Annotated in this window: 40 protein-coding genes, 1 pseudogene and 1 CRISPR repeat array (2 of these 42 only partly in view); of the genes and pseudogenes, 23 read left to right on the top strand and 18 right to left on the bottom strand. The window is 71.0% G+C overall.

Annotation, left to right across the window (positions count from 1 at the left end):
* On the top strand, positions 1-244 hold the 3' portion of the coding sequence (locus tag MXD95_RS02205; RefSeq protein ID WP_250638784.1) for an OB-fold nucleic acid binding domain-containing protein. It extends 143 nt beyond the left edge of the window; the window shows 244 of its 387 coding nt (coding positions 144-387); its start codon lies off the left edge, out of view; the stop codon is at positions 242-244.
* Positions 245-337: 93 nt separating this feature from the next.
* Complete coding sequence (locus tag MXD95_RS02200) at positions 338-1,102, top strand: DUF3159 domain-containing protein (RefSeq protein ID WP_250638783.1); 765 nt, start codon at positions 338-340, stop codon at positions 1,100-1,102.
* 10 nt (positions 1,103-1,112) lie between these two features.
* On the opposite strand, the gene MXD95_RS02195 is transcribed toward MXD95_RS02200, so the two are convergent.
* Both MXD95_RS02195 and MXD95_RS02190 read right to left on the bottom strand, forming a co-directional pair.
* On the bottom strand, positions 1,113-1,844 hold the full coding sequence (locus tag MXD95_RS02195) for a potassium channel family protein (RefSeq protein ID WP_250638821.1): 732 nt from the start codon (positions 1,842-1,844) through the stop codon (positions 1,113-1,115).
* 53 nt (positions 1,845-1,897) lie between these two features.
* Positions 1,898-2,560 (bottom strand): potassium channel family protein, encoded by a 663-nt coding sequence (locus tag MXD95_RS02190; RefSeq protein ID WP_250638782.1) that lies wholly within the window; start codon positions 2,558-2,560, stop codon positions 1,898-1,900.
* Positions 2,561-2,826: 266 nt separating this feature from the next.
* Here MXD95_RS02190 and MXD95_RS02185 point away from each other — a divergent pair, with 266 nt between their 5' ends.
* The 4 genes from MXD95_RS02185 to MXD95_RS02170 all read left to right on the top strand — a co-directional run bounded on the left by MXD95_RS02185 (position 2,827) and on the right by MXD95_RS02170 (position 10,359).
* On the top strand, positions 2,827-4,926 hold the full coding sequence (locus MXD95_RS02185; RefSeq protein WP_250638781.1) for an APC family permease: 2,100 nt from the start codon (positions 2,827-2,829) through the stop codon (positions 4,924-4,926).
* A 158-nt stretch (positions 4,927-5,084) separates the two neighbouring features.
* Positions 5,085-6,452 (top strand): class I SAM-dependent RNA methyltransferase, encoded by a 1,368-nt coding sequence (locus MXD95_RS02180; protein ID WP_250638780.1) that lies wholly within the window; start codon positions 5,085-5,087, stop codon positions 6,450-6,452.
* Between the two features lie 309 nt (positions 6,453-6,761).
* Positions 6,762-8,786, top strand: coding sequence for a 1-deoxy-D-xylulose-5-phosphate synthase (gene dxs, locus MXD95_RS02175; RefSeq protein WP_250638779.1), 2,025 nt, complete (start codon positions 6,762-6,764; stop codon positions 8,784-8,786).
* Positions 8,787-9,297: 511 nt separating this feature from the next.
* The gene (locus MXD95_RS02170; protein ID WP_374121939.1) at positions 9,298-10,359 is read left to right on the top strand and encodes a lysylphosphatidylglycerol synthase transmembrane domain-containing protein; all 1,062 of its coding nucleotides are present in this window, start codon (positions 9,298-9,300) and stop codon (positions 10,357-10,359) included.
* A 1,807-nt stretch (positions 10,360-12,166) separates the two neighbouring features.
* Here the strand turns inward: MXD95_RS02170 and MXD95_RS02165 are convergent.
* Both MXD95_RS02165 and MXD95_RS02160 read right to left on the bottom strand, forming a co-directional pair.
* A pseudogene (locus tag MXD95_RS02165) lies at positions 12,167-13,621 on the bottom strand (DHA2 family efflux MFS transporter permease subunit); the annotation flags it as partial.
* Between the two features lie 97 nt (positions 13,622-13,718).
* Entirely contained in the window at positions 13,719-14,324 is a 606-nt protein-coding gene (locus tag MXD95_RS02160; RefSeq protein WP_250638778.1) for a TetR/AcrR family transcriptional regulator, read from the bottom strand.
* A gap of 119 nt (positions 14,325-14,443) precedes the next feature.
* Here MXD95_RS02160 and MXD95_RS02155 point away from each other — a divergent pair, with 119 nt between their 5' ends.
* The 3 genes from MXD95_RS02155 to MXD95_RS02145 are packed head-to-tail and all read left to right on the top strand — an operon-like array spanning position 14,444 to position 17,406.
* Entirely contained in the window at positions 14,444-16,147 is a 1,704-nt protein-coding gene (locus MXD95_RS02155) for a DUF262 domain-containing protein (protein ID WP_250638777.1), read from the top strand.
* Positions 16,144-16,431 (top strand): HipA N-terminal domain-containing protein, encoded by a 288-nt coding sequence (locus MXD95_RS02150; RefSeq protein ID WP_285223485.1) that lies wholly within the window; start codon positions 16,144-16,146, stop codon positions 16,429-16,431. Before MXD95_RS02155 ends, MXD95_RS02150 begins: the two co-directional genes overlap by 4 nt.
* Positions 16,432-16,461: 30 nt before the next feature.
* A complete protein-coding gene (locus tag MXD95_RS02145; RefSeq protein ID WP_308301428.1) occupies positions 16,462-17,406 on the top strand; it encodes a type II toxin-antitoxin system HipA family toxin in 945 nt (314 codons plus the stop codon).
* 31 nt (positions 17,407-17,437) lie between these two features.
* Here the strand turns inward: MXD95_RS02145 and MXD95_RS02140 are convergent, their stop codons facing one another.
* The 7 genes from MXD95_RS02140 to MXD95_RS02110 form a co-directional block, all read right to left on the bottom strand.
* Complete coding sequence (locus MXD95_RS02140; protein WP_250638775.1) at positions 17,438-18,841, bottom strand: ferredoxin reductase family protein; 1,404 nt, start codon at positions 18,839-18,841, stop codon at positions 17,438-17,440.
* 109 nt (positions 18,842-18,950) lie between these two features.
* The gene (locus MXD95_RS02135) at positions 18,951-21,170 is read right to left on the bottom strand and encodes a 3-hydroxyacyl-CoA dehydrogenase NAD-binding domain-containing protein (RefSeq protein WP_250638774.1); all 2,220 of its coding nucleotides are present in this window, start codon (positions 21,168-21,170) and stop codon (positions 18,951-18,953) included.
* An 87-nt stretch (positions 21,171-21,257) separates the two neighbouring features.
* A complete protein-coding gene (locus MXD95_RS02130; protein ID WP_250638773.1) occupies positions 21,258-22,490 on the bottom strand; it encodes a thiolase family protein in 1,233 nt (410 codons plus the stop codon).
* Positions 22,491-22,631: 141 nt separating this feature from the next.
* Positions 22,632-24,341: an HRDC domain-containing protein gene (locus MXD95_RS02125; protein ID WP_518455079.1), complete on the bottom strand. Its 1,710-nt coding sequence runs from the start codon at positions 24,339-24,341 to the stop codon at positions 22,632-22,634.
* 198 nt (positions 24,342-24,539) lie between these two features.
* Positions 24,540-25,163, bottom strand: coding sequence for a DUF3000 domain-containing protein (locus MXD95_RS02120; RefSeq protein ID WP_250638772.1), 624 nt, complete (start codon positions 25,161-25,163; stop codon positions 24,540-24,542).
* A gap of 146 nt (positions 25,164-25,309) precedes the next feature.
* Entirely contained in the window at positions 25,310-25,645 is a 336-nt protein-coding gene (locus MXD95_RS02115; RefSeq protein ID WP_250638771.1) for a hypothetical protein, read from the bottom strand.
* A gap of 371 nt (positions 25,646-26,016) precedes the next feature.
* Entirely contained in the window at positions 26,017-26,406 is a 390-nt protein-coding gene (locus MXD95_RS02110) for a DUF3817 domain-containing protein (RefSeq protein ID WP_250638770.1), read from the bottom strand.
* Positions 26,407-26,726: 320 nt separating this feature from the next.
* Here MXD95_RS02110 and hemE point away from each other — a divergent pair, with 320 nt between their 5' ends.
* The 4 genes from hemE (at position 26,727) to MXD95_RS02090 (ending at position 33,154) form a co-directional block, all read left to right on the top strand.
* Complete coding sequence (hemE, locus tag MXD95_RS02105) at positions 26,727-27,872, top strand: uroporphyrinogen decarboxylase (protein WP_250638769.1); 1,146 nt, start codon at positions 26,727-26,729, stop codon at positions 27,870-27,872.
* Positions 27,873-28,102: 230 nt separating this feature from the next.
* Positions 28,103-29,518 carry a protoporphyrinogen oxidase gene (gene hemG, locus MXD95_RS02100; RefSeq protein WP_250638818.1) on the top strand — a complete coding sequence of 472 codons (1,416 nt, stop codon included), beginning with the start codon at positions 28,103-28,105 and terminating at the stop codon, positions 29,516-29,518.
* Positions 29,519-29,630: 112 nt separating this feature from the next.
* Complete coding sequence (gene hemQ / locus MXD95_RS02095; RefSeq protein ID WP_250638768.1) at positions 29,631-30,326, top strand: hydrogen peroxide-dependent heme synthase; 696 nt, start codon at positions 29,631-29,633, stop codon at positions 30,324-30,326.
* Positions 30,327-31,645: 1,319 nt separating this feature from the next.
* Complete coding sequence (locus tag MXD95_RS02090) at positions 31,646-33,154, top strand: sugar transferase (RefSeq protein WP_250638817.1); 1,509 nt, start codon at positions 31,646-31,648, stop codon at positions 33,152-33,154.
* A gap of 35 nt (positions 33,155-33,189) precedes the next feature.
* Here MXD95_RS02090 and cysC read toward each other — a convergent pair whose 3' ends face one another.
* Entirely contained in the window at positions 33,190-34,974 is a 1,785-nt protein-coding gene (gene cysC, locus MXD95_RS02085) for an adenylyl-sulfate kinase (RefSeq protein WP_250638767.1), read from the bottom strand.
* A gap of 35 nt (positions 34,975-35,009) precedes the next feature.
* Between cysC and MXD95_RS02080 the strand changes: the two genes are divergently transcribed.
* From MXD95_RS02080 to MXD95_RS02070, 3 genes are all read left to right on the top strand, one after another.
* Positions 35,010-35,813, top strand: a complete 804-nt coding sequence (locus MXD95_RS02080; protein ID WP_250638766.1) for a 3'(2'),5'-bisphosphate nucleotidase CysQ — start codon at positions 35,010-35,012, stop codon at positions 35,811-35,813.
* A 151-nt stretch (positions 35,814-35,964) separates the two neighbouring features.
* Positions 35,965-36,879 carry a sulfate adenylyltransferase subunit CysD gene (cysD, locus tag MXD95_RS02075; RefSeq protein WP_250638765.1) on the top strand — a complete coding sequence of 305 codons (915 nt, stop codon included), beginning with the start codon at positions 35,965-35,967 and terminating at the stop codon, positions 36,877-36,879.
* Positions 36,879-38,123, top strand: coding sequence for a sulfate adenylyltransferase subunit 1 (locus tag MXD95_RS02070; RefSeq protein ID WP_250638764.1), 1,245 nt, complete (start codon positions 36,879-36,881; stop codon positions 38,121-38,123). Before cysD ends, MXD95_RS02070 begins: the two co-directional genes overlap by 1 nt.
* Before the next feature lie 479 nt (positions 38,124-38,602).
* Here MXD95_RS02070 and MXD95_RS02065 read toward each other — a convergent pair whose 3' ends face one another.
* From MXD95_RS02065 to MXD95_RS02045, 5 genes are all read right to left on the bottom strand, one after another.
* Positions 38,603-41,101, bottom strand: coding sequence for a hypothetical protein (locus MXD95_RS02065; protein ID WP_250638763.1), 2,499 nt, complete (start codon positions 41,099-41,101; stop codon positions 38,603-38,605).
* Entirely contained in the window at positions 41,098-41,388 is a 291-nt protein-coding gene (locus MXD95_RS02060) for a hypothetical protein (protein WP_250638762.1), read from the bottom strand. Before MXD95_RS02060 ends, MXD95_RS02065 begins: the two co-directional genes overlap by 4 nt.
* A gap of 139 nt (positions 41,389-41,527) precedes the next feature.
* The gene (locus MXD95_RS02055; RefSeq protein WP_250638761.1) at positions 41,528-42,340 is read right to left on the bottom strand and encodes a pyrimidine reductase family protein; all 813 of its coding nucleotides are present in this window, start codon (positions 42,338-42,340) and stop codon (positions 41,528-41,530) included.
* A 271-nt stretch (positions 42,341-42,611) separates the two neighbouring features.
* Positions 42,612-44,432: a malto-oligosyltrehalose trehalohydrolase gene (treZ, locus tag MXD95_RS02050; RefSeq protein ID WP_250638760.1), complete on the bottom strand. Its 1,821-nt coding sequence runs from the start codon at positions 44,430-44,432 to the stop codon at positions 42,612-42,614.
* 247 nt (positions 44,433-44,679) lie between these two features.
* Positions 44,680-44,976, bottom strand: a complete 297-nt coding sequence (locus tag MXD95_RS02045; RefSeq protein ID WP_250638759.1) for a hypothetical protein — start codon at positions 44,974-44,976, stop codon at positions 44,680-44,682.
* Positions 44,977-45,802: 826 nt separating this feature from the next.
* Between MXD95_RS02045 and MXD95_RS02040 the strand changes: the two genes are divergently transcribed.
* The 7 genes from MXD95_RS02040 (at position 45,803) to cas2 (ending at position 54,285) form a co-directional block, all read left to right on the top strand.
* The gene (locus MXD95_RS02040) at positions 45,803-46,531 is read left to right on the top strand and encodes a CRISPR-associated endoribonuclease Cas6 (protein ID WP_250638758.1); all 729 of its coding nucleotides are present in this window, start codon (positions 45,803-45,805) and stop codon (positions 46,529-46,531) included.
* The gene (locus MXD95_RS02035) at positions 46,528-48,003 is read left to right on the top strand and encodes a hypothetical protein (protein ID WP_250638757.1); all 1,476 of its coding nucleotides are present in this window, start codon (positions 46,528-46,530) and stop codon (positions 48,001-48,003) included. Before MXD95_RS02040 ends, MXD95_RS02035 begins: the two co-directional genes overlap by 4 nt.
* Positions 48,000-49,043, top strand: coding sequence for a type I-B CRISPR-associated protein Cas7/Cst2/DevR (gene cas7i, locus MXD95_RS02030; RefSeq protein ID WP_250638756.1), 1,044 nt, complete (start codon positions 48,000-48,002; stop codon positions 49,041-49,043). Before MXD95_RS02035 ends, cas7i begins: the two co-directional genes overlap by 4 nt.
* Before the next feature lie 83 nt (positions 49,044-49,126).
* Entirely contained in the window at positions 49,127-52,537 is a 3,411-nt protein-coding gene (cas3, locus tag MXD95_RS02025) for a CRISPR-associated helicase Cas3' (RefSeq protein ID WP_250638755.1), read from the top strand.
* Complete coding sequence (locus MXD95_RS02020; protein WP_250638754.1) at positions 52,537-53,031, top strand: CRISPR-associated protein Cas4; 495 nt, start codon at positions 52,537-52,539, stop codon at positions 53,029-53,031. The genes cas3 and MXD95_RS02020 overlap by 1 nt, the downstream gene beginning before the upstream one ends.
* Positions 53,032-53,036: 5 nt before the next feature.
* On the top strand, positions 53,037-54,017 hold the full coding sequence (cas1, locus tag MXD95_RS02015) for a CRISPR-associated endonuclease Cas1 (RefSeq protein WP_250638753.1): 981 nt from the start codon (positions 53,037-53,039) through the stop codon (positions 54,015-54,017).
* Between the two features lie 10 nt (positions 54,018-54,027).
* Positions 54,028-54,285: a CRISPR-associated endonuclease Cas2 gene (gene cas2, locus MXD95_RS02010; protein ID WP_518455072.1), complete on the top strand. Its 258-nt coding sequence runs from the start codon at positions 54,028-54,030 to the stop codon at positions 54,283-54,285.
* A 135-nt stretch (positions 54,286-54,420) separates the two neighbouring features.
* Positions 54,421-55,384: direct repeats of the CRISPR family, unit length 30 nt; unit sequence GTCCTCATCGCCCCTACGAGGGATTGCAAC.
* A 193-nt stretch (positions 55,385-55,577) separates the two neighbouring features.
* On the opposite strand, the gene MXD95_RS02005 is transcribed toward cas2, so the two are convergent.
* On the bottom strand, positions 55,578-57,671 hold the 3' portion of the coding sequence (locus MXD95_RS02005) for an FtsK/SpoIIIE domain-containing protein (protein ID WP_250638752.1). Its footprint extends 1,371 nt past the window's final position; 2,094 of the gene's 3,465 nt are visible here — the last part of the coding sequence; its start codon lies beyond the right edge, outside the window — the gene reads right to left on this strand; the stop codon is at positions 55,578-55,580.

Raw genomic sequence — 57,671 nt, 5'->3', positions numbered from 1 at the left:
CTGCGTCGCGGGTACCATACAGGCGGTGACGGTCCGCGCGGGCTCGGGGGCGCCCAACCTCGAGGTCGATCTGTACGACGGCAGCGGCACCGTGACCCTGGTCTTCCTCGGTCGGCGCGACATCCCCGGCCTGCGGGCCGGCGCGTCGGTCAAGGCGTCCGGCCGTCTGACGTTGTCGGACGGCCGCCCGGCCATCTTCAATCCGCGTTACGAACTGCTGCCGGTCTCCTCCGCCAGCGCCTGACCCGCGCGCGGGGCGTCCCACCGCGGGCGCCCCGCCCGGCGGAGCCCGGCGCGGCGGGGAGACCCAACCGACCGACAGGAACCTCCACCGACGATGCCGCGCATGCCTGCTCCCGACGCCCCGCCGATGACGTTGTCCGAGGCCATCGGCGGGCCTCGGGGGATCATCGACAGCTCTCTGCCCACCGTGGCGTTCGTGGCGGTCAACGCCCAGGCCGGGCTGACGGCCGGCATTGTGGTCGCCGTCCTGACCGCCGTTGGCCTGCTCGTGCTGCGGTTCGCGCGCCACGAGCCGGTGCAGCAGACCTTCTCCGGCCTGTTCGCCGTCGCCTTCGCCGCCTTCGTCGCCTCCCGCACGGGGGACGCGAAGGGCTTCTTCCTGCCCGGCATCGCCAAGAACGCCCTGGGTGTGATCGTGGCGCTGACCTCGGTGGCGCTGCGCCGGCCGGTCGCCGGTTACCTGATGGCCGGCCTCGACGTCCGCTACCTCGGCTGGCGGGACGACTCCCGCCAGCGTCGGGCCGCGATCTGGGCGACGCTCGTCTGGGCCGCGGTGTTCGGGGTGCGCTTCGCGGTGCAGGGTGTGCTCTATCTCGCCGACCAGGACGGTTGGCTCGCGGCGGCGAACATAGCACTCGGCCTGCCGTTGTTCGGCGTCGCGGTGTTGGCGAGTTTCGCCCTCGTGCGCCGCCTGGCCCCCCTGCCGCCCGCGCCGCCGGCCGCCGCGGACGCGACCGTCGTCGACGGCGAGGTCATCGTGAGCGACCGGCGGGGTGGTGAGCGGCACGGTGGTGAGCGGCACGGTGGTGAGTCGTCGACCGGGCCGGGCGGACCGCAGGGTCCGGGCTGGCCGTCCTGAGCCCGCCTGATCAGGTGCCGGAGTCCGGCGGCGGCGGGCCGAGCAGGACGGCGAGCTGCTCCTCGGCCTCGAGGGTGGTGGCGACGGCCAGTACCTCGTCGCCGGCCTCCAGGGTCGCGTCCGGGGAGGGGATGACGGCGCGGCCGTCGCGCAGGATCACCACCAGGGCACTGTCGGCCGGCAGCTCGAACTCGCCGAGGCGCCGCCCGGTGAGGGGGGCGTCCTCGGCGAGGGTGAGCTCGACCAGGGACGCGTCGCTCTGCCGGAAGCGCATCAGCCGGACCAGGTCGCCAACGCTCACGGCCTCCTCCACGAGCGCCGTGAGCAGCCGCGGCGCGGACACCGCGACGTCCACACCCCACGAGTCGGTGAACAGCCACTCGTTCTTGGGATGGTTCACCCGGGCGACGACCCGTGGTATCCCGAACTCGGTCTTCGCCAGCAGCGAGACGACCAGGTTCACCTTGTCGTCCCCGGTCGCGGCGACGAGCACGGCGTAGTCGTTGAGGCCGGCGGCGTCGAGCTGGGCCAGCTCACAGGCGTCGGCGAGCAGCCAGCTGGCGCCGGGCAGGGCGTCGAGGCGGACCTTCGCCGGGTCCCGTTCGATCATGAGCACCTCGGCGCCGTTCTCCAGGAGCTCGCCGGCGATCGAGCGGCCCACCTTGCCGGCACCGGCGATCACCACGCGCCGGTCGGACGGCCGGACGGGTGCCCTCCTGACCGTGGTCTCGGCGGTGGCCATCTCGGGGATGGCCGCGGCGGCGGTGGGGGTAGCTGCCTCGGGAGCGGTCACGATCAGCCTTCCTCGGGGCCGCGGCGCAGCACCGCGTCGGCCTCGGCGGCGTGCGCTTTGGGGACGGCCACGTGCAGCACGTCGCCGTCCTGGACGAGGGTGCGAGCGTCGGGCAGGGCACCCTCGCCGAACCGGGTTACGCACACCACCCGCACTCGCGCGGATTCCTCGAGCTCGCGCACCTTGCGCCCGACCCAGCCGGGGCCGGGGGGCACCGCGGTGAGCAGCACCGAGCCGGACGGGTCGGACCACTGGGGGGTGACCGCCTCCGGCAGCAGGCGCCCGAGGATCTGGTCGCGGGTCCAGCGCACGGTCGCGACGGTGGGGATTCCCAGGCGTTCGTACACCTCGGCGCGGCGTGGGTCGTAGATCCGGGCGACGACCCGCTCGACGCCGAACATCTCCCGGGCGACCCGGGCTGCGATGATGTTCGAGTTGTCGCCGCTGGACACCGCGGCGAACGCCGTCGACCGCTCGATGCCGGCCTCTACCAGGGTGTCCCGGTCGAAGCCCATGCCGGTCACCCGTTGGCCGGTGAAGTCGGCGGGCAGGCGGCCGAAGGCGGCCGCGTTCTGGTCGATGATCGCCACGGAATGACCGAGCCGCTCGACACCACGGGCGAGAGCGGAGCCAACCCGGCCACAGCCGAGGATCACGACATGCACGAGGGATGAGCGTAGCCGCATCCGATCCCCGCGGCGCGAATCATCCCGGAGACGTTCTGTATAGGAGCTGATGCTCGGCGGACGGCCATGAGGCGACGAGGGGGCAGCGGCCGGACTGTGACCAACCGGTGGCCCAACGGCAGCGGGTGGTACGGGCAGACCGGTTTCGCCCTGGCTGACCTCGGCGCTCGCGGCGTCGGCCGGCAATTCTGTGTCGCACATCACAACTGTGATGTGTGGTCCGTCGCGTCGGTAGCATCCCCCGCGTGGCGCTCACGGACCGGCTGAAGCGCGGCTTTGTCGGTCGTCCCATCGGTAGCGACCGGCTCGGCGAGACCCTGCTGTCCAAGCGGGTCGCGCTACCCGTGTTCGCCAGCGATGCCCTCTCCTCCGTCTCGTACGCGACCGAGGAGATCCTGCTCGTGCTCTCGCTGGGCGGGCTGGCCTTCTATCACGTCTCGCCGTGGCTGGCGGTCGCCGTCATCGTGCTGATGCTGACGGTGGTCGCGTCCTACCGGCAGAACGTCCATGCCTATCCGAGTGGCGGCGGCGACTACGAGGTCGCCTCGGTCAACCTCGGTCCGCGTGCCGGCCTGCTCGTCGCCAGTGCCCTGCTGGTCGACTACGTGCTGACCGTCGCCGTGTCGGTGTCCGCCGGGGTCGCGAACCTCACCTCCGCGGTGACCGGCCTCGCCTCGTACCGAGTGATCATCGCGGTCATCATCGTCGTGGTGCTGACGATGATGAACCTGCGCGGGGTGCGGGAGTCGGGTACGGCCTTCGCCATCCCGACCTACGGGTTCGTCGCCGGCGTGTTCGTCATGATCATCACTGGTCTGATCCAGACCGCGACCGGGCACACCCCGCGGGCGCAGAGCGCCGGCTACCACGTGGTCGCCGAGCACAACTACGCCGGGTTCGCCCTCGCCTTCCTCGTGCTGCGGGCGTTCGCCTCAGGCTGCACGGCGCTCACCGGCGTCGAGGCGATCAGCAACGGCGTGCCCGCGTTCCGTAAGCCGAAGAGCCGCAACGCCGCGACGACGCTGCTTCTGATGGGCGTCATCGCGGTCACCATGTTCGCCGGCGTGACGGCGCTGGCGATGATCTCGCATGTGCACGTCGCCGAGCACACCAGCGACCTCATCGGGGCGCACGGCGACCAGCCGACCGTCATCACCCAGGTGGCCGCGGCCGTGTTCGGCCATGACTCGCCTGGGTTCGTCTACATCGCCGCAGTGACGACCCTCATCCTGATGCTGGCGGCGAACACGGCGTTCAACGGCTTCCCGGTGCTGGGCTCCATCCTTGCCCGGGACGGCTACCTGCCCCGTCAGCTACACACCCGCGGCGACCGGCTGGCCTACTCCAACGGCATCGTGCTGCTGTCGAGCTTCGCCGCGCTGCTGATCATCCTTTACCACGCGCAGGTCACCCAGCTCATCCAGCTCTACATCCTCGGGGTGTTCATCTCGTTCACCCTGAGCCAGACCGGGATGGTGCGGCACTGGGCGCGCATCCTGCGGTCGGACGACCCGCAGGCCAGCGATCCCGTCGCCCGGCGACGCATCCGCCGGTCACAGACGATCAACTTCTTCGGTGCCTGCCTCACCGGCACGGTGCTGGTGCTGGTGCTGGTCACGAAGTTCACCCACGGCGCGTGGATCGTCTGCCTCGCGATCCCGATCATCTTCATGGGGATGCGTGGCATCCGTGGACACTACGACCGGGTGGCGATCGAACTCACCCCCGAGCCCGGCCCGCCGACCCTGCCCTCGCGGGTGCGCGGCGTCGTCCTGGTCAGCAAGATCCATGCGCCGACGCTGCGGGCGCTCGCCTACGCCAAGGCGACCCGGCCGAACAGCCTGGTCGCCCTCACCGTCGCCGTTGACCAGGCCGATGCCGACCGGCTGCGGGCCGCCTGGCAGGAGCGCGGGATCACGATCGACCTCGTGGTGCTGGCCTCGCCCTACCGTGAGGTCACCCGGCCGGTGCTGGAGTACGTCGCCCGCATCCGCCGGGAGAGCCCGCGCGACGTCGTCTCCGTGTTCGTCCCCGAGTACGTCGTCGGCCACTGGTGGGAGCACCTTCTGCACAACCAGAGCGCTCTGCGGCTCAAGGCCCGGCTGCTGTTCCAGCCCGGGGTGATGGTCACCAGCGTGCCCTGGCAGCTCGCCTCGTCGAGCCGCGTCGAGGGACGGCTTGAGCGGACCAGCGCCGGTGCCGTCCGACGCGGCCAGCCCGCCTCCCCCGCGCTGCCTGCGTCCGCCGCGCCGTCGGCGCCGTCCGGCGCGCCCGGCTCGTCCGGCTCGTCCGGTGGGACGGGAACGCCGGCCGGAATCGGTTCGTCGACGACGGAGGACGAGTGAGCCCCGGCCGACGGGCCCTGAAGCCAACTCGGGCGGCAACGCCAGCCCCGGCGTCGACGTCAGCGCAGGGGGCGACGTCAGCGCAGGGGGCGACACCGGCCCGCCGGCCGGCGCCGGCCACGACGCCGGCATCGGCTCCTCCCGGCGCGGTCGGGACGGTGCGGGAACTGGTGGTGGGCCGGATCGCGCACGGCGGGTTCTGCGTCGCGCGGGACTCCGGTCGGGTGATCTTCGTCCGGCATGCGCTGCCCGGCGAGCGGGTGCGGGCTCAGATCACCGACGACGCCCATGACCGTTACTGGCGGGCGGACGCCGTGGAGATCCTCGAGCCGTCCCCGGACCGGGTCGTGCCACCCTGCCCACACGCCGGTCCCGGCGCCTGCGGCGGCTGCGACTGGCAGCATGCCTCCCTGGAGGCACAGCGACGGGGCAAGGCCGAGGTCGTCGTCGAGGCGCTGCGCCGCTTCGGTGGCCTGGCCGACCCGGGCCCGGTCGTCGTCGAAGCAGTGTCGGTCGCGGCTGCTGGCCGGCCTGATGGTGCTGAGCTTCAGGGTGCTGAGCTTCAGGGTGCTGGGCTTCAAGGTGTTGGGCCTGAAGGTGCTGAGCTTGAAGGTACGCAGCCCGACGGACATGGCTGGCGGACCCGGATGCGCTTCGCCGTCACCGCCAACGGTCAGGCCGGTCTGCGGCGCAGCCGCTCCCGAGCGGTGTTGGCCACCCCGGACTGCCGCATCGCGCATCCGTTGGTGACCGGGGCGCTTGCCGGACGGAGTTTCCCCGGTGGTGTCGTGGTCGAGGTCGCCGCGAGCCCCGCCTCGGGTGAGGTGGCGGTCGCGGTCCACGCCGACGGGGATCCCGCCGCGAGGGCGTCCGGGGCGCCCGGCCGTGCCCGCCAGATGGCCGAGGCCGGCGAGGCGGCCGAGGTGGTCGAGGCCGGTCAGGTGGTCGAGGTGGTGCGGCGGCGGCGCTTCACCGTCGGACCGGGGGTGTTCTGGCAGGTGCATCCGGGCGCACCGGAAGTGCTGGTCGAGGCGGTTCTGGCCGGGCTGCGGCCGCAGGCGGGGGAGACCGCGCTCGACCTGTACGCAGGGGCCGGACTGTTCGCCGCTTTCCTCGCCGACCAGGTGGGAGCGTCCGGGCGGGTCGTCGCGATGGAGTCGGACGCGGCGGCGGTGGCGGCGGCGGCGGGCAACCTCGCCGACCTGCCGCAGGTTTCCCTGCGCCCGGTGCGGGTGACGCCCGCGTCCGTGCGGGGCGTTCTCGGCACGGGGCCCTCGGCCGGGCGGGTCGACTGTGCCGTGCTGGACCCCCCGCGTGCCGGTGCCGGTGCGGAGGTGGTGGGTGCCCTGTTGGGGCACCACCCGCGTGCCGTCGCGTACGTCGCATGCGACCCGGTGGCCCTGGGACGGGATCTCGCCACCGCCCAGGCCTGTGGTTATGAGATGACTTCGCTGCGTGCGTTCGACCTGTTCCCGATGACGCATCACGTCGAGTGCGTCGCGATTCTTGCACCCAGGGTCAGATAACCCTGCGTGCCGAATGGCGCACGGAAGGTGTTGGTCGGCGGGTTGTCGACGCGCTGTCGACCTTCTGTGTGGCCGGACCGTGTCTCGACGTGTCGCCGCGCGCCACACCGGGGCGCAACACTCGCCTGCGTGGCCGAATCCGGACCAGCAGTGGGCACTCGGGGTTGCTGATACTACCCCGCCACCGCCTATTACCCTGCGTTCCGCGAGGAACTCACATGTCGTCTGGGTGTCTGCGAGGCCCCAGCTGACCTGCGTAGACTTTGCCGGACCCGGACCGATCCCCTTTCGGGAGAGGGAGTTCCCGCCGTGTCGCTTCTGTCCACGATCAGCTGTCCCCAGGACGTCAAGCGCCTCGACCATGAGGAGCTCGGCACCCTGGCGGCCGAGATCCGTGATTTCCTCATCCACGCCGTTGCGCGTACCGGGGGCCACCTCGGCCCCAACCTCGGGGCCGTCGAGCTGACGCTGGCGATCCACCGAGTGTTCGACTCGCCGTTCGACCGGATCCTGTGGGACACCGGACATCAGTCCTACGTCCACAAGATGCTCACCGGTCGGGTCGACGAGTTCGACAACCTGCGTCAGAAGGGCGGCCTGTCCGGTTACCCGAGCCAGGCCGAGTCCGAGCACGACATCATCGAGAACTCGCACGCCTCGACGGCCCTGTCGTACGCCGACGGGCTGTCCCGCGCCTACGCCCTGCGCGGCGAGGACCGCGCGGTCGTCGCCGTCGTCGGCGACGGCGCGCTGACCGGCGGTATGTGCTGGGAGGCGCTGAACAACATCGCCGCCGGTGACCGTCCGGTCGTCGTGGTGGTCAACGACAACGGCCGTTCGTACGCGCCGACGATCGGTGGCCTCGCCGACCATCTCGCCGCGCTGCGCCTCGCGCCCGAGTACGAGCAGGTCCTCGACGTCGTCAAGCAGGTCCTCGGCCGCACGCCGCTGGTCGGCGCGCCGCTGTTCGACGCGCTGCACGGCATCAAGAAGGGCATCAAGGACGTCGTCCAGCCGCAGGGAATGTTCGAGGACCTCGGCCTGAAGTACGTCGGACCGGTCGACGGGCACGACACCGCCGCCGTCGAGTCCGCCCTGCGCCGGGCCCGGGACTTCGGCGGCCCGGTCATCGTCCACTGCGTGACCCGCAAGGGCTTCGGCTACCCGCCGGCCGAGCAGGACCAGGCCGACAACTTCCACGGCGTCGGCGTCATCGACCCGGCCACCGGCAAGCCGGTCTCCACCGCGAAGACCACCAGCTGGACGAAGGTCTTCTCCGACGAGATCGTCCAGATCGGTGCCGAGCGGCCCGACGTGGTCACCCTGACCGCGGCGATGCTGGCGCCGGTCGGCCTCAGCCCGTTCGCCAAGGCCTACCCGGACCGGGTCTTCGACGTCGGCATCGCCGAGCAGCACGCGGTCACCTCCGCCGCGGGCCTCGCGCTCGGCGGCCTCAAGCCCGTCGTCTGCCTGTACGCGACGTTCCTCAACCGGGCCTTCGACCAGGTCCTGATGGACGTCGCGCTGCACCGCCAGCCGGTGACGTTCGTGCTCGACCGCGCTGGGGTCACCGGCGAGGACGGCGCGTCCCACAACGGTATGTGGGACATGTCGTTCCTCCAGGTCGTCCCCGGCCTCGCCATCGCCGCCCCGCGGGACGCGCCGACGCTGCGCGCCGAGCTGCGCGAGGCCGTCGAGACCATGGACAAGCCCACCGTGGTGCGCTTCCCCAAGGGCACGGTCGCCGCCGACGTCCCCGCCATCGACACCGTCGGTGGCGTCGACGTGCTGTTCCGCTCGCCCGCTGTGGCGCGGCACCGCGAGGTGCTGCTCGTCGCGGTCGGCGCGATGGCGGCCACCTCGCTGGAGGTGGCCCACCTGGTCGCGAGCCAGGGCATCGGCATCACCGTGGTCGACCCGCGCTGGGTCAAGCCGCTGCCGACCGCCCTCGTCGGCCTCGCCCGTGACCACGACCTCGTCGTCACCATCGAGGACAACGGCCGGGTCGGCGGGGTCGGTTCGTCGCTGGCGCAGTTGCTGCGCGACAGCGACGTGGACGTGCCGCTGCGCGACTTCGGCATCGCCCAGCGCTTCCTCGACCACGGCAAGCGCAACGAGATCCTGGCCGAAGTCGGCCTTGCCCCACAGGACCTCGCCCGCAAGGTCGTCGAGGCCATCGCCAGGCGGCAGGCCATCCTGGACGACGACCCGTCGGCCATCGCCACCGCGGAGTCATCCGCGGTGGCGTCGGTGTCGCAGGCCAAGGCGAAGGCCCCGGGCTCCCAGCGCACCGGCAGTCAGTCGGCCGGTCAGCAGGTCGCCGACCAGCGCTGACCCAGCCCGCTGACCAGCCCGCCGAGCCGATCGGCGCTGAGCCGACCAGAGATCATCGGCCGGTGCGGACCCTCCGTCCCGATCAGTGGATGGCCCGTGCACCAGGTGCCAGCCAGCCGCCTCTCTCCGGCGGCTGGCTGGCATCCGCTTCTGGCCATTGCTGTCTGTAGCGACCGCTCGGGCAAGATCCGGCTACACGGGTCGTCGTGGGGGGCATATCGGGCATGAACCCGCCCACGGCGACCTTTTTGGATCTTGCCCCGCCGCGGGGCCCGGTTTCGCCGTCACGCACGGTGTTCTCCCGCCGATGTGCCGTGCCGGTGGCGGCCTCGCTGCGGCCAGGTGATGCGTGCCGGCCTAGGCTGTTCTGGTGGGTCAGCATTCCGCACCCGGCACACGCGGACGGGCGTCGGTCTCGTCGGGTCCGCCGCCTTCGGGCCAGGCGCCTTCGGGTCAGGCGTTGCCGGCTCCTGCCGCGTCCTCGGTATCAGGCACCGCCGTGGGCCGGGCCTTGACGCCGGATACCGTTCCGGATCCGTCGGCGGCATCGGCGTCGCGGTCGGGTCGACGTGATCTGCGGTGGTGGCTGACGCGGGGGGCGCTGGTCGTGGCCCTCGGGTTGCTCGCGCTCGCGCTGGCCGACCAGTGGAAGGACGTGCGCGACTCGTTCTCCCAGCTCACGGTCGGTGGTGTCGGGTCGTCCGGGGTGCTCACGGTGCTGGCCGTCGGCACCACGGTGCTGTCCTGGCGGGCGCTGCTGGCCGGGCTCGGCGCGAAGCTACCGTTGCGGGCGGCGGTGCGAATCTTCTTCGTCGGGCAGATCGGCAAGTACATCCCGGGCAGCGTGTGGCCGGTACTGGCGCAGATGGAGCTGTCCCGCGACTACGGGATCTCCCGACCGAAGGCCGCGTCGGCGAGCCTGGTCGTGCTTGCCCTGGCCGTGCCCAGCGGCGGACTCGCCGCGGCGGTCACGCTGCCGTTCGTCTCCGCGCACGCACTGGCGAGCTACTGGTGGGCGCTGGTGTGCGTGCCGGTGTTCGCCGTGCTGCTGTTCCCACCCGTGCTGTCCCGGCTGCTCTCGCTCGCGTTCCGGGTGCTGCGCCGACCGGGGCTCGACACGCCGTTGACACTTCGTCCGATCGCGGCCGGCGCCGGCTGGCTGCTGCTCAGTTTCTGCTGGTACGGCCTGGCGACCTGGCTGCTGGTACGTGATCTCGATCCACAGGTCGGCGGCGCGCGGCTGATCACACTCTCGGTCGGTGCCTATGCGCTGGCCTGGACCGCCGGCTTCCTGGTTCTGGTGCTGCCGGCCGGGGCGGGAGTGCGGGAGGCCGTCCTCGTGCTCGCCCTCGCGCCCGCGATCGCCAGCGGCCCGGCGACGCTGGTCGCGCTGGTCGCGCGGCTGCTGGCGACCGTCGCCGACCTGGTCTGGGCGGCGGCCGGCGTGGCGTTGCGTCAGCGGGGAAGTGGCCGTGTCGAGGTTGCCGCCGTCCAGGCTGGTCCGGTGGATGCCGGGGCGGACACAGCCGCCCGGAACATCGACACGGACGCGGGTACCGTCAGGCGTCGATGAGCTTCGGGTCACTGCCCTGCCGTGCCGATCCGCGGGGCGGGAGTTGCGCCGAGGGCATCGGCGTCGGGGAGGAAAAACCGGCGATCCGGTCTGCGGCGCCCCCCGAGAAGTCTGCCGCCAGTCGGATGTCTGATCCGGGCTGCCCGATCCGCGCGGATCGGGGCAGGATAATGCCACCATCGGCGGTTGACGTCCGGTTCGGCATCCGCCGGGTGGGTCGTGGCGCGAGGGAGTCAGATGAACGGGCAGGGCAACGAGAACCCGTCCGGCGAGCGTGCGCGGGGCGTGGACGTCCCGCCCGCGCCCGCGTGGGGCCTGCCCCCTTCCCCGCTTTCTCCCGCCGACGAGACGCTGCGTGCCGAGCCCGCGGACCGGGTTGCGTCGCCGCTGGCCCAGCGTCCCGTTCCCCCGGCCTCGGCGTTTCGGCCGGACGGCCCGGGCAGGCCGGCGGGGGATGCCCCGGGGCCGCCCGCTGCGCCGGCCGTTCCCCGACCCTCGGCTGCGGCGGGCCTCGCCTCACCGGCGGGTGCGCCTGCGGCGTTCCGTGGATCCCCGCCGGTCGGCTTCCCCGCTCCCGGTCATCCCGCGACGCCGGGCGGTCCCGGCCCGCGGGACCGCCCGGCGTCGGTGGGGGTTCCCGCGGGGCCGGGAGTGCCGCGTGGGCCTGGGTTCCCAGGGCCCGCCTCCTCGCACCTGTCGGCCTGGTCCTCGGGCTACGGTGGGCCCTCCGGCCACGGTGGTCCGCCTGGCTACGGGGGCTCGTCCGGCCAGGGCGGCTCGCCTGGTTATGGGGTGCCGGCCGCGTTCGGTGGAGCCCCGGGCTATGGGCGACCCGTCCATGCCGCAGGTCCGGCTGGTCCGGGCGGGCCGCCGCCCGCAGGCGCGTGGGGCGCTCCGATCGGGCCGGGTGGGGCGCCGCCGCGGCGCCGTCCCACGCGGTGGATCGTCCCGCTGGCGATCGTCCTCGCGCTTGCTCTGGGCGCGGGCGCCGTTGGCGTTCTCGTCGCCAGCGGGTCTGACAACGGCCCGTCGAACGCGGTCCGCTCCTACCTCGCCGATGTGCGGGCCGCCCGCTACGACGCCGCCTACGGCCGCCTGTGCGGCTCGGTCCGCGGGACCCGCTCCCAAAGCGAGTACGGCATCATCATGCGGGCGTTCGACGGCATCCGCGGTTCGGTCGTGTCCTACGCCGTGCGCGGTGTGCGGACCGTTCATCCCACGTCGGGTGCGACGGTGCGCGAGGTCCAGGTCGACGTCCAGCGCAGTGGTGGGAGCGCCAGCCGCGAGTCGTACGACGTGCACAAGGAGTCCGGAGGCTATTGCCTGCTGACGCTCGGGGCGCCGTTCTCCGGCGGGGCGGGCGGGTCGCCGCCCGGTTCCGGCGGCGGACTGGGCGGCGGGGGCTCGGGCGCTGGTTCCGGCGGCCTGGGCGACAGCGACACGCCGGTGCACGCGGCCTGACCCCACGGCCTGACCCCACGGCCTGAGCCGCGCGGGCCTGACGGGCGCCGTCAGGAGAAGCCCGATGGCCGTGGCCGTGGGACCGGACGAACGCACGCACGCCATCGTGCCGAAGGCCGGTGCAGGACCCGGGACTGGATCCGCAACTGGCCTTCGACACGAAAGGAACCGCATCAGGGCGCTTCGGGCGGTGCGGGGTCAGCCGGCAGCAGGCGCGCCCACGCCGGTCGACCGAGCGACGTCGACCGGTGGCCGAGCCGTCGTCGCGGGCGGCGTCGCGCAACGCGCCGATGGCAGCCGCAGAGGTGCCATCGGCGGCCGGACTCGGGACCTGGGTCGCGGGCGGGGCGCTGTCGGTGGCCGGGGCCGCCTGGGCGCTCCGGCGGGGGAGGGCCACCGCGGCGAGCAGGGCCATCGCGACGGCGACCGCGCCGAGCAGGACCGCGGGCCGGGTGCCGTCGATGAAACGGGCCGGCGTCTCGTACCCGCCGCGGGCGGCGAACACCGAGGACAGGATGGCGATACCGAGCACGCCGCCGAGCTCACGCAGGGCGTTGTTCGTACCGGACGCGAGCCCCTGGTACCGCTCGGGCACCACGCCGAGCGCGACCGTCGCGATCGGCACGAAGAACAGCGCCATGCCCGCGCCGGAGACCACGAACGGTCCGACGAGCGCGACGTAGGACAGCTGGACGGTCAGGATCAAGCCCATCCAGGCCAGGCCGATCGCGTTCAGCGCGAGACCGGCGAGCAGCAGCGGACGGCCGCCGATGCGGTCGGAGACGGGCCCGGCCAGCGGGGCGATGAGCAGCGGCATCGCCGTCCACGGCAGAGTGCGGATGCCGGCCTCCAGGGGGGAGTAGCCGTAGACGTTCTGCAGGGACTGCGCGAGCAGGAAGATCGAGCCGAACATCCCCATCGAGAACAGCAACGCGGTGGCGTTGACCGAGGCGAACCCGCGAATACGGAACAGGCCTATCGGCAGCATCGGGGCACCGCCGCGACGTTCGATCCGCAGCTCCCAGGCGACGAACACCGCCACACCGAGCGCACCGGCGATCAGCGCGGCCAGCACCGACGTACTCGTCCAGCCGTGGCTTTCCCCGCGGACGAGCCCGAAGACGACGCCGAACAGGCCCGCGCTCACCAGCGTCACGCCGGTGAGGTCGAGGCGGGACGAGCCGACCCGCGACTCGGCCAGGGCACGCATCCCGATCGGCAGCGCCACCAGTCCGACCGGCACGTTCACCCAGAAGATCCACTGCCAGCTGGCACCCTCGGTGACGGCGCCGCCGATGAGCGGTCCGACGGCGACGGCGAGCCCGGTCATCGCGCCCCAGATGCCGAGGGCGGCGCCGCGGCGCTCGGGCGGGACGGCCGCGGCGAGCAGGGTGAGGGTCAGCGGCAGCACGAACGCGGCGCCGATGCCCTGCACCGCACGCGCGGCGATGAGCGCGCCGATGGATGGAGCGAGCGCTGCGGCGGCGCTGCCGATGGTGAACACGGTCAGGCCGCCGAGGAACACCCGGCGCCGTCCCAGTCGGTCACCGAGTGCCGCGCCGGTGAGCAGCAGGACCGCGAACGGCAGGGTGTAGGCGTTGACCGTCCATTCCAGGCCTTCCAGGCCGGCACCGAGATCCGCGCGGATCTGGGGCAGCGCCGTGGTGACTACCAGGTTGTCCAGGGACACCATGAAAGCGGCCAGGGAGGTCACGACCAGGGTCCAGGCGGTGCTGGGGCGTCGGCTCACGACCGTCCTCCTCTCTGTCTTCGGAATGCGCGTCGTCTTCGGAATGCTCATCGGGATGTTGGCTTGTGACTGCTCACTAGCTTCGAAGGTAGTGAGTGACCACTGCCTTCGGTGGGCAGGGATGGAGGCGGTGGTTGATCGGTGCGCGTCAGTCGGTGGTCGGCCTGCCGGCGGGCGGCTCGATGACGGGAGCGGCGGCGGTGAAGGCCGGGGTGCAGATGAGCTGTGCCCAGTGGTCGTCGATGGCGGCCAGATCCATCGCGACGCTGACGTTGAGCAGCATGCCGTGGGCGAAGAACTGTCGCAGTTCCTCTTCGGGCAGTCCGGTGACCCGCTCGACCGTCGTCCACAGGCGGTGGAACCCGTCGCGGGTCGCGAGCCGCACGTCCGGGTCGTAGCAGCCGGCGTAGGCGTGCAGCTGGGTGAGCAGGTAGGTGCGGTCGGTCAGGAGCTCCGAGTAGGACTCCTTCATGGCGTTCAGCGCGGCCTCGCCGGTCAGCGCGCCCGCGGCCCGCTCGAAGTGGGCGGCGGTGCGCTGGAAGGCGCTCTCGACGACGGCGATGAACAGGGCCTTCTTCGTCGGGAACAGGCGGAACAGATAGGGCTGGGAGATACCGGCCCGCGCGGCGATCGCCTCGGTGGACGTGCCGGTCAGCCCGCCGTGCGCGAACTCCTCGACCGCGGCGGTCAGCACGCTCGACCGCCGCTGCTCGGCACTCATCCGCGTCCCGCCGCCATCCGTCCTCGTGGCCATTCCCACAAGGTAGTGGTGACTCACTACCTTCGTCAAGGAGTCTCTGGGCGGGTCGCGCCGCCGCGTTCGGCGGTGCCGGTAAGATCGTCGAGCGACCCGTGCTCGGGAAGGATCTCGCCATGCCGAAGGTCGGACTGGATACCGCGCCCACCGCGACGACCTACGAGCTGGACGATCTCGTGACGCAGGCCTGGTCCGGGGGGATCCGGGTTCCGCACTTCCAGCGCGACTTCCGCTGGGGGCGTGGTGACGTATTGAGACTGTTCGACAGTATCGTGCGGGGCTACCCGATCGGCAGCCTGCTGCTCTGGGTGCGTCGTTCGGACGCGGCCCTGGTCACGCTTGGTGAGATTGAGATCACGGCACCGGCCGGCGAAAGCGTTCTATGGGTGGTTGATGGTCAGCAGAGAGTGACGAGCATCGCCAATGCCCTGCATCCGCAGGGAAACTCGCACACTCCCTTCGCCATCTACTACGATCTCCGGGACCGCGAGTTCATCAACCGACCTCGAATTCCACAGCCGCACGAGGTTGCTCTGCCGATCCTCTACGATCTGGCATCTCTTCTTGATTATTTCGGGGCCGCCGGACCCGGGGTCCGTGAGTATCTTCCCGAGGCGCAGCGAGTTGCCAAGGCGATACGCCAGTACCGAATCCCGGCATATTTGGTCAAACAGGATGATCGCGCCGTACTGACGGATATTTTTGATCGGATGAATAATTTCGGCAAACGGCTCAGTCGCGCCGAGGTGTTTTCGGCACTCTTTGCGGGGCCGGAAGAAGGTGCGGCGGAGAGGCTGACGCTGTCGCGAATTTCCGAACGCATCGAGGCGCGAACCAGGTTTGGCCAGATCGATCAGGACACTGTGTTGCATTCTATTCTGGCCCGCCGCGGCCCGAATCCAATGCGAGACATTCGTGGCGAGTTTTCTGTGGAGAATCGGCGGGCAGCACCCGAGTTTCCTGACGAGTCGCAGGAGGCCGCCTACTCGGAGGGAGAACGGGCGCTTGTCCGGGCGGTCTCTTTCCTGCAGGAGGATGCTGGGGTCCCCCATCTTTCGTTGCTGACCTACAAAGCTATTCTCGTCGCGCTGGCTCGGTTTTTTGCTCATTTCCCCGAGCCGGACCGTCAGAACCGTCGGCTGCTGCGTCGATTTTACTGGCGTGCGGCGGTCGGCGGTCCTACGGTGTTCAAGGGAAGCTTCACCCAGATGAGCAGGATTCTGTGCGGTCTCGTCCGTCCCCATGACGAGCACGGGTCCGTTCAGGAACTTCTTCGCTCGATGGACCAGTCCGTTCGAGATGTACCCAGCGCGCGGCGTTTTCGCACAAATGAGGCTGTTGGCAAGATGATTCTGTGCTCGTGGTGGTCGCTGGGTCCTCGGTCAATTGACACAGGCGAACGGCTCGGCATCGAGGATCTGTCGGCGGCGTTGGTCAACGAGTCGACGGCGGGCGCTGTCGTGCATCGGATCTACCGGGGTCAGGTGCCTGTCGAGAAGCGTCTCTGGGCGGCGAACCGGTTGTTTGTTCCCCGCGCGGAGGAATCTGGCGAATCCGTTCTGGAGGAGGCCACGCAGACCTCGCTCTTTGCGGACGCCCGGGACCCCGAACTGCTCCGTTTCTACTCTCTGAGTCTGGACCTGATTCTATTGTTCAATGAGGGTAGGCGGCACGAGTTTCTTGACATGCGTCAGAAGATTATCGAGGATGATCTCAGGAGTTTTCTGGCTCGAATGACCGAGTGGGAGTTCGAGGATACTGCGCCAATCGACTCTTTTGATCTTGATGATGCTGGCGAGCTGGCGGATCTGGACGAATGATACCGTCCGAACATCGCTACGCTGTCCTGCTGCACGGTAGTCGCGTTGGGATGCTGCGGCAACGAGGTGACCATACTGTCTTCTCTTTTGTCGAGAGTTATCTTGCGGACGATCTACGTCCCGTGCTTGGTCTTCGATTCGAGGAGAATCTTGCCGGCTCCTACTCGTCCGCGCTACGTCTGCCTCGCTGGTTCTCCAATCTCCTGCCGGAAGGACCACTCCGGGACTGGATCGCCGCGGACCGGGGGGTGGCAGTCGAACGCGAGATGGAGCTTCTCGCGTAAGTCGGCCACGATCTTCCGGGTGCGGTAACAGTGCTACCTGACCCTGGCGGCGGTGCCGTCGACGAGTGGTCCGTGAAATCGGGTCCTTTCTCGACTCGCCGCGACGTTGACTCTGGCGTGTCGCCGTGGAGGTTTTCGCTGGCCGGGGTGGCGTTGAAGTTCTCGATGCTGGCCAAGGGCGATCGACTCACCGTGCCGGCCGCCGCTGAGAACGGTGACTGGTTGGTGAAGTTTCCCGACCAGCGGTTCGCCCAGGTGCCTCGGAACGAGTTTGTCATGATGTCCATGGCCCGCGAGGTCGGGATCGAGGTTCCTGACGTCCGCCTCGTGCATCGCGACGAGCTTGTCGGGTTGCCGGATCGCATGTGGCCGAACTCCGAGGAGTGGGCGTACGCCGTCCGTAGGTTCGACCGTGGAAACGACCCGGCCCGGACACCCGTACACATTGAGGACTTCGCGCAGGTGCGCGATAAGTATCCAGACGCCAAGTATGAGGGGACATTCGAGACGGTGGCTGCGCTCTCCTACCGCGGTCACAACCTGGCGGCCTTGCGAGAGATGGTACGTCGGCTGGCTTTCAATGTGATCATCGGCAACGGTGATGCGCATCTGAAGAACTGGTCGCTCATCTACCGTGACCGTAGGCATCCGACCCTGTCGCCTGCCTACGACCTCGTGTCCACTGTCACCTATGGACGTCAGGGCGGGCATATGGACGATCTCGGTCTGAAGCTTGGCGGGAACAAGCGGTTTGAGAAGGTCCGGCTGTCGTCCTTTGGGCAGCTTGAGGACAGGCTGAGCCGGCGGTTCGGGCCGACCGGCGCCGGCCTGCAGGCGATCGCTGTCGACATCCGTGCGCGAGTCCCGGCGGCCTGGGAGCAGCACCGGAGCTCGCTCGCTGACAGCCCGGGCCTCGCAACCGACATTGACGACTGGATTCATTCCATCGCGCCACGGCTGGATGTTTCTGGCTGAAGGATTTCGTTCTGCGGTCTCGATCTGCCACTCAGAGGGCCGAGGTCTCGGCGTGGATGTGGCGGGGGTCGAGGCCCGCGGCGCGCAACGAGCGGATGGTGGCAGCCACCATGCCGGGTGGTCCGCAGACGTAGGCGTCGTGGTCGACGAGATCGGGGACGAGCGTCACCAGACGTTGCCGACTGAGGGGGTCGTCCCGGTAGATCCGGCTGTCCCGTGGATGCCGGTCGTTCAGGTGGGCCGCGTCGTCGCGGCGGTTCCGGCCGGGGTGGCTGACGATCGGTGCGGGGCCGGACAGGTAGTGCACGACGATGCCGCGCTCCTCAGCGAGTTCATCCAGTTCGGCGCGAAAGACGGCCTGGTCGGGACGTTCGGTCCGGTAGAGCAGGGTGATCTCCGCGGGTTTGCCGTCCAGGTCCTCCACCAGCGCCCGCAGGGGCGCGATGCCGATGCCGCCGCCGATGAGCAGCACCCGCTGGCGCCGACGGGCTTGCCCGGTCAGGGCGCCGTAGGGGCCGGAGACCAGTAACCAGCGGCCCGGAGTAAGACCTGTCATCGCGTCGCTGTAGTCGCCGACGGCCTTGACGGTGAACCGCAGCCGGTCGGGCCGCGGCGCGGCGGACAGCGAGAACGGGTGCGAATGCCACCACATTGGCCAGTCCAGGGTTCGCAGCCGGAAATACTGCCCGGGACGCGCGCCCACGGCGTCCAGGTCATGCCCGGTCACCACGATCGACACGACTCCCGGGCCCTCCGGCTCGATGGCGGCCACGGTGAACTGGTGGCGCAGTGTCAGCCGCGCCGGGCCGAGAACCCGATACCAGAGCACGGCGCCGAGCGCCGTCAGATGCAGCAGCGTCCACAGGAATCGGGCGGCGGTGGACATCAGGTCGGGGCCGTACAGCTGGTGGGCGAAGCTGACCGCGATGGCGGGGTAGACGAGCAGGTGCTGCAGGTGCCACCAGCCGTACGACATCGATCGGCGCACCGCCGGCACCGAGCTGATCGCGGCCACCAGAACCAGCAGCAGTCCGAGCACCGCCAGCCACAGGTACGGCAGATCCACGGTCACGCCGATCATCGCCGTGGTGAACGGCGTCCGGACCGTCGCCGCCTTGGCCGCGACCGCCAGCGCCGCGTGCGCCCCGGTCAGGGCCAGGAACGCCAGGCCGCACCCGATGTGGATCCGCCGCGCGTCGCGCATCGGCACCGTGTGCTCGAACCACGGCACCCGGGCCGCGAGCCACACCTGCGCGGCCCCCAGATAGCCCGCGATCAGCCCACACAGCCGGGCGGCGGGGTCACGCCAGTCGGCGGGGCCGGGTGGGGGATGCTGCCAGACCCGGATCCCCCACCACAGAGTGAGAGCCAATGCGCCGGTGGTGAGTGCGCCGAGGACGACCGCCGACGGACGAGTCGCCCGGACGGTCGGCATTTCCCCAACCTAACCCGCGACTCGCGGCGGGGCGGATCCGGGCTGGCCGGCGTCGTCGCCCGGTCAAGGTGACGTTCAGCCTCGCGGGGTCAGACCGGGCCAGCCCAGCTCAGACTGGGAGCGTGGCGACTCCCGGTGGGGTGAAGCGCTCGGCGGTCACGGCCTCGCTGATGCCGGTGCGGTCCAGATAGGGGGTGATACCACCGAGATGGAACGGCCAGCCGGCGCCGAGGACCATGCACAGATCGATGTCGGGCGCCTCGGCGACGACCTTTTCCGCGAGCATCAGATGGATCTCCTCGGCGAGCGCCCGCAGGGCCGCCTCGCGCACCTCGTCCGCACTCGGCGGTGCCGCCGCACCCGCGGTGCCGTTGGCGTCGGCGGCGCCAGCGGACGAGGCCACGGCGGCCCGCAGCACCGTGGCGGCCTCGGGATCGACGATCTGGCTGCCGTCGGGGGCGGTGGTGTAGACGGAGCCCTTGCCCGCCTCGACCATCCGGGCGAGGCTCGTCGGCGGGCGGAACCGGTCGGGGAAGGCTGCGTGCAGCGTCTCGGCGACATGCAGCGCGACCGGCGGCCCGACCAGGGTGAGCAGGGTCAACGGGGACATCGGCAGGCCCAGCGGGTCGAGGGCGTGGTCGACCTCCTCGAGCGGGGTGCCAAGCTCCGCGGCGGCCAGCACCTCGCCGAGGAACCGGGTCAGCAGCCGGTTCACCACGAACGCGGGCTGGTCCGCGACGAGCACGGCGTTCTTCTTCAGGTTCTTCGCCACGGCCAGGGTGGTGGCGACCGTCGCGTCGTCGGTGCGTGCCGCACGGACCACCTCGACGAGGGGCAGCACCGCCACCGGATTGAAGAAGTGCAGGCCGGCGACTCGCTCCGGGTGGGTGAGTCCCGCGGCCATCTCGGTGACCGACAGGGCCGAGGTGTTGGTGAGCAGCACCGCCTCGGGAGAGACGACCGCCTCGATCTCGGTGAACACCGCCTGCTTGACGGCCAGGTCCTCGAAGACCGCCTCGATGACGAGGTCCGCGTCGGCGAAGGCATCCTTGGTCAATGAGCCGGTGACGTTCGCCTTGTAACGGTTCGCCTGGTCGGGGGAGATGCGGCGGCGCAGCAGCAGGCTGTCGATCTCCCTGTGGACAGCGGCGACGCCCGCGTCGAGGCGGGACTGGTCGAGGTCCGTGAGCACGACCGGAACCTCGAGGCGGTGCGCGAAGACGAGGGCGAGCTGGCTGGCCATGAGACCGGCCCCGACCACGCCGACCTTCGTCACCGACCGGGCGAGCGACGGATCGGGCCCGCCCACCGGGCGGCGCGCCCGCTTCTGCACCAGGTCGAACGCGTAGAGGCTGGCGACCAGCTCGTCGGAGACGGACAGGTCGGCGAGTGCCTGGATCTCCGCCTCGAAGCCGACTGCCCGCTCGGCGGTCTCGGCGAGGGCGAGCAGGTCCAGCGCACGGTAGGCGGCGGGGGCCGCGCCATTGAGCCGGCCATCGGCGAGCTCCCGGCCGGCGGCGACGGCATCCGACCAGGCGGTACCGCGCTCGATCGGTGCCCGCGAGGACGCCGGGTCGGTCTCGCCGCGCAGCACCCGGCCGACCCAGGCCAGCCCCTCCTCCAGGAAGTCGGCTGGATCCAGCAGCACGTCCCCGATGCCGAGCTCGAACGCCTTCGGCCCGGTCAGCATGCGGTTCTGGCTCAGCGCGTTGTCGAGGATGACCCGGATCGCCCGCGCCGGACCGATCAGGTTCGGCAGCAGCTGGGTACCGCCCCAGGCGGGGACGAGGCCGAGAAACACCTCCGGGAAGGCAAGCATCGGGATGCCGGAGGACAGCGCGCGGTAGTCGCAGTGCAGCGCGAGCTCCAGCCCGCCGCCCAGCACCGCGCCGTTGACCAGCGCGAACGTCGGCACCCGCCGGTCACCGAGGCGTCCTGAGCCCAGCCGGGCGAACGCGTCGTGGCCGAGCCGGCCCAGCGCCTCGAGCGCGGGCCGGACCTGGGCGGCGTCGGGGATCGACGAGCGGAACTCCAGGTCCGCGCCCACGGCGAAGATGAACGGCTTGCCGGTCACCGCGATCGCGGCCACCGGGGGCTCGTGCGCCTCGATCTCGTCGACCGCGGCGAGGATCTGGCGCAGCCCCGCCGGGCCGAACGTGTTCGGCCGGGTGTGGTCGTGGCCATTGTCGAGGGTGACGAGGGCGACCGGGCCGGCCACCCCGGGCAGGGTCACATAGCGGACATGGGCCGCGGTGACGACCTCGTCCGGGTACTCGAGGCTCACCCCGCCGTTAGTGACCCCGCCGTTAGTGACATTGCGGTCGCTCATGTCGCCTCTCCTGAAGGCTCGCGGTTGCTGCGGCTCCCGCGCCTCGCGGGAGTTCGGCCCGGGACCTGTTCCCGAGCCCCGGCGGGCTCAGCCCGTGGCGCTCCCGGCGCCCCCGGCCACGGCCGGGTGGTGGGGGTTCTCCCAGATCGTGGTCGCGCCCATCCCGAGGCCCACACACATCGCGGTCAGGCCGTAGCGCACCTCGGGATGCTCGGCGAACTGCCGAGCCAGCTGGGTCATCAGCCGCACACCGCTGGAGGCCAGCGGATGGCCGAGCGCGATCGCCCCGCCGTACGGATTGACCCTCGGATCGTCGTCGGCGAGGCCGAAATGGTCGAGGAAGGCGAGCACCTGCACGGCGAACGCCTCGTTCAGCTCGAACAGCCCGATGTCGTCGATCGTGAGGCCGGTACGGGCCAGCGCCCGCTCGGTGGACGGGATCGGGCCGATGCCCATTACCTCGGGGCCGACGCCGGTGAAGCCGTAGCCGACCAGGTGCATCTTCGCCGGCAGGCCGAGTTCGACGGCGACCTCCGCGGCGGCGAGCACGCATCCGGTCGCGCCGTCGTTGATGCCCGCGGCGTTGCCGGCGGTGACCCGCCCGTGCGGACGGAACGGCGTACGCAGCCCGGCGAGGCCCTCCAGCGTGGTCGAGGGCCGCGGCGGCTCGTCGGCCGTGACGAGATCCCACCCGGTCTCGGCGTGGCGCGCGGCCATGGGCACCAGGTCCGGCTGGATCTTCCCGTTGGCGTAGGCCTTGGCGACCTTCTCCTGGGAGGCGAGCGCGTACGCGTCGGCACGGGCCCGGGTGATCGCCGGGAACCGATCGTGCAGGTTCTCCGCCGTCGAGCCCATGACCAGCGCGGACGGGTCGACCAGACGCTCGGAGACGAACCGGGGATTGATGTCGGCGCCTTCGCCCATGGGGTGGCGGCCCATGTGCTCCACGCCGCCGGCGATCGCCACGTCGTAAGCGCCCACGGCGATCGAGGATGCCGTCGTGGTCACCGCGGTGACGGCGCCGGCACACATCCGGTCGATCGCGTAACCCGGCACCGACTCGGGGAGTCCGGCGAGGATCGCGGCGGTCCGGCCGATGGTCAGGCCCTGGTCGCCGATCTGGGTGGTGGCGGCGATCGCCACCTCGTCGACCCGTTCGGCCGGGAGTGACGGGTTGCGCCGCAGCAGCTCCCGGATCACCCGGACGATCAGATCGTCCGCTCTGGTCTCGGCGTAGACGCCCTTGGCCTTGCCGAACGGCGTGCGAACACCGTCGACGAAGACCACGTCACGCACCTGGCCGCGGGCTGAACCGAACACTCTGGCCTCCCCGCCGACGGCGCCCGACCGCCGGCTGCTCGCCGAGGACGCCGACCAGGCGACGGGCCGGCACCGGCGTGGACGCCGCGCCGGCACGGGTCATTCTACGCCTGTGGTTACCCGCGGGTAGGAAGTTGCCCGCTATGCGCCGGACGAGCTGCCGGACCCACCGCTCGCCCCTGGGGACGGCCCGCTCTCGCGGGCCGGCGGGGTACCCCGGGCGGCCCCACGCCCGGCCCGCCCACCACGACCGCCTCGGGAGCGGGACCGCTCACCAGCCGCGCCGCCACCCGTGCCAGCGCGGGCCGATGGACGGGCTCCGTGGCGCTCCACCGGGCGGTCCGCCCCGGCGTCCTCGGCCGCGCCGGCGGAGTCGTCGACGACCGCTGCTCCGTGGACGACCGTGGCTCCATCGGCGGCCCCTGATCTGTCGGCGGCGGCCGATCCGTCGATGACCGCGGCCGCTGCGTCGTTCGGGGCTGCCTGCGCGGCAATGCGCGCACCGGGGGTCTTCTGGCTGGTCTGGGGCGCTTTTCCGGTGGATGGTGGCTGCGCGGACAGGTCGACCGGCGGGTCGGCCAGGGCGGTCGCCAGCACCTCGGTGGTGAGCTCCCGCTGCCATGGCCGGGCGCCGCCCGCGCGCAGCGCCTCGTGCACCGCCGGGGCGGTCAGCGGGCGCGGCGGTGACCAGGCGAGCCGCCGGGACAGCGCTGGTTCGAGCAGGTTCTCCACCGGCATGGTGATGGTGGTCGCGACCGTGGCCAGTCCGGCGCGGACCCGGCCAAGGCGTGCCGCGGCCACCGGGTCGCGCTCGGCCCAGCGGTTGGCCGGTGGCAGCCCATCCCCGCTGGGACCGGCCGCCACCGGCAGCGCGTCGTCGGACAGCGCGGCGGCGCTGCGCAGCGCGTCCATCCAGGTGCTCGCGGTGCGGCGGATGCGCGGACCGGAGAAGATCGGCAACCGGATCAGTGCCGCCGCGTCCGCGGGCGCGCTGAGCACCGCGTCCATGATCGCGCTGTCGGGTAGCACCCGGCCGGGAGCCACGTCCCGGGTGCGGGCCAGCCTGTCCCGGGCGGTCCACATCGCCCGCACCGCGGCCAGCTGACGGCGGGTGCGGGCCCGGTGGATGCCGCTGGTCCGCCGCCACGGCTCGGCCCGTGGCTCGCGCGGCGGTGCCGCCGCGATCGCGGCGAACTCCTGCCGAGCAAACTCGATCTTGCCCTGCTCGATGAGCTCGGCCTCCAGCGCGTCGCGGAGCTCGACGAGCAGCTCGACGTCGAGCGCGGCATAGCGCAGCCACGGCTCCGGCAGCGGGCGGGTCGACCAGTCGGCCGCCGAGTGCCCCTTCTCCAGCCCGTAGCCGAGCACCCGCTCGACCATCATGCCGAGCCCGACGCGCTCGTAGCCCAGCAGTCGGCCGGCGAGCTCGGTGTCGAACAGCGTGTCCGGGCGTAGCCCCAGCTCGGCCAGGCACGGAAGATCCTGGCTGGCGGCGTGCAGCACCCACTCGACCTCACCCACCGCCCGCTGGATCACGGAGAGCTCCCCGAGGGCGATCGGGTCGAGCAGCAGTGAGCCCGCGCCGCGGCGGCGGATCTGGACCAGGTAAGCGCGCTGGCTGTACCGGTAGCCGGACGCCCGCTCGGCATCGAAGGCGACCGGGCCGCTGCCGGCGGCGAGCCGCTCGGCCGCCGCGGCGAGCTCCGCCGGGTCGGTAAGCACGGGAGGGACGCCGTCGGCGGGCACGAGCAGGGGGATCGGCTCGCCGACGCTGCTGTTGGGCTCTCCCGCCACCTTTGTGCTTTCACCCCCGCTGACCTGCTCAGTTGGATCTGGAACCGTCGACGTCACGATCGGCGATCGTACGTCTGAATCCTCGCGGAGGCAGCCGTGCTGTTCAGCGAATCGCGCTGATTATACGCATGGCAGCGGGCGTGACTGGTACGGTGGTCAGATCTGTTGACGGTGGGCAAGATCGATCGTCGCCAGACAACGCCCTGGCCTGGCCCTGGTCTGGCCCTAGCCCGCCTTAGCCTGGTAGACGGGAATTCAGGCTCGGCGTTGCGGCAGAGGGACGACGCCGGACAGCGCCGGCGGCAGGCCGGCCATCGCGGCGAGCAGATCGCCGAACGCGAGAAGGTGCGCCGTCACGTCGGCGGAACTCCACGTCGGCGCTGGCCCGTCGGTGCCGGCGAGTGCCCAGTCGGGTGACCAGGAACAGCGCAGTTCCACGTCGAAGGAGTCGCCCTCGGCCCGCAGCACGCCGAAGCGCCGCGAGGACGTCGTGGTCACGGTGCCGCCGACCGCGTGGGAACGGGCCCCGTGCGTCTCCAGAGCCTCACTTAGCCACGACCAGGTCACCTCGGCCAGCAGCGGGTCGGCGGCAAGCTCCGGGTCGATGCTGGCCCGGGCGTAGCAGACAAGGCGGGCGCTGCCCTGCCAGGCGGGCTGCCCGTCCGGATCCATGAGCAGGACGAGACGGCCGGCCGCGGCGTCAGCCCTGTCGCCCGCGAGGTCACCGGCGAGGGCGAACGCGAACGGTGCCAGCCGGGTCGGCGCGGCGACCTCGTGTACCGTGATCTCGGGACGCAGCCGGCCGACGCCCGTGCGCATGGCGTCGATGACCGCATGAAAGATCTGTGGGCTCGGCTCGAACGACTCCGCGGCCCCCATGCCGGCAACGGTAGGGTGTAGACCTTGATCGCGCCGGGTGGACGTCGGAGCGTTCTGGTTCGACCCCGTTGCGTGTGGTTGTGTGCCCCGCCGCGGCGGGGTGGGGCTGTGTGGAACCGGACTGTGCGGAACCGGGCTGTGCAGGCTCACGCCGGAATCCGCGGGGCGGACCGCTCCTGCCCGTGGATGCCCCGGGTGGAGCTCTCCCGTAGGGAGCCCGCCCGAACGGAGCCCGCTCGTGCCGTGAACTCCGGGGAGTGGGCGCTTTCCCGGGAAAGAACGTTCCCGCTGCCCCGTCCCGCGCCGCGGACGGCCGGTGCCGGCCCCACGAGCACGGCGTGGCCGCACCCGGTGCAGGCCCACTCCGGGCAGTCCGGCCCATGTCCGTCGGCGCAGGAGGGCTGCTCGAACGCCCGCTCGCCCCCGCAGACGGCGCAGTCGAACACCATCAGGTCGTCGAGGCTCACCCGGACCAGTTCCACTCGCGCATCACTCCCCGCACGTCGGCCCGTGACCGGGTCGCGCCGGACGCGGCCGGCGCACCACGAACCACACGCCACCGCGACAGCCGGCCGAACCATGGCTGGCCAGAGAGGGGACGCGGGTCAGCGCGCACCCTCTGCCCTCTTTCCGACCGGACAGACGGTCCCACGGGAGGCGTAAATGTCCACGCATTCCCCGCGGCGTGTCGCGTGGGCCCCTCTCGGTGGGGTGTGGGGCGGACCTCCCCGCTCGGGCGTCTCGCGGCTTTTGCCCCGTACGACGGCCAGGCCGGCTCGGACCCGCGATCGCCGCGTCCCCTGCGCCGGGCTGGCGAGTGGCATCCGGCCGTGGGTCGTCGTACGGCGGCTTGTCAGGGCTGACGCGCCGCGGGCGCGGGCGGGGTGGCGGCGGGGGGCCGCGCGGCGAACGAGGGACCGCCGGGGGTGCCCGGCGCGCCCGGGCGAAGCCAGTGCCGTTCGACGAAGAACGGCGCGAACGGCAGGAACGAGGCGACCAGGGCGAGGATGGTGCGCCGTCGCGGCCAGCGCCCGGAGAACGCGAGGTAGCCGACCAGCGCGCAGTAGGTCAGGAAGAGCACGCCGTGGACCGGTCCGAGAACGCGGACGCCGCCGGGATGATCCGCGGCGTACTTGATCGCGGTCGCGACGAGGAGCAGCAGAAAGGACGTCGCCTCGGCGAGGGAGACCGCGCGTGCCGCGCTCAGGGTTGGGGAGCCCCGGTGTGGTGCCTGGTCGGTCATCGGTGACCTCTCCGTCGTGGTCATGTGGTCGTGTGGTCGTGTGGTCCGTGTGGGCGGGTCTGCCTGGGAGGACAGCCGATTGCGTCACACTCGGTCGCCGGCGGGTCAATGGGCTGGATCGGGTCGGGTGAGGTGGCCGGATGCCGCGGGAACCGGCTGGGACCAGCAGGTTCTTCTACTGAGAGTAGAAGATAGACGACGCCTGCCGGGCCGCCGCGGCGGCAGCGTGACCATGCCGACGCCGCCGCGGCCCGCGCGCACCGGACCGCGTGAGCCCGGTCGCACCCGCACAGGCGCGGCCGGCGTGCAACGATCGAGGCATGTCTGTCGTCCACATCGACGCCGGGCCCGGCTCCGGGCCCGCCCCCGTGGCCGTGGCCGGTGCGCGGGGTCGTGCCGTGGCGCGCGGCGCGGCGGCCACCCTCGACGCGGGCGCGCGTCGACCGGGTCTTGCGGCCACGGCCGCGTTCCTACGTGCCTGCCGGGGCGAGCGGCCCGAGACCACGCCCGTGTGGTTCATGCGCCAGGCCGGTCGGGTGCTGCCGGAGTACCGCCGGCTGCGGGCGGGTGTCCCGATGCTTGAGTCCTGCCGGGACCCAGCGCTGATCACCGAGATCACCATGCAACCGGTGCGGAGGTTCCGGCCGGATGCCGCGATCTTCTACTCCGACATCGTCGTGCCGCTGGTCGCCCTCGGTCTGGACATCGACATCGTGGCCGGGGTCGGGCCGGTCGTCGCCGAGCCGGTGCGGGATGCTGCCGGCGTCGCGGCCCTGCGAACGCTCGAGCCAGGCGACGTGCCCTACATCGCGGACGGGGTCGCCGCCCTGCTGCGTGAGTTGGGTGGCACGCCGCTGATCGGCTTCGCCGGCGCGCCGTTCACCCTGGCCAGTTACCTGGTCGAGGGCGGCCCGAGCCGCAACCACCTGCGCACCAAGGCGCTGATGTACAGCGAGCCGAAGCTCTGGCACGATCTGCTCGACCGGCTGGCCACGATCACCATCGGGTTCCTGCGGGTCCAGGTGGACGCGGGGGTCGATGCCCTGCAGCTGTTCGACTCCTGGGCGGGTGCGCTCAGCGAGGCCGATTACCGGCGCTACGTCGCCCCGCACAGCGCCCGGGTGCTCGACGCGTTCGCGGGGGAGGTTCCCCGCATCCACTTCGGCGTCAACACCGGCGAGCTGCTCGGCGCGATGGGCGAGGCCGGCGCGGATGTGGTCGGTGTCGACTGGCGGGTCCCCCTGGACGTCGCGGTAGGCCGCGTGGGGCCGCACCGGGCGGTGCAGGGCAACCTGGACCCGGCCGCCGTCTTCGCCCCGCCGGACGTCCTGGCGGCCAAGGTCCGCGACGTGCTCGGCCGGGGAGCGGCGGCGCCGGGCCACGTGTTCAACCTCGGGCACGGGGTCCTGCCGGAGACGGACCCCGGGGTGCTCGCGCACATCGTGGACCTCGTTCACGGTTCCTGAGATGCGGGGTTCCTGAAGTGCGGGGCAGGGGGCCTGAGGTGTACCGGCCCGAACCCCGCGGGCCGGGCCCGTCCGGCCAGGCACGCACCGCCGCCGCGGGCCCGTTCGGGCCGGCGGAGCTGGTCGGCTGAGCCCGGCCGGCCGCGGCGCACGCCCACCCGGGTGGACGTCGGCGAATCATGGTGGATCCTGGAGACAGGGTCGAAGTTTCGGTGAAGGGCGGCAGGAGCGTGCGGGTTGTCATCGTCGGTGCAGGTGTCGCCGGGCTCGCCGCCGCCCATGCGCTGGCCGGTCACGCCGAGGTGACCGTGCTGGACGCGGCGTCGCGGGTCGGCGGGAAGCTGCACACCACACCGATCGAGGGGATGGACGTCGAGGAGGGTGCCGAGTCGTTCCTCGCCCGGGTGCCCGACGGTCTGCGGCTGGCTCGCCAGATCGGTCTCGGCCACGACGTGGTGCACCCGGCGACGACGTCCGCGTCCCTGTGGATCCGCGGCCGGCTACGACCCATCCCGCCGAACACGATGCTCGGCGTGCCCACCGACGCACTCGGCCTCATCCGCTCGGGAGTGCTCTCCCCGTGGGGGATGCTGCGGGCCGCCGCGGACCTCGCGCTGCCGCGCTCGAGTTTCCCGGACGACCCGACCGTCGGCGCCTACGTCGGCGCGCGGGTCGGGCGGGAGGTCGTCGACCTGCTCGTCGATCCGCTGCTCGGTGGTGTCTACGCCGGGCGCGCCGACGCGCTGTCCCTGCGGGCGACCGTGCCGCAGCTCGTCCCGATTCTTGCCGAGGACCGCTCGCTGCTGCTCGGCGCCCACCGGGTACGGGCCCGGACCGGCCCCGCGACCAGCGGCACCGCAACCCCCATGTTCGCGAGCGTGCGTGGCGGCCTGGGCCGGTTCGCCACCCGGTTGGCCGAGCGGTGCGGCGCCACGGTGCGTACCGGCGTCCCGGTCCGCGCCCTGGAGCGCACCGGGAGCGGCTGGCGGGTCGTCTGTGGCCGGGATCGTGCCGGGGGGACTCCTGAGCCGCTGGACGCCGACGCCGTGATCCTGGCCGTGCCCGCGGGGGAGACGCGTTCGCTGCTGCGCCCGCTCGCCCCGCACGCGGCGGCGCCGCTGGCCGGTGTCCCGTACGCCTCGGTGGGCTTGGTGACCCTCGTCTACCGGGACGTCACCCCGCCCAGCGGCAGCGGCTTCCTGGTGCCGGCGCGGGCGGGAACATCGGTGAAGGCCGCGACGTACCTGACCGCCAAATGGCCACATGTCGGCTCCGAGCGGCTCACCGTCGTGCGCGCGAGCCTCGGGCGGGCGGGTGCCGACGACGAGCTGACCCGTGGCGATACCGAGCTCGCCGGGGTCGCCGCCGCCGAGATCGCGCAGATCACCGGGCTGCTGGCGCGCCCGATCGCCTTGCGGGTCAGCCGCTGGGAGGGTGGGTTGCCGCAGTACCTGCCGGGGCATCTGAACCGGATCGCATCCGTGCGCCGGGCACTGCCGGCGGGCCTGGCCCTCGCCGGTGCCGGCTACGACGGTATCGGCATCCCGGCCTGCATCCGCTCCGGTGAGGCGGCAGCCGCCGCGGTGCTGCGGGAGGCCCGCGCCGCGCATGGCGGCTCGACCCAGCCCGCAGCTCCTGGAATCTGACAACGCAGCTCCTGGAATGTGACACAGCAGCTCCTGGAATGTGACAACGCCGCGAATGTGACAACGCCGCCTGGCCGGGACGGGCCCGGCCGGCCGATACTGGAGACGCCGAATGCCGGAGTCCACGAAGTCCGCGAACGAACTCAACGCCGAGCTGCTCTACACCGGATGGTCGGTGTTCGCCGCCGAACGCCGCCTGCCCGCCGATCGCGGTGCCCTGATCGACGAGGTGGAGGCACTGCTCGACGGCGCTCTCGCGAAGGACGTCTACACGCGTGGGCTCTACGAGCTGTCCGGTTACCGGGCCGACGCCGACCTGATGGTGTGGTGGACCAGCCCCAACCCCGATCTGCTGCAGGAGACCTACCAGCGGTTCCGCCAGACGGCGCTGGGCGGCCATCTGCGCCCGGTCTGGTCCGCCGTCGGGCTGCACCGTCCCGCGGAGTTCAACCGCAACCACATCCCGGCCTTCGTGCGTCGGGAAGACCCGCGCGGGTACGTCTGCGTGTACCCGTTCAACCGGTCACTGGAGTGGTATCTCCTGCCCGAGTACGAGCGGCGGGGCATGCTCGCCGAGCACGGGATGATGGGACGCGAGTACGAGGACGTCCGGGCCAACACCGTGGCCTCCTTCGGACTGAACGACTACGAGTGGCTGCTCGCCTTCGAGGCCGACGAACTGCACCGGATCGTCGACTGCCTGCGGCACCTGCGCGCGAGCACCGCGCGCAGGCACACCCGGCTGGAGACACCCTTCTACACCGGCGCCCGCAAGCCCGTCGCTGATCTCGTCGCCGCCCTGCCCTGACCAGCCCTGGGCCCTGACCAGCCCTGCCCTGGCCAGCTCTGGCGGCCAGTCAGTCCAGTGCCCAAGCCAGCCAGTGCCGTAAGCCGCTGCCGCGTGTTGGGGGGTGCGACACGCGGCAGCCGGCGCCTGCCTGGGCGCCCCCACCCGTCCGGCAGACGCCGACCGTCTCGTGGCCGTGCCCGCGGCGCCGCTACCAGCGCATCACACCGCTAAGCATGGCAGTTGTTCCCTCGGCCGCCCCACCGGTCCGGTCGCCGACCGCTTCGCGCCTGGCGCTCGAGAACATGACGCACAGTAGCACTCGCGGCACTAGATGTATACGCAGCGTGTCGCTCGAGCCTGTGGTTCCGATATGTCATGACCAGCAGTGATTCATAGAAATCTTGCTACGGCGGGTTATCGGATTTCGCTTCCAACTCTGCTACCTTGAGTCGCCACAAACAGACGGGTGACGGTGTGGCTACGGGCGAACGATTCGTCTCGGCCGGGTGGACACCGAATCGGCCCGCTGGCGGTTCGACCCGAGTCGGCCGGTAACGTTGCCCGTGACCAGGGACGCCGGTCATCCCGGCAGTTCGGTCGGGTGCACCGTGGGGGGTGGTGGCGCGGCGTCGTGCCCGGTGGGCAGAGTGCGGACCGCCCTCGTGCTGCCCCGTGGTGCCCACAGTCAGTGGCGGGGAGAGATCGCTGGAGGTCCGGTCGATGCGTCACCGAGAGACGAGCTCGCGGCCGCCGGTGCGACACACGGCCAGATGTGCCCACAACGGGTTCGCCTGCCGACCGGGCGCGCTGCGCCAGCTGCCCCACGTGGGGTGTTTGGCGGGGTGCGTCCGAACGACGGACTATTCCCCTGGATGTAGAAATCGGGCAAAATTTGTACAACCCGGACCGGTTGGGCGATCGCCGCGGCGGCGCTCGCCCCGTCCCGGGTGCGCCTCGTGACGGCGGCGCGGTTGCGGGCTGTCGGCCCTCTCGCCGTCGGCCAATCAGCGGTCGGCCAACCAGCGATCGGCCGGAGTCCGGCCGATCATGACCTGCGCGCGCGCTGTTCGGGCGTGCGCGGGGCGACGGCGGTGACCTAGACCGTGTCGGGGAACCGCTACGCCGCTGGGCCGAACGTCGTCGCCCGCCCCCCGACCGGTCAGGGCCAGCCCGGCCAGGCTCAGGGCGGTCAGGGCTACGGTGATCAGGGCCAGGGCCAGGGCAACACGCATTACCCGCCGCCGCAGTCGTATCGGCCGGACGACGGATCGGGCGGTACGGCACTCTCCGGGACCGGACCGGGCGGCCGCTCGCGGCGCGGTGCCACCACCGGGCCGCTGGGCTCGTCCAGTGGGCGGCACAGCGCGGCCCGGGCGGGCGCCGAGCCCCCGACGGGCTACCGGGCCCAGGTCACCTGGGAACGCCGATACGTGCGGCTGCTGGTCACGTTCGACGCGGCGGGCTGTGTGGTGGCCGCGGCATTGGCGTTCTTCGTTCGGTTCGGCCATTTTGTCGACTTCGGGCCCGAGCCGATCTCGATCAAGCCGTACATCCTGATGACGGTGCTGCTGCCGCTCGGCTGGGTACTGTCGATGTCGCTCAACCGGGCGTATGAGAGTCGGTTCCTCGGCGGTGGGTCGGAGGAGTTCCGCCGCGTGGTGAACGCCGCGGCCCGGCTCACCGCCACGGTGGCCATCGTGTCGTATGCCACCAAGGCCGAGATCGCCCGCAGCTACGTACTCATCGCGTTCCCGGCCGCGACGCTGCTGTCGGTGGCCGGGCGGGTGGTCGGCCGCGGCGTTCTGCACCGGATGCGCCGCAACGGGCGCTGCCTGCACCGGGTTCTCGTCGTCGGCGCCGGTGAGTCGGCGGCGACGCTCGTGCGCCTGGCCCAGCGCGACCCGACCTCCGGCTGGGCCGTCGTCGGCGTCGTGCTGGACCGCTCACCCGGCCGGCACAGTCATGACCGTCCCGAGCGCAGCGGGTTCGACCTGCTCGGCGTGCCGATCGTCGGCACCTCGGAGACCCTGCACACCGCGATCAGCGCGACCCACGCCACCACGGTGGCGATCTGCCCGCAGATGGACGGCGAGACGCTGCGCCGGGTGCTGTGGACGCTGGAAGGCAGCGACGTCGACGTGCTGGTCTCCTCGGCGCTCACCGACGTGACCGGCCCGCGGATCTCGATCCGTCCGGTCGCGGGCCTGCCCCTGCTGCACATCGAGGAGCCGGAGCTGACCGGCACCCGCCGGGTGATGAAGGGCGTGTTCGACCGGGTGGTCGCGATGACGGTCATCGTGCTGTTCGCTCCGGTGCTGCTCGGTCTCGGCCTTGCCGTGCGGCTGACCAGCCGCGGACCGGCGCTGTTCCGGCAGGTCCGGGTCGGCCGCGGTGGCGGGCATTTCACGATGTTCAAGTTCCGCTCGATGTACATCGACGCGGAGGAGCGCAAGAAGGATCTGGAGTCGCGCAACGAGCGGGCCGATGGGCTGCTGTTCAAGATGCGCGACGACCCGCGGGTGACCCGGGCCGGCAGGTTCTTGCGCAAGTGGTCGCTGGACGAGTTGCCGCAGCTGTTCAACGTGCTCAACGGCACCATGTCGCTGGTGGGCCCGCGCCCGCCGCTGCCGAGCGAGGTGGCCCGTTACGAGGTCGACGTGCATCGTCGCCTCATGGTCAAACCGGGACTGACCGGCCTGTGGCAGATCAGTGGCCGGTCGGACCTGGAATGGGACGAGTCGGTGCGCCTCGACCTGCGCTATGTGGAGAACTGGTCGCTGGCGATGGACTTCGTGATCCTCTGGCGCACCGTCTTCGCCGTCCTGCGCCGCGAAGGCGCCTACTGACCCACCCGCCCGCGGGGGGCCGAGGGCCATACCGCTCAGGGGGTGGCGAGCCAGCCAGCGAGGCGCAGATGGTCGAGGACCCGGTCGATCGACTCCTCGGTCGACAGCCGTGAGGTGTCGACCGTGACGTCGGCGTCGTCGGGCTCCTCGTACGGGTCCGACACGCCGGTGAACGCGGGGATCACGCCGGCGCGGGCTTTGGCGTACAGGCCCTTGCGGTCGCGGGCCTCGCAGACCTCGACCGGCGTCGCCACATGGACGAGGACGAAGCCGCCGCCGGCTGCGTGCACCATGGCGCGCACCTCGGCGCGTACGTCCGCGTAGGGCGCGATCGGTGCGCACACCGCGGTACCGCCAACCCCCGCGACCTGGGCGGCGACGAAGCCGATCCGGCGCACGTTGGTGTCCCGGTCGGCGCGGGAGAAGCCGAGGCCCTTCGACAGGTGGGTGCGCACCACGTCACCGTCGAGCAGGGTGACCCGCCGGCCGCCTTCCTCGAGCAGCCGGCACACCAGCAGCCCCGCCAGGGTGGACTTCCCGGAGCCGGACAGCCCGGTGAACAGGATCGTCAGCCCCCGCTTCGAGCGCGGCGGTACCGCTCGGGTGAGCTCGGCGGCCACGGCCGGCGGGGTGAGTTCCGCGGGGATCGGCCCGCCGGCGTCCAGCAGGGAGGCGAGCTCGTCGCGGCCCGGCGCGCCGATCGCCGGGCCGATCAGGCTTCCGGTCAGGCCGTAGGCGCTGGCCAGGTGCGCCCGCTGGGCGGTGAGCCGGGCAAGCTCGCCCGACTCCCGCGACGCCCAGCCCGCTCCGGCCGGGGAAGGCGCCGGAGTGGCCAGGACCGTGGCGCTCATCCCCGGTTCGCGGGGGGTCGCCAGTATCGGCGAGGGCACGGCGGGGACGAGGATGAGCAGGCTGTGGTGACCGTGGGCCACGTCGCCGGCCCCGGGGCGGCGGTAGGGGTCGGGACCCGGCTCCCGGTGACGCCCCGCGCCGCCGGCCGCCAGGGCGTCCGAGGCCAGCGCCTCCGAAGCGAGGGTCGCCTCGCTGGGCCGCAACGGCGCTTCGACGGCCTCCAGGGCCGCCAGCAGGCAGCGCACCCGCAGGTGGTGCTGGGCGTCCGCCGGATCGGCTCCGCCGACCGGGGCGAGCACGACGCAGCGTTTGCCCTGGCGGGTCAGGGCCCGGATGCGGCCCACGTCCGCGGTGTGCAGCAGGCCGTCGGCCCACACCGCCCACACGGCACCCGAGCCGACCTGGGGGCCGACCCAGCCACGGGCGCGCAGTTCGGCGCGCAGCTGGTCCGGAGTGAGCCGCAGATCCGGATGGTCGGGATGGTGCGGCAGACGCACCCCCTCCACCTCGCCGACCAGCCGCACCCGGCTCGACTCCGAAGGCAGGCCGGCGGGTGACGGCAGCGGGATGACCGCGCGCAGGTGCAGCGCGGCGAGCATCACCCCCTCGGCATCACGCAACGCGACACTCGTGCCGGGTTCCGGCACCGCGGTGTCGTCGGCAGCGAGAACGAGGGCCGGCACCGCGACGTCGGCCACCTCGTCCGCGGCCGGGTAGCCGGGATGTGGCCCGAAGCCGCCGACGAGCAGCAGCTCGAGCTCGGCGAGTTGCCGTGGCGTGAGGGTGAGCGACGGCCAGTCGCGCGAGGCCGCGCTCAGCTCGGCCGCCCGGGCCGGGCCGACCAGGGCCAGCAGTGGATCACCACTCGATCGCGTGCTGGTGGCCGCCGCCCTGCCGGCCGGGGCCGCCGCGGGACCGGGCTGGGATGCGTGGTGACGATCTGGATCCGGATGAGAGGTGGCACTCACACCCGCGACCGTAGCGGGTGACAGACTCCCACCCGATGAACACCGACGACACCAGTTCGCCAGCTCGCGTCCCCGTCGACATCGCCACCGACGAACTCGACGACGATGTCCTTGCCCGGCGTCTGGCCACGGATGCCGGCAAACTGCTGCTCCGAATCCGCGACGAACTCGGATTCGCGGAGCCGGCGACCCTGCGCGACGCCGGCGACGCGCGGTCACATCAGCTGCTCGCCCGCGCCTTGGCCCGGCATCGCCCGGCCGACGCCGTGCTGTCCGAAGAGGGTGTGGACGACCCGGCCCGGCTGTCCGCCGAGCGGGTGTGGATCGTCGACCCGCTGGACGGCACCCGAGAGTTCGCCGAACCCGGCCGGTCGGACTGGGCGGTGCATGTCGCGCTGTGGCAGCGCGGCGAACTGGTCTCGGGCGCGGTCGCGCTGCCCGCGCTCGGCGTGACCCTGCCGGGAGCCGAGGGCCCCCCGACGGCCCAGCCCGTGGTGAGTCCGCCTCGGATCGTCGCCAGCCGGACTCGCGCCCCGCTGCTGGTCGGGCAGGTCGCCGAGACGCTGGGGGCGACGATCGTCCCGATGGGGTCGGCCGGCGCCAAGGCCGCCGCGGTCATCCGCGGCCAGGCGGAGATCTACCTGCACGCCGGCGGCCAGTACGAGTGGGACTCGGCGGCCCCGGTGGCCGTCGCCCGGGCGGCCGGCCTGCACACCAGCCGGCTGGACGGCTCCCCGTTGCGCTACAACCAGCCCGACCCGCTGCTGCCCGACCTGGTGATCTGCGCGGCTCCACTGGCCTCGGTGGTGCTCGCGGCGATCGCCGCCGCCGGCGGTTAACCGGCCCGCGCGGGTTGTCCGGTGGGCCTGAGCTGGGCCGGGGCAGTGTGGTTGGGCGCCAGGTGAGCGAGTTAACGGCGCCGAAACCAGCGAACGGTCGGTGAGGTCGGCTACTTTGGACGGATACACCGGCTCGACGAGGGGTATCCGCGTGCCTGTCACGGGTTACGAGCTCACCCATCTGCAGATGCTCGAGGCCGAAGCGATCCACATCTTCCGTGAGGTCGCGGCCGAGTTCGAGCGTCCGGCCCTGCTGTTCAGCGGCGGCAAGGACTCGATCGTCATGCTGCGGGTGGCGGAGAAGGCGTTCTGGCCGGCGAGGCTGCCCTTCCCCCTGCTGCACATCGACACCGGGCACAACTTCGACGAGGTGCTGGCGTTCCGCGACCATCGGGCGGCCGAGCTCGGGGCGCGCCTGGTCGTCGGTTCGGTGCAGGCGGCGATCGACCGCGGAGAGCTGACCGAGGACACCCGTCCCGGCGCGTCACGTAACCAGTTGCAGACGCCGGTGCTGCTCGACACGATCGCCGACCACAGGTTCGACGCCGTCTTCGGCGGCGCCCGCCGTGATGAGGAGAAGGCTCGGGCGAAGGAGCGGGTCTACTCGTTCCGCGACGAGTTCGGCCAGTGGGACCCGAAGAACCAGCGTCCCGAGCTGTGGTCGCTCTACAACGGCCGGCACCGGCCCGGCGAGCACATCCGGGTGTTCCCCCTGTCGAACTGGACCGAGCTCGACATCTGGCGCTACATCGCCCAGGAGCGGCTCGAGATCCCGTCGATCTACTACGCGCACCGGCGGGACGTCGTGGAGCGGGACGGCATGATCGTCGCCGTCACCCCGCTCACCCCGCCGCGGCCGGGCGAGGCCGTCGTGCCACGTCAGATCCGCTACCGCACGGTCGGGGACGTCACCTGCACCGGCGCGGTCGAGTCGGTGGCGGCGACCGCCCTGGAGGTCATCGCCGAGGTCGCGGCGACCCGGATCACCGAGCGGGGCGCGACCCGAGCCGATGACCGGGTCAGCGAGGCCGCGATGGAGGACCGCAAACGGGAGGGGTACTTCTGATGGCCGAGCTGCTGCGCGTGGCGACCGCCGGATCCGTCGACGACGGCAAGTCGACGTTGATCGGCCGACTGCTCTACGACACGAAGTCCCTGTTCAGCGACCAGCTCGCCGCGGTCGAGCGGACCAGCCGGGAACGTGGCGACGGCTATGTCGACCTCGCGCTGCTCACCGACGGCCTGCGCGCCGAGCGCGAGCAGGGCATCACCATCGATGTCGCCTACCGTTACTTCGCCACTCCGCGGCGCTCGTTCATCCTCGCCGACACCCCCGGGCACGTGCAGTACACCCGCAACATGGTCACCGGCGCCTCCACCGCGGACCTCGCCCTGCTGCTCGTCGACGCGCGTAAGGGCGTGGTCGAGCAGACCCGCCGGCACGCCTTCCTCGCCTCCCTGCTGCGGGTGCCGCACCTGGTGCTGTGCGTGAACAAGATGGATCTTGTCGACTTCGACCGGGACGTCTTCGAGAAGGTCAAAGAGGAGTTCCGCCACTTCGCGGCGAAGCTGGAGATCGTCGATGTCACCACCATCCCGGTCTCGGCGCTCGGCGGCGACAACGTGGTGTCCCGCTCCCCGAGCACCCCCTGGTACGACGGCAGCTCGCTGCTGCACCACCTCGAGGAACTGCACTTCGCCTCGGACCGCAACCTCATCGACGTCCGCTTCCCGGTGCAGTGGGTGGTCCGCCCGCGCAGCGAGGACCTGCCCGACTACCGGGGCTACGCGGGCCAGATCGCCGGTGGTGTCCTCAAGCCGGGTGACGACGTCATCGTCCTGCCCTCGGGCCTGACCACCCGGGTCGCGGGCATCGACACCTACGACGGCCCGGTCGACGAGGCGTTTCCCCCGATGTCGGTGACCGTTCGTCTCGAGGACGACCTGGATGTCTCCCGCGGCGACATGATCGCCCGGCCGAACAACCAGCCCACCGTCGGTCAGGACCTGAACCTGATGGTCTCCTGGATGGTCGACGCGCCGCTGCGCCGCCGGGCCCGCATCGGCGTCAAGCACACCACCCGCTCGGTGCGGGCGATGGTCACCGAGGTCTGCTACCGCGTCGACATCGACACCCTGCACCGCGACGAGACCGTCGAGACCCTCGGTCTCAATGACATCGGCCGCATCGCCCTGCGCACGACCTCGCCGTTGTGCTACGACCCGTACCGCCGCAACCGTGGGACGGGCAGCGTTCTGCTCATCGACGAGTCCAGCGGCGCCACGCTGGGCGCCGGCATGGTTCTCTGACCGCCCTCCCCGGCTCGCGGCGGTTCCGCGGAACACCATGATCATGGCATTCGGCCGGGTCGCGTGCGGGGGCGTCACCGTAGCTCGCCGGCCCGGGTGGGGCAGGATCAGCGCGTGCGAGCTGGTCGACGGGCTGCGGGCGGCTCTGCCGGAGCGCTGCGCGCTGGACGGCGAGGTGATCATCGCTGGCCGGGACGGGCTCGACTTCGAGGCGCTGCAGCAACGGGTCCATCCCGCCGCCAGCCGGGTCGCCCGCCTCGCCGCCGAGACGCCGGTCTCCTTCGCTACGACCACATGGAGGGGCCGCGCTTTCGGCACACCACCCAGTTCGTCCGGTTCCGCCCGGACCGGGTCGCCGGCAGCTGCACCTACGCTCAGCTTGTCCGCCCGGCACCGATCGACCTTGCTCAGGTCCTGGGCTGACCGGATCGCTGGTGGCCGGGCAGCGCCCGATGGCGGCGGATCCGCCGCCCGCACGCTCACCCGGATCCGCCGGGCCGCAGGGCACGATCGGCCGGGAGGTTGGCGTCGCCGGCGGCGACCATCCCGGCGAGAACCGGTAGCCGATCGTTGTTGGCGACGAGAGCGGGAGACTCCAGCCAGGCGAGGTAGGCGCCGCGCTGCGCGGGAGTCATCGACCCGGCGGCCAGGGGAGTGCCCGCCGGGTCGAGGAAGTCGGTCGCCGGGCCGGTGATGAATCCGTCCACCCGCGGGTCGCCGGAGTAGACCCGCCGACGACCATCACTGTCAGTGACTGTCACCGGGCGCAGTGGGTCGCTGCCGCGGCGGGCCCACAACAGCCGGGCACTCGTCTCGTACGCCTGCGCCCAGCCCGGCAGCTCGCGGGCGGCATCGCGCAGCCGTTCCAGGACCCGTCGCGGCTCGGTGGTGGACGTGTCCCGGAAATGCTGCCGGATCAGCGCCTCGATCCCGTCGACGGTCACCCCGACGCCCATCTTGGCGAACGTCCCCCCGGGATTCGACGGATCGATCGACGTCGCGACCGTCGCGAGCAGATCCAGGATGATGCCCTCCTGGCGGCGAAAATCCGTGCCGGAATCCGCATGCTCGCGGACGACCTCGTCGGCGGCGTCCGTCAGTGCCCGGACGAAGAACGTCTGCGCCCGGGCCGCGCGCAGATACCCCAGCGTTCGGGGACTCGTCGGATATCCGCCGGGTTGCCCGTTCCAGCCTCGGGTACGCGCGGCTTGCTGCTCCTCGAGTGCCACCGCGTAGCTGGCCACGTCCCGGGCCAGCGTTCCGGCCAGCGCACCGCCACGCAGACACTCCCGAAGCAGCGCCTGCCAGTCCGCGACGGGAACGTCCCGCAGCTGGTCGGCCGGGGCCGCCGCGCCGGTTCGGCCCGACACGACCGCCGTGGCCGTGCCGTAGATCTCGTCGCGGTAGGTGCGCAGCACCGGGACGAAGGCGGCCCGCAGCCGCAGTGACAACCGGGGCTCGTCGGCGGCGGCGACCGCGCGGGCGAGCCGCCCGGCGAAATCGGCCGAGCCGCGCGGGTCCGCGGCTCGCACGGCCGGAGCCCCCGCCGCGGCGACGACGCGTGACCAGGCCTCCTGCATCGCCGCCGGCAGACCTATGTGCACCGGCAGGCCCAGACCTCTCGTCGTCGCGGCTGCGACGATCATCTCGACATGACGCGCGGCCACGCGCGCCACCAACGCCGGCTCGATCCGGATCGCGTCGAGCAACGCGACCTGGTAGCCGCCGAGAGAAGCGGCCCCACCTCGCCCGCCCTCGGCGCCGCGCTGGCGGATCTCGCCGGCTCGCGATCCCGCGCCGGTGGGCCCAGCGTCCGCGGACGGCCTGGGCCCGGCACCTGGCCCGGTCGCCGGGGCTGGCGATGACGTATCCAGGCCCGGGCCGAAGGTGAGGCGCGCCAGCCGGTCCAGCAGGGCGACGCCGAAGCGGCCCGCGCCCAGCAGCGGGGTGAGCAGCACCGCGTCGACGCTGTCGTTGCGCCCAGCGGTGTTGAATCGGCCGAGCCATCCGTCGTCGAGCGTGCGGATCCGGCTGTAGGCGGCGAAGGTACGCCCCAGCGCCGTTTCGGCCTGGTGCCGGTCGACGCCCGCGTCCGGACCTGGCCGACGGCCCATCGGACCGGTGCTCGAGCCGGACAGCAGGCTGAGCAGGTGAGCGAGGCCGGCCGGACCGAGCGCGTCGTAGAAGCCGGCGACGAAGTCCGGGTCGTCGCCGTGCGCATCCAGCCGGCGCACCGCCTCACGCCGGGCACTGCTGGCGAGGACGCTGGGGTCGGCTCCGGAATCGCCGCCGCCGACGCCTTCGGGGGACGCCCGGGTCGTAGATCCGCCGGGCGAGCCAAGGCGTCGTCCCGAGCGGGCGTCCGGACGGGTACCGGCGGGCTTCTGCCCACCCGGCCCGGTCCGCCCGCCGGACCGGGCCGCGCCGGCCACCAGCAGCGCCGCCCCACCGGCGGTCAGCAGCAGCGCGGCATCCCGGCCGGCGACTCGGGCCGCGGCGGCTGCCGGGCCGCTGAGCTGTGCGCCGCCGGTCGGCGAAGCAGCCGAGCCCCCGGCGCCTGAGGTTTCTGCTCTGCCTGCGGTGGTCGCGGTGGCCGGGGTGGCCGTCACGGGCGTGGCCGGTCGCCGCATCGCCACGGCGGTGACCGGGAATGGCACCGGGCCGGATGACGCTCGGGGCAGGCCGAGGTCGGCACGGTCCAGGGCGGACAGCCGACGGGTCAGCAGCATCGCTTCGGTGTCGAACCCGGCCCCCAGACGGACCAGGCGGTCGGCGAATCCTGCGAGGCCCGCGACCAGGGACACCACCCGCAGCAGGGCACCCGCGCCAGCCCGCAGCACGTCCCCGGCCGCCCGCGCCGCGCCCGCGAGCCCGCGCAGCCGGGCGGGGTCGACCAGCACCCTGCCCGGCCCCGGCGGGCCGCCCGTGACGGTGCGCACCGCCTGGACCGCGACCGGGCGGTTCTCGCGGGGCGTCATCCGAGCGGTCCGGTCGTCCGTTCGGCTCGGCGCCGCACCGAGGAGCCCGGCGGGCCCGCCGCCGACCCGGCCTGCTCGCACAGCCGGACGCAGTCCGCCAGCACCGCCGTTGCCTCGGCGGCCAGCCGGCGGAGCCGGCTGGTGCTGACCTCCGCCGCGGGGCCTTCCCAGGCATCCACGCCGGCGGCGGCGACCCGGGCCAGGGCCAGATCCACCTCGGCCTGGACCTGTCGGGCCACCACCAGAGCGTCCGCCATACTCGCTCGGACCGGTTCGGAAACCGCCATCGCACACCACCGTCGGGTCAGGGTCGGGGTGCGGTGACCGTAACAACCGTGGACTCGAGCGTGCCGGTGATGCCCGAACACTGTGGACGGCGCCGGCCGATCGTCCTTACCTGTGGACAGACGACGCCCGCGGGTCCGGTCAGGAGCGGCTATAGCGCAGGAACAGACTGTCGTCCTCGGCGAGCACATGGACGAGCCGCATCCGGGCCGGCTGCGGCCAGCCGGCTCCTTGCGTGATGGTTTTGTGGCCCGGACCGGCGAGCAGCGGCGCGACGGTGAGGCAGAGTTCATCCAGAAGCTCTGCCGCGACGAGCTGGCCGTGCAGCGACGGTCCCCCTTCGGCGAGCACCCGGGTCAGCTTGCGCGCGGCCAGGGCGGCCAGGGCGGCGTCCGGGTCGACCGAGCTGTCCCCGCACACGAGGACGTCGGCCACCTCCGCGAGGGCCGCCCGCTGTTCGGCGGGCGCGGCGTCACAGGTCAGCACGATGGGGCGTACCTCGGCCTCGAACAGCCGGGAGCCCAGGCCGAGGGCGGCCGACGCGGTGACGACGGCAACCGGCGGGACGGCCGCGAGCCCGGCGGCCACCCGCCGCTCCTGCTGCTCGGACGGCACGACCACCGGGCCGTAGTTCTCGTGGCGCGCCGTTCCGGCGCCGACGAGCACCACGTCACACTGCCAGCGCAGCGCCAGGAAAAGCCGCCGGTCGGCATCATCGCCCAGAGGACCCGACCTGCCGCCCACCTCGGCGGCACCGTCGGCCGAGCTCACGAAGTTCGACCGCACGTAACTGCGCGTGGCCGCCTGCGTCGGATACGCGTAGGCCTGCTCCAGGTCGACCTCGGGCCCGGGACCGGGCGACGTGGACAGCGCGGGCTCGGACAGGGAGTACAGGCATCGCACCACGCTGACTGTAGCCGCTATGGCCGCATCCGCCATGGCCGCATCCGCCATGGCCGCATCCGCCATGTCCGCCGTCTGTCGGTCAGCATGGAGCGGGCCAAGTGCCGGCCTGCCTGTCGCCGGAGCCGATTCGCCCTGCGACGATGAGGCCATGGGAACCTACGTCGTCCTGCTTGTCATGGTGCTGCTGGTGGGACTGGCCGTGCTGGGCGCGCTGTACACCTATCTCATGCGCGACCGTACCCGCCGCTGACGGCAACGCTGCCAGGGATGGCGCCGGCAGGGGCGGGTGGCTCAGGGCCGGTCCCGCGGGGCGTGCCGCTCAGGCAGCGGATGGTTCGGGCGGGAGCAGGCGGGTGATGACGACGGACTCGCCGTCCAGCTCGACCAGGCCGGGCATGTAGGTGAAGCCGGGCGCGGAGGCGGCGGGGGCGTCGAACGGCACGCCGTCGACGGGTACCGCCTGGCGCTCGCGGCCGAAGTTCACCACGATCGCGACGTCGCCGCGGCGGACCACCAGCCAGCGGGCGTCCTCGTCGTAGGTGCAGGCGACCGACGACCAGGCCGGGTCGGTCAGGTCGGGCAGGCGGCGGCGCAGCGCGATGAGCCGGCGGTGCCAGTCGAGCAGGCTGCCGTGGCCGGGGCGGGTCGGCTCGGACCAGTCGAGCCGGGACCGTTCGAACGTCGCCGGGTCCTGCGGGTCGGGGACCTGCTCGGGGCCCCAGCCGTGCGCGGCGAACTCGGCGCGCCGGCCCTCGCGGACGGCGTCGCCGAGGCCGGGTGCGGTGTGGTCGGTGAAGTACTGCCAGGGGGTGTGCGCGCCCCACTCCTCGCCCATGAACAGCATCGGGGTCAGCGCGGAGGTGAGCAGCAGCGCCGCGCCGATGCGCAGCAGACCGTCGCCCAGCGTCGCCGAGGAGCGGTCGCCGGTCGCCCGGTTGCCGACCTGGTCGTGGTTCTGCAGGAAGGTGACGAACCGGTAGGCGGGGGTCGTCGCCGGCATCGGCCGGCCGTGGGAGCGGGCGCGAAACGTCGAGTAACCGCCCTCGTGGACGAATCCCTTGGTCAGCGCGTGGGCGAGGGCCGACAGCGAGCCGAAGTCGACGTAGTAGCCCTGCCGTTCGCCGGACAGGGCCGCCCACAGCGCGTGGTGGGCGTCGTCGCACCACTGGCCGTCCAGGCCGTAACCGCCGGCCTCGGGCGCGACGACGAGCCGGGGATCGTTCAGGTCGGACTCGGCGACGGCGAACAGCGGCCGGCGCTGCTGCGCGCCGAGCCGGTGCACCGACTCGGCGATCTCCTCGAGCAGGTGCATCGCCCGGCTGTCCTGGAAGGCGTGCACGGCGTCGAGGCGCAGCCCGTCGCAGTGGTACTCGCGCAGCCAGGTCAGCGAGCTGCCCAGGATGAACGCGCGGACCTCGTCAGAACCAGGGGCGTCGAGGTTGACGGCGGGACCCCACGGCGTGATGTAACGGTCGGTGAAGTACGGGCCGAACTGGGCGAGGTAGTTGCCGTCCGGCCCAAGATGGTTGTAGACGACATCCATGATCACGCCGATGCCGTGGGCGTGCGCGGCGTCGACGAACCGCTTGAGCCCGTCCGGCCCGCCGTACGGCTCGTGCACGGCGAACAGGCCCACGCCGTCGTAGCCCCAGCCGTGCCGGCCCGGGAACGCGTTGACGGGCAGCAGCTCCACCGCGTCGATGCCGAGCTCGACGAGATGCGGGAGCTTCTCGATCGCCGCGTCGAACGTCCCCTCGGGGGTGAACGTGCCGACGTGCAGTTCGTAGAGGACGCTCCCGGCCAGGGCGATGCCCCGCCAGCTCGCGTCCGTCCAGGGGAACGCCGCGTGGTCGACGAGGCGGGAACGCCCGTGCACGCCGTACGGCTGCCACGCGGACCGCGGGTCGGGCAGCTCCTGGTCGCCGCCGTCGAGCACGAAGGCGTAGTCCGTGCCGTGCCTGGCCGAAGGCACGTTGACCCACCACCAGCCACCTCGCCCCGCGGACATCTCATGCGTGGCATCGGCCGATCCCCCTGCGCCCGCCCCGCCGGTGTCCGGGTTGCCGCCCGCAGGACCGGCTTTCGCCACGACAAGGCTGACCGTCTTCGCGTCCGGGGCCCACAGGCGGAAGGTGCTCATAGCGTCCTGTCTACCGCCCGCCGGGACCCGACATGCCGTGACGGTGCCAATCGACCCTGTCCGAAGGTGCCCGTTCGCCCCGTTTGAGGCCAGCCCTGCCCGGCTGGCGGGCCGTCTGTGCGCCCATGTCCGGGTCCGCCAGAGGTGTCGCGCGGGAACCGCTCGGCCCTGTGAGGCTCGCGATCTCTGCGGCGTCGGCCCTGCTGTGACGACGTCGGGAGCGTCCATGGTGCCCGATGGGGATGCCTCAACCCTTGCAGGCCGGGTCATCCACGATGACCGGCTCCCCCTGCTCGCCGCGGGCCTCGTAGAGCCGCTTGCCTGCCTGGAACGGGACGCACTTGGTCATGATGTTCCGCCAGCCGTCCGGCGCGTTGATGATCTGGGCTCGGCTGTCGTCCTGCTGCCCGAGCGGCGCGTCGATCGTCCCGTTGGACCTGCGTGCACAGCCGGCACTCGCCGCCAGAACCACGAGCGTAAGCACGGCCACGAGTGCGAGGACAGCGCGGGGCGCTTTGGCCGGCTTCCATCTCATGTGCGCCATGGGGATCCCTTCCGTTGGTATGTACCGCTCTGACGGCCTCCATCCTGTCGACGCGCTGTTTGCGAACGTTCAACGCCGCTATCGAACCCGCGAGGTGCTGCTGCAGCCACACGATGTGTGCCACCCACGGTGATGATCATAGTGGCGGGGTTTGCGCTACGCTTGTGCGTAGGTCTTATGTCAGATCGTCGCTGGCGGGACCGTTGTTCACCTGCGAGTTATCGCAACGAGGTATCGCAACACTGGGCCGCTTGGGCGGACGATCGCCTTTGGTGTCCTTCGTCATCATCTCTGCGAGAGGCGCGGTCCGGGCGGCGTTTGGCGCCCGGACCCGCGGAGCCTCGTCTCGACTGGTCCGCTGTGGATCTTTTGTTGACCACAGTAGTCGACTGGTCTGCTAGTGCAGAAGTCGTCAATCGGCAAGGCTTGACCAAGGTCTCAGATCCGCTCTAAAGTGCAGAACGCGACCAAGCGACTGCTGAGCGGAGGTGTGGTGCGATGTGGTCGACCGGGTCCTCGACGGGCGGGTCAAGATCGAGAATAGCTGCCTCGTCGATAAGTCCTACCGGGCCGCGGTGTGGTACGGCTTGGCCGCGATTGTCGTGCCGGATGGGCACGCTGACGGGCGTCAAGGGGTGTCTAGTTCCGGCCGACCAACGCCTCTGATCCAGGGCGGGCTCGGCGGTGGAGGTCGGATCGGTGCTCCTGCCGCCGGTCCGTCACGTCAAGAAATTGTCGGAGGTGCCCGGCAGCATGCACCTCGTCCGGCACTGAGACGATCTGGCAGGGCGCGAGGAGTCGCAATGGTACGGAGGACGGGGGCGCGATGCGGCTAAGAGTGGCCGTGCACACCAGAGCACGAGAGATCCCATGGCGTAGCGTGCATGCACCGGGACGGGCCCTGTGCTACCGCATGCTCGGCGAGGTCGATCCGGCGCTGGCCCGGACGTTGCACGAGGAGGGCTGGGGGCCGCATCGAATGGTCCCGTTCGGTTACGGTCCGCCCGTATTCCCGCGCGCCACCCGGGTCCGCGGGCGGTATGCCACCGGCGGAGCGGGCTATCTCGACCTCGGCAGCCCACTGTTCGCCCTGGTGGACGCGTGGGCCAAGGTAGTGATCGGCATCCCGTTGATCGACTGGGGTGGCGTTGCGCTCAACGTTCTCGGCGTCGAGTTGATGGAGGCGCCCTCCTTCGAATCCGGGCACGCAACCCTGCGCACCGTGACGCCGGTGGTGGTCAAGGGTTCCGGTCGTGGCCCGGACGGCGTGCGCACGAGCCGGCAGGCATTCCTCCTGCCCGGGGAGCCGGAGTTCGCCGCCTACTTCGCAACCGGCCTTCGGCGTAAGGCGCAGAGCATCGGCGTGGATCCCGATGTGACAGTGGAGGAGATCAGCTGGGTCGGTGCCCGCCGGATGGTTGAGGCGGGCAAGGGGGCGAAGATCGGCGCGCCCCTCGAGGCGCGGTTGCGTGGCGCGCCGGAGACGTTGCGGTCCTTGTGGTCCTGGGGTCTCGGGCAGTCGACGTCGGTCGGGTTCGGCTGGGTCGCGGCGTGACCGGCTCAGCGCCCGAGGCCGCCACAGCCGCCGCACAGCGGCAGATCGTCCTGACCGCACACCCGCTGCAGCGGGTCGGGGCGTTCGCGCTGGCAGGTCTGGCAGCGCAGATGACGGGGTCCGGCGACGGACCCCAGTGGCCGACCGGGCTGCCCGAGGCGGACTTCGATGCCGCGGTGGAGCAGATGATCGACCATGCGGCGGCCGCGGCCGAGGCTGGGCGACGCCGGGAGGAGAATTTCTGGTTGAAGGCCAGCGGGGCCTTTTTCCCGAACTCGAAGATGAACCACCGGCCGACGTTGCCGAAGCGGTCCCGAACGGAGAACACGGCTCGCATTCGAGAATGGCGCACCATGCCCGACCCGGCGAGCTGGCCGAACGCGCCGTGCGCGCTCTGCGGGCGACCGGCCGTCGGCTTCTACGGGAAGGTGGATGTCCCGCTGGTCGACGCCGCCGGATACTGCAACACGACACCCCGCGGCCACGAGGGGCTCGCGCTGTGCTGGCCCTGCGTGTCTTGCTTTCATGCCCTGCCGTATGGCACCCGGCTCACCGGCGGACCCAGCACCGCAATCCACAGCTGGGATGAGGAGTTTCTGAAAGCCACCACTCGCAGCCAGGTGTATCGGTCAGCAAGGGAGATCCGCGGGCTTGCCGCACCCCGCGGCGGCGGCCGTTACGAGCACGAACGCACCGCCCTGTGCGCACTGCGCCGCTACGACCGTCGGCTGCATGCCGGCGTCGAGGTGCTGGTGTTCAGCAACGACAACCGTGGTGCGAGCCTCGGGATGTACCGGGTGGACGAGGCGCTCGCCGAATGGCTCCGATCGACCATACGAGACCCCCAGCGGCGGCGCGGCTGGCGTTCGCTGCTGTCCGCCTACGAGTTTGCCCCGGTGGCCGGAAACCGACGCCTCGCGCGTGACGCGCTCCACCGGCCGTGGCGAATCTTCGTCACGGCCGCGGCCCGGCTCACCACAGCTCGTAACCTGCGCGCCATGCCGCGGTTCGATGCCGGTCTCACCGCGCTGACCTACTCGTTCCTGCATGAGGTGATGGATGTGAACCAGACCGACATCGACCAGGTCGAGACGCTGGCTGCCGAGATTGCCCGCGAGATCGTCACAGATGACAGATCGAGTCCCCTGATGAGCTTCCAGGTCGCCTGCCGCAACGTGCGCGCACTGCAGAAGTGGCTGGAGATCAAGGCGGTCGGCCGGACTCTGCGTCGAGGGAGCTCAGGCGAGAGCGCACCGCTGGTAACCGTTGCGCAGTTTCGACTCCTGTTCGATCCGGACGGCCAGGGCTGGCTCTACCGGCGCCTGCTGCTTATCGCGGTGCTGAACGCGCTGCACGCGGTCGGTTGGGCGCCGACTGACGGCGCGGACGCGGCCCAGGACCTGCCCGATATGGACGAAGAGATCACGTTGCACCCCGAGGATGAAGAGTTCGTGGAAGGAATCGAGGCGTGACCTTTCTGGTGGGCAAGGCCGTGGTGGACGTCAAGGCCGGAGCGCCGAACAACGGCCTTTCGGATGACAACGTTTCTCGCGTGAAACAGCTGCGGGTGGGCCGTGATATCTACCCATACGTCTCGGCGCAGGCCTTCCGCAGGTGGCTGCGCGATTCGGTGCCCGTCCAGGAACCGCGGTCGGGTGTCACACGCAGCGGTGCCGGCAAGAACCAGCAGGCATACACCGAGGGCCGGCCGGACCGTTATTTCGACGACGACCTGTTCGGCTACATGGTGGCCGTGGCCAAGAAGGGCGCCGAGGCGGCGAAGACCTGCCAGCGGGACACGGTGTTCGCCACCGGCACGCTACTGTCCATCGCGCCTCGCCGGCCGACCGAGGAGTTCGGCACGATGAGCCGAGGGTTCAAGGCAGGGGAGAACCCCGTCCTCCACGGCCATGAGTTGTACAGCGCCGAGCTCGGCGCGGATCTTGCTCTCGATCTGCCGCGGGTGGGTACGTTCGAGACCGGTGGTTCCGGCCTGAAGATCGCCCTGACCGCGCAGGCGGCCGAGGAGGCCGAGGCCGCCGGTGCCAGCACACTCACTTTTCGAGGATCGCCGGCGCTGCGCCTGTCCCTGGCGGAGCGCCGCCGTCGCGCCGCACTACTCCTGCGCACCCTCACCGCGGTCCGTGGCGGCGCGAAGCAGTCGCTGCACTATGGCGACCGCGCGCCCGCGCTGCTGCTGCTCGCACCGATGAAGGGCGGCATCAACCCGTTCACACGCATTCTCGGCCTGCGGGACGGGCGGGTCGTCGTCGACCCCGCGGTGGTGCAGGAGGAGGTGGAGGCGTGGAAGGACGAGCTGGATGGCCCGATCCACCTCGGCTGGGCCCCGGGCTTCCTCGGCGGCCAGCGCGACGACGTCCGGGCCGCGCTAGCCAAGGAGTGCAAGGAAGGCCGGCTACTGATCGACCATCCGCGGGCGCTGTTCCATCGCCTGGCAGACGAGATCGAGGCCGGTGAGCGCGACTCCTGGTTTGACGACCCGACCGCATGAGCCCGCACCAGAACCCGGGGGGCCCGAACGGTATCGACCCACGGGGAGCTGCTCAGGGCCAGCCGCGCCCAGCGGGGTTGGGTATGGCGGCTCCAGCTCTCGGCGGTGAATCAGAGGAACAGGAGGCGCTGGAGGTTCTGGTCACCGCGCCGATCGTCTCCTTCCGGGATCCGTTGTCGTCGGCGCTCGCGGTGACGCTGCCCTGCCCATCTCCGGCAACCGTCGGCGGTCTGCTTGCCGCAGTCGCCGGGGGATGGGACGAGGTGGATCCGCTGCTGCGCTTCGGTATGGCGTTCACCGCGGGTGCGGTAGGGGTTGACCTGGAGACCCATTGGCCGCTTGAGATCCGCGGCTCCTTCGGTCAACCCGTGCCCCGTGAGCATCAGTTCCTTGCCCTCGCCGAATTGACCATCTGGATCATGGACGATGTAGCCGCCTGGGAACGGCGCTTCCGGCGGCCGGTCTGGCCGCTGCGCCTGGGACGCAGCCAGGACCTGGCGACCGCACGTGCTCGGCGGATCTACGTCCATCGCGGTCGGGGTGTCATGGGCGGCGCATTGCTGCCGGACGAGGCCAGTCGCGGCGGCACCCGGTTGCAAATGACGACCTCGATAAGCCGGGACCGGTCCAGCACCCGCTGGGACACCTATCGACACCGACTGTCGGCCGCGGCCGGCGGCCGGTTGGCCAGACAGGACCTCACCGAGGCCCTTGTCACGGCCTGGGTCACTCGAGAAGGCCGCGCCTTCCATCTGCTGCCGCCGACACATCCGGTGCAGGTGGAGGACGGCGCGATCCGCTCAACAGTCGACGATCCCGGGACCAGCCCAGCGCCTGCGAACGTCTCCCAACCGGGCCGCCATCCGGTGACAGCGCCAACCGACCCAGAACCAACGGCGGCGCCCGCGCCCAATCGTGTCCTGTCCGCGGAGCCGGCCGGGTTGTCCACGCTGCTCGCCAAACCGTCGAACGACGACTATCCGGCCGGAGAATCGTTGACGGATCATCTCGGCGCCACTCTCGACGCGCTGATCGCGATTGCGCAACGGGTGGGCACCCTGGAGGTGCTGGATCCCAGCCTGCGAGAGCGGTTCTGGACATTGGCCGCCTGGGCGGCGCTCCTGCACGACACGGGGAAGATTGCAGACGGATTCCAACGGATGATGGCCACCCGGATCGGGTGGGGCCACCGCCATGAGGTTCTCTCCCTCGGCTTCCTCGACTGGCTCGTCGCCGAATCCGACGATCAGGCCTGGGTCGGGGTGGGCGTCGCGACGCACCATCGCGCGCTGGGCGGCGGCGATGGTCGGCCTTCGCTGAGCCAGCTCTACCCGGCCGAGTACTCCGCGAATGACCTTGCCAGCGCTCTCGGCCCGTACGACGTGGACGCCGTGCCCGCGCTGGTCTCCTGGTTGCGTCAGCGGGCGGCTGCGGCCGGGCTGCCAGGCGTCTCGCCCACATCCCTTGCCGGGACGGACCCGCAGGTGCAGCCCGAAGCACTGGCAACGCACGCACATCGCCACCTCGGGAGTCTCATGCGGACCTGGGTGGAGCCGGGCCAGCCCAGCCGCGGTGCCGGGCTCGCCGGTGTGCTTCTGCAGGGGGCCGTGACCATGGCAGACCACCTGTCCAGCGGACATGGCACGCTGCGCACCGAGCAGCCCTTCGACGAGGGTTACGCCTCGCGGTTGGCGGACCGCTTGGCGGCAGGCGGCCACCAACTCCGGCCGCACCAGCGCGAGGCGGCCGAGGTCAGCGGCCACCTGGTACTGCGGGCGTGGACAGGCGCAGGCAAGACGGAAGGCGGCCTGCTGTGGGCCGCCCGTCAGGTCGGCGAGATCCGTGGGCGGACGGGCGGCGATCCGCGGCTGTTTTACACGTTGCCCTACCTGGCGTCGATCAACGCGATGGCAGACCGCTTGGCAGATGGTGACCTGACGGATCACGGCGGCGCCGACGCGATCGGAGTGAGCCACTCCCGCGCAGCCTCCTACCATCTCGCCCGCTCGCTATGCGGAGCCGACGAGGAGCCTTTCGGGGATGGACGCACATCCGGTGTCGAAGCGAGGGCGGCGCAGAAGGCGGTGGCCCGCGCGCAGGCGACACGGCTGTTCCGGGAACTGGTACGGGTCGGTACGCCGTACCAGCTCATGCGGGGTGCGCTTGCCGGGCCCGTGCACAGCTCCCTGCTGCTGGACGCCACGAACTCCGTGTTCGTCCTCGACGAACTGCACGCCTACGACGTCAAGCGGCTGGGCTACCTCCTGGCTATGGCCGCATGCTGGGCGGAGCTCGGCGGCAGGGTCGCCGTGCTGTCCGCGACCGCGCCGAACGCACTCGTCCGCCTCGTGCGGGAGGCTCTGACGGAGCAACCGGCAGAGGAGTCCCGCACCGGCGCGGCGTCGGCACCGACCGGCTGGCCGACGACGCTCGTCCCCACCAGCGCCGCTCCCGCGGCCTCGACGGATCTGACTGTGGTAGAGGCCGACTACCAGACCGCACCGCGGCGCCACCGCCTGGTGCGACGAGACGAGCACCTCACCGATCCGGCCACCATCGAGCTGATCCGCCAACGCCTGCGGGCTGGGGAGTCTGTCCTGGTCGTCGCGAACAACATCGCCGATGCTCAGACGCTGCGGGACGAACTTTCCGATCACGACGGCCACCTGTTGCACTCGCGTTTTCGACGCGGCGACCGGAGCCGCATCGAACAGGCGATCATGACACATTTTCGGTCTGGTCGGCGCCCCGACGACCGCCGTGGCGGCCTGGTCGTCGCGACTCAGGTTGTCGAAGTGTCCCTGGATGTCGACTTCGACGTACTCTTCACCTCCGGAGCGCCACTGGACGCGCTTACCCAACGCTTCGGCCGGGTCAACCGCACCGGTGCCAGGCCGCCGGCCGATGTGATCATCTGCCGTCCGGAGATGCGACCGCGCCGCGCCGACCAGAAGGCTCGGACACCACCGCTGTATGCCGACGGTGTGTACGACGAAGAGCCAACCCGGCTCGCCGGAGAGATTCTCGATGCCCATCATGGTCGCGAGATCAGTGAGGCCTCGCTCAAGGAATGGCTGGACAGCATCTACGACTCGCCGTGGGGCGAGCAATGGGTGGATGACGTCCGGGCTGCGCGCTCCGTCTGGGCGACCTCCTTCTTCTCCTGGGCGGACGCATTCAACGACCGCAGCCGTCTGGCGCAAAGCTTTGACAGACTGTTTGACGGCGTCGAGGGGATACTCGTGCAGGACAGGAGCACTTATGCCGCTCTTCTGAAAGAAGGCCGTTCCGTAGCTCGTTCGGCCAGTGTCGGTCGTCTACTCGCCGCCGACCTCCTTATTCCGCTGCCGCACTACGCGGGCGCCCTAGGCCGCTGGGACCGGGATCTCGACGTTCTTGTCATCGACGGCGAGTACGACGAGGTGAAGGGCCTCACGGAAATCCACCGGACCGGTTCCACGAAGGTCAGTTACGAATTGGGTGAGCTGATCTGATGGACGCCGGGGGTGTCGGGGGAGTCCACGTAAAGTATCTGCACCACTGTCGGCGGCAGCTCTGGCTCTATGCCCGAGGAATCCGGCCGGAACATCTCAGTGCCAAGGTCCGCCTCGGAGAGGCGGTGCACGATACCGCCTACAGTCGCTTCCAGTCCGTCGATCTCGGATCGGCCAAGCTCGACCATCTGGATGGGGATCTCTGGGTGCACGAGGTCAAATCCTCAAGGAATGCGACGCGTTCGGACGAGGCGCAGGCGATCCACTACTGTCACCGGCTCATTGAGATCGGTGTGCCGGCGAAGGGAGCCGTTCTACATTACCGGCCGACTCGCCGGACGGTTCGACTGCCATTTGATGAACAACGGCGGGATGCGGCCGTAGCGGATATCGCAGATGTGCTGCAGGTCATCACCGCACCATCGGCACCTGGGCGACTCGACCGTCCCCGCTGCAAGGGCTGCAGCTACACCGACTACTGCTGGACGGACTGAGACTCGTGCCCGAAGCCGCTAGAACGTACTGGCTTACATCGCCTTGCCGTATCCGTCGAAAAGACTCCACTCTGGCGATCGAGCGAGAGGATGGGAGTCGGGTTCACATTCCGGTCACCGATGTTCGCGATATAATTGCAACTGCACCGGTCGATATCAACACATCGGTGATTAATCTGCTAAGCCAGCATGACATCAGCCTGCATCTGCTGAGTTACTACGGAGATTTCTCGGGATCGGTACTGCCGGCCCAGCGTCACGTTTCCGGGCAGACGGTACTGGCGCAAGCCCATGCCGCCACCACCCCGGAGATCTCCCTGACCATTGCCGCCTCCATCGTTCGGGCAGCGGCGTTCAACGTGCGGCGGGTCGTCGACCGGAACGCGCTGCGGCGCCCTTTCGAACGGCTTGATGAAGGCGTAGATCTGGCCGGTGACACGGCGCGGCTGATGGCGGCCGAAGGTAACTTCCGTCGAACGGCTTGGACTGTGCTCGACACGAAACTTCCGGAGTGGCTCCAACTAAACGGCCGTAGCCGACGTCCACCTGCCAATGCTGGGAACGCTTTTATTAGCTACGTCAACGCGATAGTCTACTCGCGGACGCTCACCGCCATCCGTCTGACCCCATTGCACAGCGGTATCGCTTTTCTGCACAGTTCGGTCGAGCGGCACCGCCATTCGCTAGCTCTCGACCTCGCCGAGGTATTCAAACCGCTGTTTTCGGAGCGGTTAATGCTGAGGCTGGCCGCCCGGAAACAACTGTTGCCGGAATACTTCGACGGCGCGGTTGGCAACGCCAGTCTGTCCGAGGCCGGCCGTCGATTCGTGTTGCAGACGGTGCGGGACGAGCTGGGTGTGACGGTCGAGCACAGGACGCTCGGTCGTCAAGTCGCATACGACGAGCTGATGTACCTGGAGGCGCTCAAGCTGACGCGGGCCGTCGTGGAGAACGAGCCGTACAAGCCGTTTCGTATCTGGTGGTGATCCGGTGTTCGTGATCGTTGTCTATGACACGGCGGTGGAGCGAAATAGCCGAGTGCTTAAGATCTGCCGCCAGTACCTGCATCACGTGCAGCGTAGTGTCTTCGAGGGCAATCTCAGCCCAGCTCAGCTCCTGCGCTTCCGCCGCAGCATCGAGGGCGTCCTCGACCGCACCTATGACCACGTGTTGATCTACACGCTTCCGCCTGGCGCCGACGCCGTCCGTCAGAGCCTCGGATCAGGATGGGCCGCCCCCAGCAACATCATCTGACCCGTCGGCTCGTCTCGATCCGATGTCACGGTTATGGCATGATCGCAAGAAGTTGATGTTAGACTGTCAGTTCGCTGCAGATTGCTATCTCTCCACCTCCTCGACACGCCGCATGACCTGCAGGTTTATCCTCGGGTCCTCATCGCCCCTACGAGGGATTGCAACGACCTGACCCGAAACCGCTCTCGGCGCAGCGGCGGAGTCCTCATCGCCCCTACGAGGGATTGCAACCTGGGCAGGGCATCCCCGCGCCGGTCACAGCCTGTGGTCCTCATCGCCCCTACGAGGGATTGCAACACGCGGGTGCCGTACTGGGCGAGAGCGGACGCGGAGTCCTCATCGCCCCTACGAGGGATTGCAACTTGCGGTAGTGCCAGTTCCCGGCGATCCCCGGGGCGGGTCCTCATCGCCCCTACGAGGGATTGCAACTACACCGCGGGCACGAAGGCAAACAGCCGCCTGTTCAAGTCCTCATCGCCCCTACGAGGGATTGCAACCTGATGCCGACCAGGGCCAGGCCGGCGCTGACGAAGTCCTCATCGCCCCTACGAGGGATTGCAACTCGTCTACACCACCAGCATGGACTCCTCGCCGCCCGGTCCTCATCGCCCCTACGAGGGATTGCAACAGTACGACTCGGAGGACGACGACGCGTTGCCGGTCGGTCCTCATCGCCCCTACGAGGGATTGCAACATCTGCCCGGACTCCCGGATGTCCGCTGCGGTAGGGTCCTCATCGCCCCTACGAGGGATTGCAACGCGGCCGCCGTCTGCGCGATGGCGGAGGCGTGGCGGTGTCCTCATCGCCCCTACGAGGGATTGCAACGCGTGCATGCGCAGTCGCTCGGCGGCGTCGGTTGCGGGTCCTCATCGCCCCTACGAGGGATTGCAACAACCCATCTCCTCGAGGTGCTCAGTCACCTCGTCCATGTCCTCATCGCCCCTACGAGGGATTGCAACTGTGAGTTCCAGTCCCCTGGGCGGGGAGACGGGGGTCCGGGTCCTCATCGCCCCTACGAGGGATTGCAACGCGTACACGATGACGGCGACGCGGTGGGTCTGGATGGCCGTCCTCATCGCCCCTACGAGGGATTGCAACCGGGTGGTCCGGAACACCCGCCCTCAGCTGGCCTGGGGTCCTCATTGCACCTTCGGGGATTGTGACACGTCGAGCTCCGTGGGGCCCGAGGTTAGGGTCATAGCTCCTCCTGGATGAGTCGCAGCTCCTCATCTAACGCTTGTGGTTGCTGATTTGAGGGAGGAACCTTCGCCTTTCTCTGATCTGAAGTGAACTACGACAGCCGTTGATCAGGTCGGGGTAGGTGGTTGGCCAGGTCGGTGAGCCAGCCGGGGGGTGGGATTCGGTAGGGGCGCAGGCGTCGTTCGGTGTCGTCGTCGATGAGCAGGGCTTGGCCTTCGCGCAGGCTCGCGGTCGGTCGGCCGATCAGGGTCTGGATTCGGTGGTCGAAGGACTGGGGCTGCCAGCGGGTGAGGACGGGGCCGAACTCGTTGAGGATCTCGCCGTGGACGTGGCGTTGCGCGCCGGGGTCGATCGTGGCGATGACGAAGATGCCGACGTCGGGTCCCTGGGCGAGCAGCACGTCGAGCGGGACGCCGAAGCCGGCGGGGCGAAAGCCGCGGGGTGAGTCTCGCAGGCCGCCTGGGCAGCGGTGCAGGCCGTTGATCAGCAGGAAGTGGGCGTTCGCGGCGAGATTGGCCTGGGAGTTGCCGTCGACGCGCGAGCGCACTTCGTCGGCGAGCGCGCTGACATGCGCAAGGGCCTCCCCGGCGCCACATCGGTGCAGGCCCGGCAGGAGCACGGCGAGTTCGGCGTGCACGCTGGTGTAGTGGGAGCCGGGTCCGGTGAAATCGATGACCGAGACGGCGCCAGCGGCTGTCACGGCGTCGGAGGTTGGGGCGGCGCCAGCGGCTGTGACGGCGCCGGATGTTGCGGCGGTGGCGGCGGTCGTGGTGGGGCGCCCGAGGCCGGCCGCGGCAAGGGAGGCGATCACGGAGGTGAGCACGCCGACGTTCGCCTCGTCGTCGCCGACGACCAGCAGGGCGCGTCGGGGCCGCGGGTCGAAGTCAAGGCCGACCGGCCCCGACAGACCCGTCGGCTCGCCGAGCCACACCCGAAGCGGGCCGCTCGGCGCCGGCGGCGACATCGAGTTGGATGTCGACGGTGGCGCCGGCGTTGATGTCGACCTCCGCGATGATCTCGGCGCCGAGGTGGCAGTGGCCAAGGCAGCGGCCGTGGCCCGTGCCGCGAGGGTGTGGGCCGAGAAGGCGTCCTCGCGGGTGATGTCGCCTGGCCGGTCACCGTCGTAGACCGCCGGTACCCGGGTGAAGCCCCGGGAGCGGGCGAGGCGGCTCATCCGGTCCAACGTGTCCGCCCGGACCTCCCGTTCCTGGTAGGCGACCTGGAACGTGGTGTTCGCCTCGGGCTCGCCGGCGTTCGGGTTGTAGATCGCCTCGCCGCGGGAGCCCAGCCGGGCGGCGGCCGGGTTGTTCTCGGCCAGGATTCGCCGGCTGATGTGCTCGGGGCAGCGCAACGCGATGCGCACGTCGATCTGGCCGATGACGTCGGTGCCGAGATGGATGGTGCTGCTCGGCGTCTGCGAGGCCATGAGCACGCCGATGCCGAAGGCACGGCCCTGGCGGACCAGGCGGTTCAGGCACTGCGCCGCGGTGCGGGCGCTGAGGTCGTCGCCGTCGAACAGGACGTGGTATTCGTCGACGACCAGCAGGATGCGGGCGAGGTGGGGTTCGGCCAGCAGCGGGTCGCCGGGCAGCGCGGCGGCGCGGGCCCGGCGGTAACCGGGCAGGTCCTGCACCCCGTACCGGGTGAACAGCCGTTCGCGGTAGCGGGACTGGGCGAGCAGGTCCTGCATCGTCTCCAGGCCGAAGTCACGCTCGCTGTGCACGGAGACCACCCGGGCGTGCGGCAGGCTGCGCACCGCGTACTCCTGGAACTCGACCCCGCCCTTGAGGTCCACCAGGTACAGCTCCAGCTCCTCGGGGGAGTAGACGGTGGCTGCCGACATGATCAGGGTGTGCAGCAGCGTCGACTTGCCGGAACCGGTCGTCCCGGCGATCATCGCGTGCTGGCGGGTGCCCTCGCCGAGGCGCAGCGCCTGCACGTCGTCGAGGCCGTAGATGCCGATCGGCACGACCAACCCGCCGGACGCGTCGCCCTGCCACCACGAGTCCGGTTCGCCGGGGCTGATCGGCGCCTTGGCCCCCGGGATGCCGCCGATGTCCGCGGCGCCGGCCACGCCCGGTGCCCGACCGCTCGTCGGCGGCTGGGCCTGCTGGGCCATCAGGGCGAACATCCGCTCGACGGAAACGACGACCAGACCGGCGTCGCGGGCCTCGTCGGCGACACG

The sequence above is a fragment of the Frankia sp. AiPa1 genome (assembly GCF_023243075.1).
Lineage (GTDB): Bacteria > Actinomycetota > Actinomycetes > Frankiales > Frankiaceae > Frankia.
Note: the sequence above shows the minus strand (reverse complement) of the source record. Positions and strands in the feature narration are given on the sequence as shown.

Coding starts and splice junctions, on each gene's coding strand:
- MXD95_RS02200 (WP_250638783.1), top strand. CDS start 338: ATGCCGCGCATGCCTGCTCCCGACGCCCCGCCGATGACGTTGTCCGAG.
- MXD95_RS02195 (WP_250638821.1), bottom strand. CDS start 1,844: ATGGCCACCGCCGAGACCACGGTCAGGAGGGCACCCGTCCGGCCGTCC.
- MXD95_RS02160 (WP_250638778.1), bottom strand. CDS start 14,324: ATGGCCACGAGGACGGATGGCGGCGGGACGCGGATGAGTGCCGAGCAG.
- MXD95_RS02155 (WP_250638777.1), top strand. CDS start 14,444: ATGCCGAAGGTCGGACTGGATACCGCGCCCACCGCGACGACCTACGAG.
- MXD95_RS02150 (WP_285223485.1), top strand. CDS start 16,144: ATGATACCGTCCGAACATCGCTACGCTGTCCTGCTGCACGGTAGTCGC.
- MXD95_RS02140 (WP_250638775.1), bottom strand. CDS start 18,841: ATGCCGACCGTCCGGGCGACTCGTCCGTCGGCGGTCGTCCTCGGCGCA.
- MXD95_RS02135 (WP_250638774.1), bottom strand. CDS start 21,170: ATGAGCGACCGCAATGTCACTAACGGCGGGGTCACTAACGGCGGGGTG.
- MXD95_RS02120 (WP_250638772.1), bottom strand. CDS start 25,163: ATGGGGGCCGCGGAGTCGTTCGAGCCGAGCCCACAGATCTTTCATGCG.
- MXD95_RS02110 (WP_250638770.1), bottom strand. CDS start 26,406: ATGACCGACCAGGCACCACACCGGGGCTCCCCAACCCTGAGCGCGGCA.
- hemE (WP_250638769.1), top strand. CDS start 26,727: ATGTCTGTCGTCCACATCGACGCCGGGCCCGGCTCCGGGCCCGCCCCC.
- hemQ (WP_250638768.1), top strand. CDS start 29,631: ATGCCGGAGTCCACGAAGTCCGCGAACGAACTCAACGCCGAGCTGCTC.
- MXD95_RS02080 (WP_250638766.1), top strand. CDS start 35,010: ATGAACACCGACGACACCAGTTCGCCAGCTCGCGTCCCCGTCGACATC.
- MXD95_RS02070 (WP_250638764.1), top strand. CDS start 36,879: ATGGCCGAGCTGCTGCGCGTGGCGACCGCCGGATCCGTCGACGACGGC.
- MXD95_RS02065 (WP_250638763.1), bottom strand. CDS start 41,101: ATGACGCCCCGCGAGAACCGCCCGGTCGCGGTCCAGGCGGTGCGCACC.
- MXD95_RS02060 (WP_250638762.1), bottom strand. CDS start 41,388: ATGGCGGTTTCCGAACCGGTCCGAGCGAGTATGGCGGACGCTCTGGTG.
- MXD95_RS02055 (WP_250638761.1), bottom strand. CDS start 42,340: ATGGCGGATGCGGCCATGGCGGATGCGGCCATAGCGGCTACAGTCAGC.
- treZ (WP_250638760.1), bottom strand. CDS start 44,432: ATGAGCACCTTCCGCCTGTGGGCCCCGGACGCGAAGACGGTCAGCCTT.
- MXD95_RS02045 (WP_250638759.1), bottom strand. CDS start 44,976: ATGGCGCACATGAGATGGAAGCCGGCCAAAGCGCCCCGCGCTGTCCTC.
- MXD95_RS02040 (WP_250638758.1), top strand. CDS start 45,803: ATGCGGCTAAGAGTGGCCGTGCACACCAGAGCACGAGAGATCCCATGG.
- cas3 (WP_250638755.1), top strand. CDS start 49,127: ATGGCGGCTCCAGCTCTCGGCGGTGAATCAGAGGAACAGGAGGCGCTG.
- MXD95_RS02020 (WP_250638754.1), top strand. CDS start 52,537: ATGGACGCCGGGGGTGTCGGGGGAGTCCACGTAAAGTATCTGCACCAC.